This window comes from Amycolatopsis sp. WAC 04197, assembly GCF_003947475.1.
In the GTDB taxonomy this organism is placed as follows: domain Bacteria; phylum Actinomycetota; class Actinomycetes; order Mycobacteriales; family Pseudonocardiaceae; genus Amycolatopsis; species Amycolatopsis japonica.
The window spans coordinates 339,800-397,470 of the sequence record NZ_QHJK01000007.1 but is presented as its reverse complement, the minus strand read 5'-3'; the positions used below and the strand labels follow the sequence as shown (position 1 = coordinate 397,470).

Below are 57,671 nucleotides of genomic sequence, written 5' to 3'. Positions count from 1 at the left end.
GGCCGCGTCGACCGTGCCGGCCCTCTTCGCCCGGCAGGTGGACCGGGCACCGGACGCGGTGGCCGTGGCCGACGGGGACCGGATCCTCACCTACCGGGAGCTCGACGAGCTCGCGGGCAGGCTGGCCGGGCGGCTGATCGCCCGCGGCGCCCGCCGGGTCGCGGTCATGCTGGACCGCTCGGCGGAGCTACTGGTGGCGTTGCTCGCCGTCTGGAAGGCGGGCGCGGCCTACGTGCCGGTGGACGCCTCGTACCCCGCGCCGCGGGTGGCGTTCATGGTCGAGGATTCGGGCGCGTCCCTGATGCTGTGCTCCGCCGCGACCCGCGACGGCGTCCCGGCGGGGATCGAGTCCATGCTCGTCACGGACGACGCGGGCGAGGCCGCGGCCGTCCCGGCGAGCCCGGAAGACCTGGCGTACGTGATGTACACGTCCGGGTCGACGGGCAAGCCGAAGGGCGTGGCGGTCCCGCACTCCAGCGTCGCGGAACTGGTGGGGGATCCGGGCTGGGCGATGGAACCCGACGACGCGGTCCTCATGCACGCGCCGCACTCCTTCGACGCGTCCCTGTGCGAGATCTGGGTCCCGCTGGTGTCGGGTGCCAGGGTCGTGATCGCCGAGCCGGGGCCGGTGGACGCCCGGCGCCTGCGGGAGGCGGTCGCACGCGGGGTGACGCGGGCGCATCTCACCGCGGGCAGTTTCCGTGCGGTGGCGGAGGAAGCGCCGGAATCGTTCGCGGGGCTGCGCGAGATCCTGACCGGTGGGGACCTGGTGCCCGCGCACGCGGTGGACCGCGTCCGGCAGGCCGCGCCGGGCGCGCGGATCCGGCATCTGTACGGGCCGACCGAGACGACGCTGTGCGCCACCTGGTACGTGCTCGAACCGGAGGACGAGCCGGTTTCGGTCCTGCCGATCGGCCATCCGCTTTCCGGTCGCCAGGCCTGGGTGCTGGACGATGCGCTGCGGCCGGTGGCGCCGGACGTGGTCGGCGAGCTGTACCTGTCCGGCGCCGGTCTCGCCGACGGTTACCTCGCCCGGCCAGGGCTGACGGCCGAGCGGTTCGTGGCGGATCCGTTCGCGCCGGGCGAAAGGATGTACCGGACCGGCGACCTCGCGAAGTGGACACCGGACGGCGAGCTGCTCTTCGCGGGCCGCGTGGACGACCAGGTGAAGATCCGCGGGTTCCGCGTCGAACCCGGCGAGGTCGAGGCCGCGATGACCGCCCAGCCGGACGTCCACGAGGCCGTCGTGGTGCCGATCGACGGACGGCTGATCGGGTACGTCGTGGCGGACGTCGATCCCGCCCTCGTCCGCGAGCGGCTCGGCGCGGTACTGCCGGACCACCTGGTCCCCGCCGTGGTGATGACGGTGGACGCGTTGCCGCTCACCGGCAACGGCAAGGTCGACCGGGCGGCGTTGCCCGCCCCCGACTTCACGGCGAAGGCGGGCGGACGCGAACCCGTCACCGAGACCGAGCGTGTCCTTTGTGGACTGTTCGCCGAAGTGACCGGTTCGGCCGGTGCGGGCGTCGACGACGGCTTCTTCGCGCTGGGCGGGGATTCGATCCTCGCGGTGCGCGTGGCGGCCCGTGCCGCGAAGGCCGGCCTACTGGTGACGCCTTCGCAGATCTTCCGGGAGCAGACCCCAGCTCGGCTGGCCGCCGTGGCGGGTGCCGTGGCGGCCGATCAGCAGGTCACCGGTCCGCTGATCGAGCTGACCGCGGAAGACGAGGCGGAACTCGCGGCCGCGGTCCCGGACGCCGTGGAGGTCTGGCCGCTGGCGCCGCTCCAGGCGGGCCTGCTCTTCCAGACGACCCTCGACGACCAGGGTCCCGACATCTATCAGACCCAGTGGATCGTGGAGCTGACCGGCGAGCTGGACGTCGCCAGGCTGCGTTCGGTGTGGGAGGCGGTCTTCGCCCGGCACCCCGAGCTCCGGCTGACCTTCCACCGGCTCGCCTCGGGCAAGGCGGTGCAGGCCGTCGCCGGCCACGTCGACCTGCCGTGGCGCGAGGTCGATCTCTCCGGCACGGACGTCGAGGAGGCCGTCAAGGCGCTGTCCGCGGCGGAGCAGCGGGACCGGTTCGATCTCACCAAGGCGCCGCTGTTCCGGCTCGTCCTGATCAAGGTCGGTGAAGACCGGCATCGGCTGCTCGTGGTCAATCACCACATCCTGACCGACGGCTGGTCGGTGGCGGTGATCCTCAACGAGGTGTCGGCGGCTTACACCGCCGGGGGTTTCCCGGAGCGGACGGCCGCCTCGTACCGCGACTATCTGGCGTGGTTGGACAGGCAGGACAAGGAAGCGGCGCGCACGGCGTGGCGGGCGGAGCTGTCCGACATCGACGTGCCCGCGTTGGTCGCCAAATCGGACGCGGCGACGGACTACGACTACCGCGTCACCCATCTCGCGCCGGAGCTCTATACGCGGCTCACCGATTTCGCCCGCGACCACGGCCTGACGCTGGCGACGGTGGTGCAGGGCGCGTGGGCGCTGGTGCTGGCGCGGCTCGCGCGGCGGACCGACGTGGTGTTCGGCACCACGGTCGCCTGCCGTCCCGCCGAACTTCCCGGTGTGGAAGCGATGCCGGGACTGATGATGAACACGATCCCGGTGCGGGTCTCACTGGACGGCACACAGTCCATAGTGGACATGCTCACCGGCCTGCAGCGGCGTCAGGTCGCCCTGATGCCGCATCAGCACCTGGGATTGACGGAGATCCAGAAGACGGCCGGACCCGGCGCGATGTTCGACACGCTGCTGGTGTTCGAGAACTATCCGCGGGATTTCGCCGACCAGTTCTCGTATCTGGGCACGGTCGAAGGGACGCACTACCCGGTGACCGTCGGGGTGATCCCGGGCGACGGGTTCCGGATCCAGCTCGCCTACTGGCGCGGGCAGATCGACCGGGCCGTCGCCGATTCCCTGCTCGACTGGTTCGTCGGCGCGCTCGGCGCCGTCGTCGAGGATCCGGCCGCCCTCGTCGGGCGGACCGGAATGGGCGAGATCCCGTTGCCCGGCTGGGAACCCGCGTTGCTGGACGGCGTGCCGCTGCCGGAGCTGATCGGGCGGATGGCGGCCGAGCGGCCGGACGCGGTGGCGGTCACGGACGGCGAAGGCGACCTGACCTACGCGGAACTGTGGGACCGCGCGACGCGGTTCGCCGCCGTCCTGCGGGCGGGCGGGGTCGACCGCGAACGCCGGGTCGGGCTCGTGGCCGGACGGTCCGCGTGGTGGCTCATCGGGATGCTCGGGGTTTCGCTGGCGGGCGGTGTCTTCGTCCCGGTGGATCCCGCGTATCCGGCCGAGCGGGTGAAGCTGATCTTCGGCAGCGCCGATCCGATGCTGGTGGTGTGTCAAGGAAAGACCCGCGACGCGGTGCCGGAGGAGTTCGCCGACCGGATCGTCGTGCTCGACGAACTCGACCTGGCGGCGGCCCCGGAGGCGGCCCTGCCGAAGGTGGGGATGCGCGACGCGGCGTACGTGATCTACACGTCGGGTTCGACGGGGGTGCCGAAGGGCGTCATCGTCACGTACTCGGGCCTGGGCAACCTGGCGATGGCGCATATCGAACGGCTCGCCGTGACGCCGTCGTCCCGTGTGCTGCAGTTCGCGGCGCTCGGCTTCGACACCATCGTGTCCGAGGTGATGATGGCGTTGCTTTCCGGGGCGACGCTGGTGATGCCGCCGGACGAGGATCTGCCGCCGCAGGCGTCGTTGAGCGACACATTGGAGCGCTGGGACGTCACGCATGTGAAGGCGCCGCCGTCCGTGCTGGCCACGGTGGACGTCTTCCCGGCCGGGGTGAAGACGGTGACCGCGGCGGGCGAGCTCTGCCCGCCGGGACTGGTGGACCGGCTTTCCGCCGACCGCCGGATGCTGAACGCCTACGGGCCGACCGAGACCACGATCTGCGCGACGGTGAGCATGCCGCTGGCGCCGCACGGCGAGATCATCCCGTTCGGCGGGCCGATCGCCGGTGTCCGCGGCTATCTGCTGGACGCGTTCCTGCGCCCGTTGCCGCGGGGTGTCGTCGGTGAGCTGTACCTGGCCGGAATCGGGGTGGCGCGGGGATATCTGGGCCGCGCGGCGCTGACGTCCGAGCGGTTCGTCGCCGATCCGTTCGTCCCCGGCGAGCGCATGTACCGGACGGGCGACCTCGCCTATTGGACGGACGAGGACGAGCTGGTGTCCGCCGGCCGGGCCGACGACCAGGTGAAGATCCGCGGGTTCCGCGTCGAGCCGCGCGAGATCGAGTTCGCGCTGTCCAACAACCCGCGCGTCACCCAAGCGACGGTGACCGTAAGCGAGGGCCGGTTGGTGGCCTACGTGTCGCCGGGCGACGTCGACCCGGAGGCGCTGCGGACCGAGCTCGCCGAGCGGATGCCGGCGTACATGGTGCCCGCGGCCGTGATGGCGCTGGACGTCCTGCCGCTGACACCGCACGGGAAGATCGACCGGAAGGCGTTGCCCGAACCGGATTTCTCGTCGAAGACGGTCGGCAGGGAACCGGCGAACGAGGCCGAGCGGATCCTGTGCGAGGTCTTCGCCGAGGTGCTCGGGCTGGCGCGGGTCGGCGTCGAGGACAGTTTCTTCGAACTGGGCGGGGATTCGATCTCGTCCATGCAGGTCGCGTCCCGCGCGCGTCGTGACGGTATCTCGCTCACGCCGAAGCAGGTGTTCGAGCACCGGACTCCCGAACGGCTCGCGCAACTGGTGACGCTGGTTCCCCAGCAGGAGTCGGCCGTGGCGGCCGATGGTGTCGGCGAAGTCGCGATGACGCCGGTGATGCGGCTGTTCGGGGACGGTGTCGCGGCGCCGGGGTTCGCGCAGTGGATCGTCCTGGGCGCTCCCGCGGATCTGACGGACGAGACGTTGACCGCGGGCCTGACGGCGGTGCTGGACACGCACGACATGCTGCGGGCACGGATCGTCGACGGACGGCTGGTGGTCGGCGAACGCGGTGTGGCCGGGACTTTCACGCGGGTGAAGGTCGAAGGCGAGCCGGACGAGACCGCCGCGGCCCGGGAGGCCGTCGGACGCCTGGATCCCGCCGCGGGTGTCGTCGTCCAAACCGTGTGGTTGGACGCCGGACCGGAACGGGTCGGCCGGATCATCGTGGTGGCGCATCACCTCGTGGTCGACGGGGTTTCGTGGCGGGTCCTGGCGGCGGATCTGCAGGCCGCGTGCGAGGCCGTCGCCGCCGGGCGGAAACCGGAACTGGAGCCGGTGGGCGTGTCCTTCCGGCGATGGGCGGGGCTGCTGGAGGAATGGGCCGTCTCCGCCGAGCGGGTCGCGGAACTTCCCGCGTGGCAGGCGATTCTCGGAACCGGGAATCAGCAGGCCGCGGTGGGCGAGGTGCGCTCGCGGTCGTGGGTGGTGCCTTCGGCGGAGACGTCGGTGCTGGTCGGGCGGGCCCCGGTGGTGTTCCACTGCGGGGTTCACGAGGTCCTGCTGGCCGGGCTCGCGGGAGCGGTGGCGAGGTGGGGCGAGACGGATTCGGTGCTGGTGGACGTCGAGGGCCACGGTCGTCATCCCGTCGAGGGAATGGATCTGTCCAGGACGGTGGGCTGGTTCACCAGCACACATCCGGTGCGCCTCGACGTCTCCGGGATCGACCTGGCCGGGGTTCTCGCCGGGGACGCGGCGGCGGGAACGTTGCTGAAAGTCGTCAAGGAACAGTCGCGCGCCGTGCCCGGCGACGGGCTCGGATACGGCTTGCTGCGCTACCTCAACGCCGAGACCGCGCTCTCGCTGGCGGAGCTGCCGTCGGCGCGGATCGGGTTCAACTACCTCGGGCGGTTCGCCGCCGGTGACGGTGGCGACGTGCGGGCTTGGCAGCAGACGGGCGAGATCGGCGGCTCCATCGACGCGGACATGCGGCTGCCGCACGGGTTGGACGTCAACGCGATCGTCCAGGACCTGCCGGACGGGCCCGAACTGATCCTCCTGCTCGAATGGTCGGACGGCGTGTTCGACGAGGCCGGGATCGAACGACTCGTCCGGGAACTGCTGGCCGTGTTGTCCGGGCTGGCCGCCCAAGCGGAAGACCCCGCCGCGGGCGGGCACACCGCATCCGATTTCGGTCTCCTCGAATTGGACCAGGACGAGATCGAGAGCTTCGAAGCATTGGCAGCGGAACTCAGCGAAGGCCGGGCATCGTGAACACTTCGACGAACACTGGATCGGCACTGGCCGAAGTCTGGCCCCTCTCCCCGATGCAGGCGGGCATGCTCTACCACGCCTCGTTGGACGACGAGGCGCCCGACATCCATCTCATCCAGCAGTCGCAGATCATCGACGGACCCCTGGACACGGAACGGTTCCGGAAGTCCTGGGAGCTCGTCCTCGCCAGGCATGCAGCGCTGCGGGCGAGTTTCCAGCGGAGGAAGAACGGCGAGACGATCCAGCTCATCCCCCGGGAGGTTAAACTCCCTTGGGCCGAACGGGATCTGTCCGATCTGTCCGAAGAGGACGCGCTGGCCGAGGCGACCGTGATCGCGGAGAAGGAACGCTCCACGCGGTTCGACCTCACGCGGCCGCCGTTGCTGCGGTTGATGCTGATCCGGCTCGGCCCGGACAAGCACTGTCTGGTGACCACGAGCCATCATCTGCTCATCGACGGCTGGTCGCGGGCGATCATGGAGGCGGATCTCCTCGAGATCTACGCGACGGGTGGTGTCGCGCGTGCCCCTGGTTCCTACGGGAATTACCTGGCCTGGCTGGGAAAGCAGGACAAGGAGGCCGCCAAGGCGGCTTGGCGCGCGGAGCTGGACGGCGCCGACGGCTCGGCGCTCGGGCTGCCGGAAAACCCCGGGAAGGCGCACGGGCTGCCGTCGAGCGAAGTGGTCCGTCATTCGCCGGAGTTCACCACCGCGCTGGCCGACTTCGCTCGTGGCAACGGTCTGACGTTCAACACGCTCGTCCAGGGCGCGTGGTCCCTGGTGCTGGCGAGGCTTTCCCGCCGTCAGGACGTGGTGTTCGGCGCGGTGGTCTCCGGACGGCCCGCGGAACTGCCCGGTGCGGAGCAGACCGTGGGGCTGTTCATCAACACCGTGCCGGTGCGGGTGCGGTTGGACGCGGCTCAGCCGGTCTTGCGGATGCTCACGGAGCTGCAGGGGCGGCAGTCGGAGATGATGGCTCACCACCATCTCGGCCTGCCGGAGATCCAGAAGCTGGGCGAGGCGGGTTTCGACACGATCGTCGTGTTCGAGAACTACGCCGACCCGGCGAGCGACTCGCCGTCCGCGCTCAGCCTGACCTTGCGGGACTTCAACCAGGCGACGCCGTACGCGATCACGCTGGGTGTCATGCCGGGCGAAAGCCTCGAAATCGAACTGCAGTATCACGCGGACGTCGTCGGGGACTCCGTCGCCAAGGCGGCGCTGGACGGGCTCACCCTGGTGCTGGAGCAGATCATCGCGGAGCCGGGAACGCCGGTCGGCAGGCTGGACGTGCTGGACGCCGCCGGGCGTGCGCTGGTCGTCGAGCGCTGGAACGAGACGGACGACATCGTCGGCGCGGCGTCGGCGGTGGAGATGTTCGGCCGTCAGGTGGACCGGACCCCGCACGCGACGGCGATCGTGGCCGCGGAGCGGGAATGGTCGTTCGCGGAACTCGACGAATGGTCCGGGAAACTCGCCACGGTGCTGACCGCCCGGGGCGTGCGGCGCGGCGACCGTGTCGGCGTGGTGGTCGAAAGGTCGGCGGAGCTGCTGGCTGCCTGGCTCGCGGTCTGGAAGGCCGGGGCGGTGTACGTGCCGATCGATCCGGACTATCCGGCCGAGCGGGTCGCGTTCATGCTGGAGGATTCCTCGGCGGCCGCGGTGGTCTGCCGGGCCGGGACCGCGACGCCGTCCGGATATCAGCGGATCCTCGTGGACGATCGCGTTTCCGATGAGGCTTCGGTGGTGCCGGTCGGCGCGAACGATCTGGCGTACGTGATGTACACGTCCGGGTCGACCGGGACGCCGAAGGGCGTGGCCGTCTCGCACGGCGGCGTCGCGGCGCTGCTGGGGTACAAGGTGTGGGACCTGCACCCCGGCGACGCGGTGCTGATGCACGCGCCGCACACGTTCGACCCGGCGTTGTACGAGGTCCTGGTGCCGCTCGTGGCGGGGGCGCGGGTGATCCTCGCCGGCCCTGGCGTGATCGACGCGGACCGGCTCGCCGCCCACGCGGCGGAAGGCCTCACCTCGGTGAACTTCACTGCCGGCCAGTTCCGCGCGTTGGTGCAAGAGAAGCCGGACTGCTTCGCGGGACTGAGGTACTTCCAGACCGGCGGGGACGTGGTGCCGCTCGGTGCCGTGGAGCGGGTGCGGCAGGCGTGCCCGGACCTGCGGGTGCTCCATACCTACGGTCCGACGGAAACGACGTTCTGCGCGTCGTGGAAGGTGATCGAGCCCGGTGACGAGCTCGGCACGACGCTGCCGATCGGCAAACCGCATCCGGGACGGCGGCTGTACGTGCTGGACGTCTTCCTGCGGCCGCTGCCGCCGGGCGTCGCGGGCGACCTGTACATCGCGGGCGCCGGGGTGGCGCACGGCTATCTCGGCCGGACCGCGCTGACGGCCGAACGGTTCGTCGCCGACCCGTTCGCGGCCGGCGAGCGCATGTACCGGACCGGGGACCTGGCCTACTGGAACGACGAAGGCGAGCTGGTCTTCGCCGGACGGGCGGACACGCAGGTCAAGATCCGTGGCTATCGTGTGGAACCGGGCGAGGTCGAGGCGGTACTGGCGGACCAGCCGGGTGTCGACCAGGCGGTGGTGGCGGTCCGCGATGGACGGCTGATCGGGTACGTCGTGACCGGCGCCGGGGTGGATCCGGTGCGGCTGCGGGAGCGGATCGCCGGGCTGCTGCCGGAGTACATGGTGCCGTCGGTGGTGATGGCGCTGGCCGCGCTGCCGGTGAACGCGAACGGCAAGGTCGACCGGAAGGCGTTGCCGGAACCCGATTTCAGCGGGCACATCGCCGGCCGGGAACCGGTCACGGAGATCGAACGGCTGCTGTGCGAGCTGTTCGCCGAGATGCTCGGGCTGGCGCGGGTCGGCGCGGACGACAGTTTCTTCGAGCTGGGCGGCGATTCGATCGTCTCGATGCAGCTGGCGGCGCGGGCGCGGCGCGAGGGGATGACCTTCGGCGCGCGGGAGGTGTTCGAGTACCGGACCCCGGCGGGGCTCGCGTCGTTCGTCGAACTGGGGGAGGAACCGGACGAGGTCCCCGCGGCGCGGAAACCCGCCGCCGACTTCGAACTGGTCGACATGGGCAAGGACGAGATCGAGGAACTGGAGTCGGAGTTCGACACCGTGTGAGGCTTGCTTTTCGCCCGGTGAGGGCCAACGGTATCTGGCCGAAGGGGACTTTCGCCGCATGGGATGCGGCGAAAGTCCCCTTCGGCACATCCGGCACCGGTGGGCGACACGGTTTTGGCCACGTGAAGCGTTGTGAAAGCCACTTTCCCAACCTTCAAGGTTGCGAAAGTGGCTTTCGCAACACCGTCGGCTGGACGCCGACCGCGCCGCAGTCCCTTTCACCGCAGGAAAAGCGGCCATTGGACATGTTGTCCGTGCCGACCCTTCGGGCGACGATTCTGCGGGGGGACATGCCGCGTTCGACGTCGGCTCTTCGACTTCGCGCAGGACGGGATTCGCCGAAGGACTTCGCTGATCGAGGGAGAAATTGATGGCTCAGTCGCGGATCGAGGACATCTGGCCGCTGTCGCCGTTGCAGGCAGGGCTGGTCTTCCACGCGGTCTACGACGGTGAGGGGCTCGACGTCTACATCGGACATTGGGTCCTGGAGCTGGACGGGCCCGTGGACGCGGCGAGGTTGCGCGCGGCGTGGGAGGCGCTGCTGGCCCGGCACGCTTCACTGCGGGCCTGCTTCCGGCAGCGCAAAACCGGTGAGACCGTGCAGATCATCGCCAGGCAGGTCGAACTGCCGTGGCGCGAGATCGACCTGTCCCACCTCGAAAACCCGGAAGCCGCCGTGCACGAGCTGGCCGAGGAGGACCGGACGAAGCGGTTCGACCTCGCGACGGCGCCGTTGCTGCGGCTGACCTTGATCCGGCTCGGCGACGACCGCCATCGCCTCGTGGTGACCTGCCATCACGCGATCATGGACGCCTGGTCGCTGCCGATCGTGTTCGACGAGCTGTCGGCGCTGTACGCGGCGGCGGAGCTGCCGGAGGTGACGCCGTACCGCGAATATCTCGCGTGGCTGAGCCGTCAGGACAAGACGAAGGCGCTTTCGGCCTGGACGAAGGAACTGGGCGATCTCGAGTCGCAGACGCTGGTCGCGCCCGCCGATCCGGGACGGGCGCCCGGAATTCCCGAGAGCGTCACGGTCGAACTCCCCTCGGAGCTCACCCGCTCGCTGGAGGAACTGGCCCGCGGCAACGGGCTCACGCTGAACACGGTGGTGCAGGGCGCGTGGGCGCTGGTGCTCGCCCAGCTGTCCGGCCGCACCGACGTCGTGTTCGGCGCGGTGGTCTCGGCGCGCCCGCCGGATCTGCCCGGCGTGGAAGGAATGGTGGGGCTGTTCCTCAACACCGTCCCGGTGCGCGCGCGGCTGCGTGGTTCGGCGCCGGTCGTCGAGATGCTGGCGGAACTGCAGAAGCGGCAGTCGGCGCTCATCCCCGACCAGTTCGTCGGGCTGGCGGACATCCAGCAGGCGGCCGGTCCCGGCGCGAGCTTCGACACGATGATCGTCTTCGAGAACTTCCCGCGCGAGCTCGGCGGGCCGGAGTCCGCAGCCCCCTTCGGCATTCGCGTGAACCAGGGCCAGGAAGCGGCCCACTATCCGCTGACGCTGGTCGCCGTTCCCGGCGAGTCGATGCTCGTCAAACTCGACTACCTCACGGATCTCTTCGACGAGGCGGCCGCGCTCGCCATCGTCGAGCGGTTCACCGGCGTGCTGCGTCAGCTGACGCGTGATCTCACCGTCGCCGACATCGAGGTCAGCAGCGAGGCCGAGCGCGAAACGGTCGGTCGCTGGGGCGTTTCGTCCGAGCCGACCCCGAACGTCCTGGCGCCGGATCTGTTCTCGCGTCAGGACGAGAACGCGGTGGCCGTCGTCGCCGGTGACGAGACGCTGTCGTACGGAGAGCTGGCCGAGCGCGCCGAGCGGCTCGCCGGGTACCTGAGCGGCAAGGGAGTCCGGCGCGGAGACCGCGTCGCCGTCGTGATGGACGGGTCGCCCGACCTGATCGCGACCCTGCTCGCCGTGTGGAAGGCGGGTGCCGCGTACATCCCGCTGGACCCCGCGTATCCGGCGGAACGGGTGAAGTTCATGCTGGCGGACGCCGAACCGGCGGCGGTGGTGTGCACGGAAGCGCACCGGAACGCGGTGCTGGACGGCGGTCTCGCCCCGATCGTCCTCGACGATCCGGAGACCCGGCGAGCGGTCGCGGAGTCCGCGCGGCTGGCGATCGGCGTCACGGCCGACGACGTCGCGTACGTGATGTACACGTCGGGCTCGACGGGCACGCCCAAGGGGGTCGCGGTGTCGCACGGCAACGTCGCGGCACTGGTCGGCGAGCCCGGCTGGGACGTCGGCCCCGAAGACGCCGTGTTGATGCACGCTTCGCACGCCTTCGACATCTCCCTGTTCGAGATGTGGGTGCCGCTGCTGACGGGCGCGCGGCTGGTGCTCGCCGGCTCGGGGGTGGTGGACGGCGAGGCGCTGGCCGGTTACGTGGCCTCCGGGGTCACGGCCGCGCACCTGACCGCCGGCAGTTTCCGGGTGCTGGCCGAGGAGGCGCCGGAGTCGGTCGCAGGGCTGCGTGAGGTGCTGACCGGCGGCGACGCGGTACCGCCCGCCGCGGTCGAGCGTGTCCGGCGGACCTGCCCGGACGTACGGGTGCGGCATCTGTACGGGCCCACCGAGGCCACGCTGTGCGCGACGTGGTGGCTGCTCGAACCCGGCGACGGGATGGGCGCGGTGCTGCCGATCGGCCGTCCGCTCGCGGGGCGCCGGGTCTACGTCCTCGACGCGTTCCTGCGGCCCGTTCCGCAAGGCCTGCCTGGCGAGTTGTACGTCGCCGGAGCCGGTGTGGCGCAAGGCTATCTGGGCCGGTCGATGCTGACGGCCGAGCGGTTCGTCGCGGATCCGTTCGTCGCGGGCGGCCGCATGTACCGGACCGGCGACCTGGCGTACTGGACGGAGAACGGCACGCTGGCGTTCGCCGGCCGCGCCGACGACCAGGTGAAGATCCGCGGCTACCGCGTGGAGCCAGGGGAGATCGAGGTGGCGCTCGCCCGGCTGCCCGGGGTCGCGCAGGCCGTGGTCGTCGCCCGGGGCGAGCACCTGATCGGCTACGCCGTCCCCGAAGCGGGGCAGGCCCTGGACCCGGCGCACCTGAGCGGACAGCTCGCCGAGACACTGCCCGAGTTCATGATCCCGGCCGCGATGCTGGTGCTGGACGACTTGCCGCTGACCGTCAACGGGAAGGTGGACCGGCAGGCGCTGCCCGAACCGGACTTCTCCGCGAAGGCGGCGGGCCGCGAGCCCGCGACCGAGGACGAACGAGTCCTTTGTGGAGTGTTCGCCGACGTCCTCGGGCTGGAGCGGGTCGGCGTCGAGGACAGCTTCTTCGAGCTGGGCGGCGACTCGATCTCGTCGATGCAGGTGGCCGCCCGCGCCCGGCGCGAGGGCATCTCCCTGACTCCGCGGCTGGTGTTCGAGCACCGGACGCCCGAACGGCTGGCGGCGCTGGCCAAGGAGACCGCGGCACCGTCCACAGTGGAGTCCGGCGTGGGCGAGATCCCGATGACGCCGGTGATGCTCGCCCTCGGCGAGAACGCCGTGCGGCCGGGCTTCGCGCAGGCCAGAGTCCTCGTCACCCCGGAAGGATTCAGCCAGGAAGCGCTGGTCAAAGCCCTGCAGGCCGTCCTGGACACGCACGATCTGCTGCGGTCGCGCGTGGACGCGGGTCGGCTGATCGTGCCCGAGCCGGGTGCGGTGGACGCGGCCGGTCTGGTGACGCGCGTCGAGGCCCGCGACCTGGACGAGGCCGCCGGACGCGAGGTCCGGAAGGCGACGGCCACGCTGGACCCGGCGGCCGGGACCATGCTGCGCGCGGTGTGGATCGACGATCCGGAATCCGGGCAGGGACGGCTCGCGCTCGTGGCGCATCACCTGGCCGTCGACGCGGTCTCGTGGGGAATCCTGCTGCCCGATCTGCGCTCCGCCTACGAAGACGCGGCGCTCGAACCCGTGGCGACGTCGTACCGTCACTGGGCGCGCCGCCTCGCCGAACAGGCGCGCGACGAGCGCACCGTGGCCGAAACCGACCGCTGGATCGCCCTCCTCGACGGGGCGGAACCGGCCGTGGACCTGAGCGCGGGCAAGACGCACTCGTGGTCCGCGACGCTGTCCGGCGCCGTGGCGGACGACCTGCTGACCCGGCTGCCGAACGCCTTCCACTGCGGGATCCAGGACGTCCTGCTCGCGGGTCTCGCGGGTGCGGTGACGCGACTGCGCGGGACCGGCGCGCTGCTCGTGGACGTCGAAGGTCACGGTCGCGAGGCCGCTGACGGCGAAGACCTGTTGCGCACGGTGGGCTGGTTCACCAGCGTGCACCCGGTCCGCTTCGACGTCTCGACGGGGAACCTGCTGAAGACCGCCAAGGAACAGATCCGCGCCGTTCCCGGCGACGGACTCGGCTACGGGCTGCTGCGGTACCTCAACCCCGAAACCGGCGCCAGGCTGGCGGAGTCGCCGTCCGCGCAGATCGGGTTCAACTATCTCGGCCGCACCGGCCTTTCCGCCAAGGACCGTGCGTGGCAGCCGGCGGGCGAGGGGCCGCTCGGCGGTGGGCCGGACATGATCCTGGCCCATCCCGTCGAGGTCGGCGCCGAGGTGCAGGACACGCCGGACGGGCCGCGGCTCGGCCTCGCCATCGACGGCCGGGATGTCGATCCCGCCACGGTCGAGCGCCTCGGTGAGGCCTGGCTGGCGACGCTGAACGCGCTCGCCGACGATCGCTCCGCGGGCGGGCACACGCCGTCCGACTTCGCTCTCGTCGAGCTGGCGCAGCAGGACGTCGCGGAGCTGGAAGCCGCGACGCCGGGCCTGACCGACATCTGGCCGCTTTCGCCGCTCCAGGAAGGCATGCTCTTCGAGCGGGCCGTCGCCGACGACGGCGTCGACGTCTATCAGAGCCAGCGGATCCTGGACCTCGACGGACCGCTCGACGCGGACCGGCTGCGGGCCGCGTGGAACCAGGTGGTCGCCCGGCACGACTCGCTTCGGACGAGCTTCCACCAGCTGGGTTCCGGCGCGACGGTGCAGGTCGTCGCCGCCCAGGCCGAAATCCCTTGGCGCACGGTCGATCTGTCGCACGTCGGCGAGGAGGACGCGGCCGCGGAGATCGAGCGACTGCTCGCCGAGGACCAGGCCCAGCGGTTCGACGTGACCAAGGCGCCGCTGCTCCGGCTGATGCTGATCAAGCTGAGCCCGGTCCGGCACCGGTTCGTGCTGACATCGCACCACGTTCTCCTGGACGGCTGGTCGACGCCGCTCGTCCTGGGCGAGGTGTCGATCGCGTACGCGGGCGGACGAGGCCCGGCGAATACACCGTCCTATAAGGACTATCTGAGCTGGTTGAGCCGCCAGGACGAGCAGGCCACCCAGGAGGCGTGGCGCGCCGAACTCGCCGGTTCCGACGAGCCGACCGTGGTGGACGCCGACGCGGACAAGGCGATGGTCGTCCCGGGCGAGCACGCCGAATTGCTGCCCGAAGCGGCGACACGGGCGCTCACCGGATTCGCCCGCGGACACGGCCTGACGCTGAGCACGATCGTGCAGGGCGCGTGGGCGCTGGTGCTGTCACGGCTCGCGGGCCGCACCGACGTCGTGTTCGGGACGGTTGTCTCCGGGCGTCCGGCGGACGTGCCGGACGTGGAGCGGATGGTGGGGATGTTCATCAACACCGTCCCGGTCCGCGTGCGGCTCGACGGTGACCTGCCGGTGCTGGAACTGCTCCAGGACCTGCAGAGCCGTCAGTCCGCGTTGAGCGAGCACCAGTACTTGGGGCTGTCGCAGGTGCAGCGCGCGGCGGGGGCGGGCGCGGTCTTCGACACCATCGTGATGATCGAGAACTACCCGCACGACGCCGACGGTCTCGGCGACGACGGCGGCGTCTCGATCAGCTCGGTCGTGACCAGGACCGGCACCGGCTATCCGCTGACCATGAGCGTTTCGCCCGGCAAGACCTTGCAGATCCGGGTGGCCTACCGGCCCGACCGGATCGAGAAGGGAACGGCGGCCGAGGTCGCCAGGCAGGTCGTGCGGGTGCTGGAGCGGGTGTCGGCGGAGGCCTCGCTTCCCGTGGGCCGCCTCGGTGTGACGAGCGAACCGGCGCGCGCTTCCGTGGTGGAGCGCTGGAACGCGACGGGCGAGGCGACGTCCGGGACCACGGTGCCGGAGCTGTTCCGGCGGCGGGCCGCGGAATCGCCGGCCGCGGTCGCGGTCGTCGACGGGGATCGCACGCTGTCCTACGCCGAACTCGACCGGGAATCCGATGGGCTGGCCGGGTATCTGGCCTCGCGAGGGGTGCGGCGCGGTGACCGCGTCGGTGTCGTGATGGAACGCGGCGCGGATCTGCTCGTCGCCCTGCTCGCGGTCTGGAAGGCCGGCGCGGCCCAGGTTCCGGTGAACGTCGATTACCCCGCGGAGCGGATCGAGCGGATGCTGGCCGATTCCGGTGCGGCGCTGGCGATCTGCGTGACGGCGAGCCTCGACGCGGTGCCGCACGGGATCGAGCCGGTCGTCATGGGCGTGATGGAACACGCGGCGCCGCCCGTCCTCGTCGGCGCGCACGACACGGCCTACGTGATGTACACGTCGGGTTCGACCGGCGTGCCCAAGGGGGTCGCGGTGCCGCACGGCAGTGTCGCGGCGCTGGCGGGTGACCCGGGCTGGTCGCAGGGCCCCGGGGATCGCGTGCTGCTGCACGCTTCCCACGCCTTCGACGCGTCACTGGTCGAGATCTGGGTGCCGCTGGTGAGCGGGGCCACCGTCGTGGTCGCGGAACCGGGCGCGGTCGACGCGCAGCGGGTGCGGGAGGCGATCGAGCGCGGCGTCACCACCATCCACCTGACCGCCGGGACTTTCCGCGTGGTGGCCGAGGAAGCGCCGGAGTCGTTCATTGGGCTGCGGGAGATCCTGACCGGCGGCGACGCGGTGCCTCTCGCGTCCGTGGAGCGGATGCGCCGTGCCTGCCCGGACGTCCGGTTCCGTCAGCTGTACGGCCCCACCGAGATCACCTTGTGCGCCACCTGGCTCGTCCTCGAACCGGGTGTCGAAACGGGCGACGTCCTGCCGATCGGCGGACCGCTGGCCGGACGGCAGGCGTACGTGCTCGACGCGTTCCTGCAGCCGGTGGCGCCGGGGGTGACCGGCGAGCTGTATCTCGCCGGTGCCGGTCTGGCGCACGGTTATCTGGGGGCTCCGGACGCGACGGCGCAGCGGTTCGTCGCGAATCCGTTCGCGGCCGGTGAGCGCATGTACCGCACCGGTGACCTCGCGCGCTGGACCGAGGACGGCGAACTGCTGTTCGGCGGCCGCGCCGACTCCCAGGTGAAGATCCGGGGCTACCGCGTCGAACCGGGCGAGATCGAGGCCGCGCTGACCGCGCTGCCCGACGTTGCCCAGGCCGTCGTGGTGGCACGGGAGGAACGCCCCGGCGAGAAGCGGTTGATCGCCTACGTCACCGCGGAAGCGGAACTGGACGCCGAGACGGTCCGGACGTGGCTCGCGCAGCGGCTGCCGGAGTTCATGGTGCCCGCGGTGGTGCTCGTACTCGACACCTTCCCGTTGACCCTCAACGGGAAGATCGACCGCGCCGCCCTGCCCGCGCCCGAATTCGCCGGGAAAGCCGCCGGTCGTGAACCGCGGACCGAGGCCGAACGCGTGCTGACCGATCTGTTCGCCGAGATCCTCGGCGTGGACCGGGTCGGCGCGGACGACAGCTTCTTCGAACTGGGCGGCGACTCGATCCTCTCGATGCGGCTGGCCGCCCGCGCCCGGCGCGAGGACTACGTCTTCGGTGCCAAGCAGGTCTTCGAGCAGAAGACGCCCGCCGGGATCGCGGCCGTCGCCGGACGCGGTGTGCGGCAGGCCGAGGTCGCCGACGGCGTCGGCGAGGTGCCGTGGACGCCGGTCGTGCGGGCGCTGCTCGAACGCGATCCCGGCGCGATGTCCCGGGGCGCGCTGGCGCAATGGGTGACCGCGGGAGTGCCCGGCGACCTGACGGAGACGGCGCTGACGGCCGGTCTGCGTGCGGTGATCGACACGCACGACCTGCTGCGGAGCCGGGTGGTCGACTCCGGTCTGGTCGTGGCGGAGCGGGGAACCGTGGACGTCGCCGCAGTGCTTCAGCGGGTCGAGGCGGGCGACGGTGACCTCGACGAGATCGCGGAGCGCCACGCGCACGAGGCGGCCGGACGGCTCGACCCCGTCGCGGGGGTGATGTTCCAGGCCGTTTGGGTGGACGCGGGCGCCAAGGGGCGGCTCGTGCTGGCCGCCCACCACCTCGCGGTCGACGTCGTGTCGTGGCGAGTCCTGCTCGCCGATCTGCAAGCGGCGTGCGAGGAACCGGTGCTCGACCCGCCGCCCGTCTCCTTCCGGCGCTGGGCGCGAACGCTGGCCGGCCAGGCCGCGCGGCGGACCGGGGAACTGGAGACCTGGAAGGAAATCCTCGACGGTGCGCGGGCGCGGGTCGGCGTACTCGACCCGAAACGCGACACCATCGCGACCTCCGGCCGCCGCTCGTGGACGTTGCCGCGGGATCGCGCGAGCGTCCTCGCGGAGAAGGCGACGGCGGCGTTCCACTGCGGCATCCACGAGGTGCTGCTGGCCACCCTCGCCGGCGCGGTCACCCGATGGCGTGGCGGCACCGCCGTCGTGGTGGACGTCGAAGGTCACGGGCGTGAGCCCCTCGAAGACATGGACCTTTCGCGGACGCTCGGCTGGTTCACCGATGTCCATCCGCTGAGGTTGAACACCTCCGGGGCGGACACGCCTGGCCAGTTGGTGAAGCAGGTCAAGGAAAACGTCCATGCGGTGCCCGACGGGGGGCTCGGTTACGGGATGCTGCGGTATCTCGACGACGAAGCCGGGAAGGTGCTGGCGGCACTGCCGTCGCCGGAGATCGGGTTCAACTACCTCGGCCGGTTCTCGCCCCGGCCCGACGGCGACGCGGAACCCTGGCAGCTGGCCGGAACCATCGGCGGCACGGCGGAGGACGACCTGCCGCTGCGGCACGCCGTCGAAATCGACGCGGTGGTGCTCGACGGCGACGCCGGACCCGAGTTCACCCTGACCATCACCTGGGCCGAACGGCTGCTCACCGAAGCCGACGCGGAATCGCTCGGCAAGGCATGGCTGGACTCGCTGACCGAGCTCGCGACTCACGCTGAAGCCGGCGCGGGAGGTCACACGCCGTCCGACTTCCCGCTCATCGAGCTGACGCAGCGGGAAGTGTCGGACGTCGAGGCGCTCGTCCCGAATCTGCACGACATCTGGCCGCTTTCCCCGCTGCAGGAAGGGTTGCTGTTCCACGCGGTCGACGAGCGCGGCCCGGACGTCTACGCCGGTATCCGCGACATCATCCTCGACGGACCGCTCGACGTCGCCCGGTTCCGCGCGTCGTGGCAGACCCTGCTCGACCGGCATCCCGCGCTGCGGGCGGGTTTCCACCGGCTCGGCTCCGGCACGGCCGTCCAAGCGGTCGTCCGCGACGTTCCGGTGCCGTGGCAGGAAACCGATCTGTCCCACCTGCCCGAGGCCGAGGCGCTGGCGGAATTCGAGCGGCTCGCGGCGGAGTCCCATGCCGAGCGGTTCGACCTGGCGAAGGCGCCGCTGCTGCACCTGCACCTGGTGCGGTTCGGCGACCGCAGGCACCGGCTGGTGCTCCGGTCGCACCACATCTCGGCCGACGGCTGGTCGCTTCCGGTCTTCCTCGGCGAGGTGATGGCGGCGTACGAAGGCGAGCGGACGCTTCCTAACCCGACGTCGTACCGGGAGTACCTCGCCTGGCTTTCCCGTCAGGACAAGGCGGCCGCGAAACAGGCGTGGCGGACCGAACTCGCCGGGCTCGACGAGGCGACCCACGTGGTGCCGCCGGACACGATCGCCGTGCCCATCGAGCCGGACCGCGTCCGCTTCGAACTCGACGCCGAGCTCAGCGTCCGCCTGATGGAGTTCACGCGGCGCCACGGCGTCACGACGAACACGCTTTTCCAAGGTGTCTGGGCACTTCTGCTGGCCAGGCTGACCGGACGCGACGACGTCGTCTTCGGGACCACGGTGGCCGGACGGCCGATCGAGATCCCGGGTGTCGAATCCGCGGTCGGCCTGTTCATGAACATGCTGCCGGTCCGTGCCCGGCTCACCGGCGCCCAGCCGTTCCTGGAGATGCTGACGGATCTGCAGGAACGCCAGGTCGCCCTCATGCCACATCAGCATGTCGGGCTGACCGAGATCAACCAGCTCGCCGGTCCGGGCGCGGCCTTCGACACGATCGTGGTGTTCGAGAACTACCCGCCGCCGCCCCCGCCGTCCGACGATCCCGACGTCCTCGCGTTGCGCCCGGCGGGGATCCCGGACGACACCGGGCACTATCCGTTGTCCATCCGCGCTTCCGAAGGCGGTGGCGTCCACGGTGAGGTGATCTACCGGCCGGACGTGTTCGACCGGACGCGGATCGAGGAGATCGTCGCCTCGATCGTCCGGGCGCTCGACCAGGTCGTGACCGAACCGCGGGTGCCGGTCGGGCGGGTCGCCCTGATCGGGCCGGAGCAGCGCCGTCTGGTGATCGACGAGTGGAACCGCACCGAGGTGCCGTTCGAGGCCGAAGCCCTGCCGGTGCTGTTCCGCCGTCAGGTGGAGAAGTCGCGCGACGCCGTGGCGATCGAGGACGCGAAGCGGACCCTGACGTTCGGCGGGCTGCTCGGCGAGGTCGAGACGCTGGCGCGGTTGCTCGTCGGGCTGGGTGTCCGGCGGGAGACCCGGGTCGGTGTCCTGGTGGAGCGGTCGGCCGAACTCGTGGTGACGATGATGGGCGTGTCGTTCTCCGGCGGGGCTTTCGTGCCGGTCGACCCGGACTATCCGGCCGAGCGCATCGAGCTGATGCTGACGAGCTCGGCGCCGCAGGTGCTGGTGTGCACGGCAGCCACACGGGCGGTGGTGCCGTCGACGTTCGACGGCGAAATCCTGATGCTGGACGAACTTCCGGCCGCGGATCCGGCTGTCGTCCTGCCGCCGGTGAAGCCGACCGACGCGGCGTACGTGATCTACACGTCGGGGTCGACGGGGGTGCCGAAGGGTGTCATGGTCACCCATTCCGGGCTCGGGAACCTGGCGACGGCGCATATCGAGCGTCTCGGCGTGACGTCGTCTTCGCGGGTTCTGCAGTTGTCCGCGATCGGCTTCGACGCGATCGTCTCCGAGCTGTACATGTCGCTGCTGGCCGGCGCGACCCTGGTGCTGGCCGACGCGGAGACCATGCCGCCGCGGGTGACGCTCGGCGACGCGTTGCGACGCTGGGGGATCACCCATCTCACGGTGTCGCCGAGTGTGCTGGCCGTGGAGGAGGACCTGCCGGACACGCTGCGCGGCGTGCTGACCGGCGGCGAGGTGTGCACGCCCGCGCTGGTCGACCGCTGGTCGCCCGGCCGCCGGTTCATCAACGCCTACGGCCCGACCGAGACGACGATCTGCTCGACCATGAGCGCCCCGTTGTCGCCGGGACACGAGGTGGTCCCGCTCGGTGGCCCGATCCGGAATGTGAAGCACTACATCCTCGACGCGTATCTGCAGCCGGTGCCGCCCGGTGTCGACGGCGAGCTGTACATCGCCGGGGTCGGGCTCGCTCGCGGGTACCTGGGGCGGCCGGGCCTGACGTCGGAACGGTTCGTCGCGGACCCGTTCACCCCTGGCGAGCGCATGTACCGCTCCGGCGACCGGTTCCGCTGGGATCCCGACGGCGAGCTGATCTTCGTCGGCAGGGTCGACGCGCAGGTCAAGGTGCGCGGCTACCGGGTCGAGCCCGCGGAGATCGAGAACGTGCTCGCCGAACATCCGGGCGTCGCGCAGGCGGCGGTCGCGGTGCACCGGGACGGGCCGGGCGACAAACGGCTCGTGGCCTACGTCGTGCCGTCGGACGGCGCCGACGGCTCGCTGACGTCGGTGCTGCGCGAGATGGCGGCGGAACGCCTGCCGGAGTACATGATGCCCGCGGCGTTCGTGGCGCTGGAGAAGATGCCGCTCACCCCGAACGGCAAACTCGACCACCGGGCGCTGCGGGCACCCGACTTCTCCGGTATGTCCTCCGGACGCGACCCGCGCACGGCCATGGAGGCGAGGCTGTGCGACCTGTTCGCGGAGGTGCTCGGCCTGGAGCAGGTCGGGCCCGACGACAGTTTCTTCGAACTCGGCGGCGACTCGATCATCTCGATGCAGCTGTCGGCCCGCGCCCGCCGCGAAGGGCTGGAACTGAGCCCGTGGCAGGTGTTCGAAGAGAAGACACCGGAACGGCTGGCGACGCTCGTCAAGGAGATCCCGGCCGAAGGCGAAAGCACCCCGGAACCGGAACCCGCCGGGGGCTCGCTCCTCGCCCTTTCCCCTGACCAGCTGGACCAACTCGAGGCCGGATTCTCGTGATCGAGTACCGCACTCGCGTGCTTGGGGCCGTAACTCACGTGTTTGGGGCCGTAACTCACGTGCGCGGCCCCGATCACGCGAGTTCCGCCCCCGATCACGCGAGTTCCGCCTCTGATCACGCGAGTTGCGCCTCGAAGCACGCGAACGCGAGTTCACCCACCCACCAAGGAGCAGATCGTGACCGTTGACGACACTCGCGCGAAACCGCGTTCCAGCGTGGAGGACGTCTGGCCTCTTTCCCCGCTGCAGGAGGGAATGCTCTACCACACCGCGCTCGACGACGACGGGCCGGACACGTACACCGTGCAGACCGTCTACGGTATCGACGGCCCGCTGGACGCCGCGCGGCTGCGCGCGACGTGGCAGGCGCTGGTCGACCGGCACGCCGCGCTGCGGGCCTGTTTCCGGTACGTCAGCGGCGCGCAGATGGTGCAGGTCATCACCCGCGACGCGCAGATCCCTTGGCGTGAAACGGATCTGACCGGGCTGCCCGAGGAGATCCTCGAAAGCGAAGTGGACCGGCTGGCCGCGGACGAGCTGGCCGAGCGGCTCCGCATCGAGGTGGCGCCGCTGATGAAGCTGCACCTGATCCGGCTCGGCCCGGACCGCCACCGGCTCGTGCACACGCTGCACCACGTGCTGACCGACGGCTGGTCGATGCCGATCATCCACCGCGAACTCGCCGCGATCTACGCCGCGGGCGGGGACGCGTCCGGCCTGCCGCCCACAGTGTCCTATCGGGACTATCTCGCCTGGCTCGGCAAGCAGGACAAGGAAATCGCCCGCGCGGCCTGGCGCGAGGAGTTCGCCGGGATCGACACGCCCACCGCGGTCGCGCCCGCCGATCCCGGCCGGGTGCCGGAGATCGACACCGAGATCGTCGAACTGTCGACGGAACTCACCGAGGGCCTGGCGAATCTGGCGCGCGGCCACGACCTCACGCTGAACACCGTCGTGCAGGGCGCGTGGGCCGTCGTGCTGTCGCAGCTCGCCGGGCGCACCGAGGTCGTGTTCGGCGCGACCGCTTCGGGCCGTCCCGCCGAACTCGCCGGCGTCGAGTCGATGGTCGGCCAGCTGCTCAACACCCTGCCGGTGCGTGTGCGGCTCGACGGCGCCCGCCGCGCGGTCGACCTGTTCGCCGAACTGCAGCGCGACCAGTCGGCGCTCATGGCCCACCAGCATCTCGGCCTGCAGGACGTCCAGGCCGTGGTCGGTCCCGGCGCGGTCTTCGACACGCTGGTCATCTACGAGAACTTCCCCCGCAAGGGGCTCGGCCAGGCCCACGACGGACTGACCCTGCGTCCGGTCAAACGCGGGCGCAACTCGTCGCACTACCCGTTCACGCTGGTCACCGGCCCGGGCGAGCGGATGCCGCTCATCCTCGACTACGACCGCGGCCTGTTCGACGAGAAGGTCGCCGGATCGGTCGTCGGCGCGCTGGCCCGCGTGCTGGAACGGCTGGTCGCCGAACCCGACGTCCTCGTCGGCCGGCTGACCCTGCTGAGCGAGGCCGAACGCGCCCTGGTGGTGGACGAATTCAACGCGACCGAAGGCCCGGTCCCCGGGGAATCCGTCGTCGAACTGTTCGCCCGGCGGGTGACCGAGGCGCCCGAGGCGGTGGCGATCACCGACGCCGACGGCGCGGATCTGACCTACGCCGCCCTCGATCAGGCCTCGAACCGGCTGGCCGCGCACCTCGCCGCCCGTGGCGTCGGCCGCGGCGACCGCGTGGGTGTCGCCATGGAAAGGTCGCCGGAGCTGCTGATCGCGTTCCTGGCGATCTGGAAGGCGGGCGCCGCGTACGTCCCGGTGGACGTCGAGTACCCGGCCGAGCGGATCGCGTTCATCCTCGAAGACTCCGGGGTCTCGGTCGTCGTGTGCACCCAGGCCACCAGTGGGGTCGCGCCGGCGGACGCGATCGTCCTCGACGCGCCGGAAACACGCGCCGCCATCGACGCTTTCCCGGACACCGCAACGGAATTCCGGCCGAGCGCGGACGACCTGGCGTACGTCATGTACACCTCCGGATCCACCGGTCTGCCCAAGGGTGTCGGCATCCCGCACGGCGGCGTGGCGGGACTGGCGGGCGACCGGGGCTGGCAGATCGGCCCCGGTGACGGCGTGTTGATGCACGCGACGCACGTCTTCGACCCGTCGCTGTACGCGATGTGGGTGCCGCTCTCGACCGGTGCGCGTGTCCTGCTCACCGAGCCGGGCGTCCTCGACGCGGCCGGGGTTCGGCAGGCCGTCGCCCGCGGCGCGAACTACGTCCACCTCACCGCCGGGACCTTCCGCGCGCTGGCGGAGACGTCGCCGGAATGCTTCGACGGTCTGGTCGAGATCGGCACGGGCGGCGACATCGTTCCCGCGCAATCCGTGGAGAATCTGCGGCGGGCTCAGCCGAATCTGAGGGTGCGCAACACCTACGGGCCGACCGAGACCACGTTGTGCGCGACGTGGCTCCCGATCGAACCCGGCGACGTCGTCGACCGGGAACTGCCGATCGGGCACCCCATGACCAACCGCAGGATCTACATCCTCGACGCCTTCCTGCGGCCGGTCGCCCCGGGTGTGGCGGGCGAGCTGTACATCGCGGGAACGGGACTGGCGCGCGGATATCTCGACAGCCCGGGCCTGACGTCGGAGCGGTTCGTGGCGTGCCCGTTCCTGCCGGGCGAACGTATGTACCGCACCGGCGACCTGGCCCGCTGGACCCGCGGCGGCGAGGTGGTGTTCCTCGAACGCGCCGACGACCAGGTGAAGATCCGCGGCTACCGCGTCGAACTGGGCGAGGTCGAATCCGTGCTGGCCGCCCAGCCTGGCGTGGTCGAGGCCGTCGTCATGGCGCGTGAGGACCAGCCGGGGGAGAAGCGGCTGGTCGGCTACTTCGTCTCCGACGGCGGCGACGCCGGTCCGGAGGAGATCAAGCGGCAGATGGGTTTGGTGCTGCCCGCGTACATGGTCCCCATGGCGGTCGTCGCGCTGCCCGGTCTTCCCGTCACGCCCAACGGGAAGGTCGACCGCCGGGCGCTGCCCGCCCCGGATCTCGCCGGCCGCGCGTCGGAGAAGGCGCCCGAGAGCGAATCCGAGAAGGTGCTCTGCGACCTGTTCTCGGAGATCCTCGGCGTCGACAACGTGGGTGTCGACGACGCCTTCCACGACCTCGGCGGCAGTTCGGCGCTGGCGATGCGGCTCATCGCGCGGATCCGCGAGGTGATCGGCGTGGACCTGCCCATCCGGCAGCTGTTCTCCTCGCCGACGCCCGCCGGTGTCGCCAGGGCGCTCGCCGCGAAGTCGCGGCCCGCGCTGGAACCGGCCGAGCGGCCCGAGCGGGTTCCGTTGACCGCGCGGCAGCTGCGTGCCCGGCTGCTGGCCAGCCCCGGCGAGGAGACCGCCGGACTGCAGATCTCGGTCGCGCTGCGCCTGCGCGGCAGGCTGGACGTGGCCGCGCTGGGGGCGGCACTCGGCGACATCGCCGCCCGGCACGAGGTGCTGCGCACGACCTTCCCGGGAGACGCGCAGAACGTCCGGCAGCTGGTCCACGAGCCCGCGGCCATCGAGCTGACCCCGGTACCCGCCACCGAGGAGGAGCTTCCCGGTCTGCTCGCCGGGCTGCGTGCGTCGGTCTTCGACCTCACCAGTGAGGTTCCTTGGCGCTGCGACCTTTTCGCGCTCGCGGAGAAGGAACACGTGCTGCATCTGCGGCTGCACCGGATCCTCGCCGACGACGACTCGCTCGACGTGTTCTTCCGCGACCTGGCGGCCGCGTACGGCGCACGGCGTTCGGGCCGGGTCCCGGAACGCGCGCCGCTGGCGCTGCAGTTCGCCGACTACGCGATCTGGGAGCAGCGGCTGCTCGCGGACGAGGACGAACCGGGCAGCCTGATCAACGAGCAGGTCGTCTTCTGGCGGGACACCCTCACCGGGATCGAAGGCGAGACGGTGCTCCCGTTCGACCGGCCGCGTCCGGCCGTCCCGTCGCGCCAGGCGGGCGCGGTCGAGCTGCGGCTCGGCGCCGAACCGTACGAACGGCTGACCAAGGCGGTGGAACGGCTCGGCGCGGACACCATCCACGTCGTGCACGCCGGTCTCGCGATGCTGCTGAGCAAATTCGGTGCGGGCCAGGATCTGGTGATCGGGACGAAACTGGCGCGGGACGAGGACCTCATCGACCTCGAACCGATGATCGGGCCGTTCGCCCGGCCGCTCGCCCTGCGCACGGATCTCTCCGGTGACCCGACGTTCCTCGAGGTCGTCACGCGGGTGCAGGAGGCCGTCCGGGGTGCGCGTCAGCAGCTCGACGTGCCGTTCGAGCGGATCGTCGACCTGCTGGACCTGCCCGCCTCGCTGTCCCGCCACCCCGTCTTCCAGGTGGGGCTGGAGGTCGACGAGGAGGACATCGGCGCGTGGGACGCGGCGGAACTGCCCGCCCTGCGCACCAGCGTCGAACCGGGCGGAACCGAGGCCACGGAACTGGATCTCGCGTTCAAGCTCACCGAGCGGCTCGACGAGGACGACGACGAGGACGGTCTCGAAGGCACTCTTCGGTACGCCACCGACCTGTTCGACGAGGCGACGGCGGAATCGGTGGCGCGGCGGCTGGTCCGCGTTCTGGAGCAGGTCGCGGAGGATCCCCAGCGGCGGATCAGCGAGCTGGACCTCTTCCTCGACGAGACCGAACGCGGCCGCCCGGCGATCGCACCCGCCAGGTGGGCGGGCGAGGTGCCCGCGGTGGTCGCGGAACTGGGGCCGCTCGGCGCGCTCGTGCTCGACGAGCAGCGGCGGCCGGTCGCCCCGGGCGTCGTCGGTGATCTCTACGTCACCGGTCCGGCGGTCGACGAGGGCAAGTCCGGTGAGCCCTGCCCGTTCGGCGAGCCGGGGCACCGGATGCTGAACACCGGCCTGCTCGCCCGCAAGACCCCGGCCAAAACCCTGATCGTGGTGGGGGAGCGGCGCCGCACGAGTACCGCGGTGAAGACGGGTGACTACGAGATCCTGTTGCCGCTGCAGCCGAACGGCGACCGGCCGCCGCTGTTCTGCGTCCACGCGAGCGGCGGGCTGAGCTGGAACTACGGGCCGCTGCTGCGGCATCTGCCCGCGAACCAGCCGGTCTACGGCGTGCAGGCACGCGGTCTCGCGCGGACCGAACGTCTGCCCGAGAGCGTCGAGGAAATGGCGGCCGACTACCTCGCGCATATCCGTGCCGTGCAGCCGACCGGGCCGTACCACCTGCTCGGCTGGTCGCTCGGTGGCCGGATCGCGCAGGCGATGGCCGCGATGCTCGAAGCCGACGGGGAAGAACTCGGCCTGCTCGCCCTGCTCGACGCGTATCCCGTCTACATGGGACGGAACGCGACCGGCACGGTGACCGAGGAGGCCGCGCGCGACGAAGACGGCCTCCAGAAACGGAAACAGCAGGATCTGGAGCTGGCGGGCGGCATGGTCCAGGGCCCCGGTGCCCGGGAGCGGCTGGAAGCGGTCATGAAGAACCTCTGGAAGGTCGGGCCGCAGCACACGGCCTCGCCGTTCAACGGCGACATCCTGCTCTTCGTCGCCTCGGAGGACCGGCCGGCGCACCTGCCGGTGTCGGAGGCCGTCGCGGGCTGGAAGGACTTCACCGGCGGCACGATCGAACACCACGAGATCCCGACCAACCATTACGACATGGTGCAACCCGCGGCGTTGGTCCAGATTGGGTCCATCGTCGCCGAGAAGCTCCGGCCTCGGCCGGGCGCCTGAAAGGAAAACCGATGAGCAATCCCTTTGACAACGAAGACGGTTCCTTTTTCGTGCTGGTGAACGACGAGGGCCAGCACTCCCTCTGGCCGACGTTCGCCGAGGTGCCCGCGGGCTGGACCCGCGTCCACGGCGAGGCCCCGCGCCAGGAATGCCTCGCCTACGTCGAGGAGCACTGGACGGACCTGCGGCCGAAGAGCCTGATCGCCGAAGTCAACGGCTGAGCGGGGGTGTCCAGCCGCTCAATGCGGACGGTTGGACGAGCCTCGGCGAAGGGGACTTTCCCCGCGTCTCACGCGGTGAAGGGCGCTTTCCTCACATCTCATGCGGGGAAAGCGCCCTTCAGCCCCCGCCACCCCGATCAGGCCCCGACGGCGAGGTTGCGAAAGCCACTTTCGCAACCTTCAACGTTGCGAAAGTGGCTTTCGCAACCTCGCCTTCCGGAACGAGGCACCGCCCCCGATCCGGACGGTTGGACGAACTCGACGCTCGTCCGGCCGACCGGGAACATCCCTATCCGCGCGCGACGGCCGGTTGAGGCGAAAGGAACTGCCGTGTTCGAGGAGCTCAACGTCGTCAAGGGCTTGGAAATCCACCGGAGGAACCGATTCGACCCGGGGGCCGAACTCCTTTCCCTGATGGCCGAAGGCCCCATCTCCGCCTTGGGCACCGAGGAAGACGGTGAACGGCGGACGGCGTGGCTCGCCACGGGATACGACGAGGTTCGCCAGGTCCTCAGCTCCGACAAGTTCAGCGCGCGGCTGATCTACGGCGGGACCGCGGCCGGGATCGCCTGGCCCGGTTTCCTCACCCACTACGACCCGCCGGACCACACGCGCCTGCGCCGCCTGGTCACCCCGCCGTTCGCCATCCGGCGGATGCAGGGGTTCCGGCCGGAAGTCCGGCAGATCGTCGAAGACACCTTGGACACCATCGAGGACATGGGCGGGCCCGCCGACTTCGTCCCGCATTTCGGCTGGGCCATCGCCACCACGGCGACCTGCGATTTCCTCGGCATCCCGCGCGACGATCAGGCCGATCTGTCGCGCACGCTGCACGCCAGCCGGACCGAGCGGACGGACAAACGGCGCAACGCGGCGGGCAACAAGTACATGCAGTACATGAACAAGGCCGTCGCCCGGGTCCGCCGTGATCCCGGCGACGACCTCTTCGGGGTCGTGGTGCGCGAACACGGTGACGAGATCACCGACGCGGAACTGGCCGGCGTGGCCGCGTTCATCATGGGCGCGGGCGGCGACCAGGTGGCCCGGTTCCTCGCGGCGGGCGCGTTGCTGATGGTCGATTTCCCGGAGCAGTTCGACATCCTGCGGGAACGGCCGGACACCATCCCGGACTGGCTGGAGGAGCTGAACCGGTACCTCACGACCGACGAGAAGCTCCACCCGCGCATCGCCAAGGAGGACGTCACGATCGGCGGCCGTCTCGTCAAGGCGGGCGACACCGTCACGTGCTCCCTGCTGGGCGCCAACCGCGCGAACTTCCCGGCACCGGAAGACGAATTCGACATCACGCGGGAGAAGTCGCCGCACGTCTCGTTCGGGCACGGGATCCACCACTGCCTCGGCAGGCCGCTGGCGGAGATGGTGTTCCGGGAGGCGATCCCCGCGCTGGCGAGGCGTTTCCCCAAGCTCAGGCTCGCCGAGCCCGAGCGCAAGCTCAAATTCGGCCCACCCCCGTTCGACGTGGAAGCCCTGCTGCTCGACTGGTAGCGCCGGAAACCTGAGGAGAATCATGGTAGTTCCCTTGCCGCATCAGCGGATCCGGCTCGATCCGGCGCCGGAGCTCTCCGCGTTGCAAAAAGAAGGCCCCCTGCACCGGTACGACACGGAAACGGGGCTGAACGGCCGCAGGCAATGGTTGGTCACCGGATACGACGAGGTCCGCGAGATCCTCGCCGACGCCACCCGGTTCAGCTCGATGCGGCCGGTCGACGACGAGGCGGACCGGGCCCATCTGCCGGGCATCCTGCAGGCCTACGACCCACCCGACCACACCCGCCTGCGTGGCACGGTGGCCGGGGCGTTCAGCGTTCGCCGGATCGAACGGTTGCGGCCTCGGGTCGAGGAAATCATCGAAGAGGGCCTGGACGACTTGGAGAGCATGGGCTCGCCGATCGACTTCGTCCGGTACGCGGGCTGGCCCATGCCGGCGCTGATCGCGTGCGAGTTCCTCGGTGTCCCGCGCGACGACCAGGCCGATCTGTCGCGGATGATCCGTGACAGCCGGGAAAGCCGGATCCCCAAGCAGCGGGCCCAGTCGAGCCTCGGTGTCGTCAACTACTGCGAGAAGCTCGCGGCCCGCGAACGCCGTGATCCCGGTGACGAGCTGATCGGGTTCATCGCGCGTGAGCACGGCGACAAGGTCAGCGACGAGGAACTGTCGGGGCTCGCCGAAGCGATCCTGATCGTGGCCGTCGAGCAGATGGCCGCCCAGCTGGCCATGGCGGTGCTCCTGTTCGCGACGAACCCGGCCCAGCTGTCGCTGCTGCGCGAACGGCCGGAGCTCGTGGACAGCGCGACCGAGGAGGTCTTGCGCTTCCCGACGATCGTCGAGGCCCCTTCGCCGCGGACGGCGCTGGTCGACCTGAACATCGCCGGATACGAGATCCACGCCGGTGACGTGCTGACCTGTTCGATGCTGGCGGTCAACCGCACACTCGGCGACAAGTTCGACATCACGCGGGAGAACAGCCCGGGGCATCTCGCCTTCGGGCACGGCATCCACCACTGTGTCGGCGCTCCGCTGGCCAGGCTCGAACTGCGGGTCGCGCTGCCGATCCTGGCCCGGCGGTTCCCCGGCCTGCGGCTGGCGGTGCCGGAGGAGGAGCTGCGGTTCGTGGCGGGCAAACCCGCGCCGTTCAACATCGAGGAGCTCCCCGTTGAGTGGTGAGGACACGCGTCCGCTGCACATTCGCAGACAGGACCTCGATCCGGCCGACGAACTGCGTGCCGCCGGACCGCTGTCGAAGGTCACGGTGGGCACCGGCGCGGACGCCGAGACCATCTGGATGGCCGCGGGGCACTCCGTCGTGCGCCAGGTTTTGGGCGACCACAAGCGCTTCAGCACCCGGCGCCGGTGGCACGCGCAGGACGAGGTCGGCGGGGAAGGCATCTTCCGGCCGCAGGAGCTGGTCGGCAACCTGATGGACTACGACCCGCCCGAGCACACCAGGATGCGGCAGAAGCTGACGCCGGGGTTCACGCTGCGCAAGATGCGGCGCATGGAGCCGTACATCGAGCAGATCGTGTCCGAACGGCTCGATGCCATGGAGGACGAGGGTTCTCCCGCCGACGTGATCGAACTCGTCGCCGACGAGGTGCCGGGAGCCGTGCTGTGCGAACTGATCGGGGTGCCCCGTGACGACCGTGCCATGTTCCTCAAGCTGTGCCACGGACATCTCGACGCCTCACTGAGCCAGCGGAGACGAGCGGCCGCGGGCGAGGCGTTCTCCCGCTACCTGCTGGCGATGATCGCCCGGAACCGCGAGGAACCCGGCGAGGGGCTGATCGGCGCGGTCGTCGCCGAACACGGTGACGAGGCCACCGACGAGGAGCTGAGAGGCTTCTGCGTGCAGGTGATGCTGGCCGGTGACGACAACATCTCCGGCATGATCGGCCTCGGCGTGCTGGCGTTGCTGCGGCATCCCGAACAGCTCGCCGCGGTGCGGGGCGACGGGCAGGCGGCGGACCGGGCGGTCGACGAGCTGATCCGGTATCTCACCGTGCCGTACGCCCCGACCCCCCGGACGGCGATGGAGGACGTCGCCATCGGGGACGAGGTGATCAAGGAGGGCGAGACCGTGCTGTGCTCGCTCCCCATGGCGAACCGCGATCCCGCGCTGGTGCCGGATCCGGACCGGCTCGATCTGACCCGCGAGCCCGTGCCGCATGTGGCGTTCGGGCACGGGATCCACCACTGTCTCGGCGCTTCACTGGCGCGGCTCGAACTGCGCACGGTCTTCACGTCGCTGTGGCGGCGTTTTCCCGGCCTGAGGCTCGCGGATCCCGAGAAGGACACCATGTTCCGCCTCACCACACCGGCTTACGGGCTCACGAGCCTGATGGTCGAGTGGTGACCGAGGGTGCGGTGAGGCGTGGGTCAAGCGGGTCGTGAGTGATAAGTGTCGTTCTAACGCTATTTACCACTCACGACCCACCGGACCCATCGCGCACTGAGCGTCCATGGCGGCGCTGGACGTCCCGCCCGATCGCGGATGAAGATTGCGGCGCGGCCCCGGGCCGGACCGCGATTCCTGGTCTATGAAGGAGCTTCCACTCGGTATGGAGCACGCAATCGACGAGGTCGCGCCGGCCGTGGAGCCGACCGCGAACTACATGATGAGGACGCACTGCGACCCGCACGAGGACATGTTCACGTTGCGGGAGAAGGGCCCCTTGGTCCGGATTCTCGGTGACGCGTCCACGCAGCTCGGCAAGGGCTATGTCTGGCAGGCACTCGGGTACGACGTCGTGCGCAAGATCCTGGGCGACCACGAGAACTTCACGACGCGCCCCCGGCTGACCGAGGCCGAAGCCGAACGGACGACCAACGGCGAAGACGTCCCCATGGCGCCCCAGTTCGTCGGGCAGATCTCGACCTACGACCCGCCCGAGCACACGCGGCTGCGCCGGATGCTGACGCCGGAGTTCACCGTCCGGCGGATCCGGCGGCTGGAGCCGGCGATCCAGGAACTCATCGACGAACGTCTCGACGAGGTCGAGGCCGAAGGCAAACCCGCTGACGTACAAGGACTTTTCGCCGATCCGGTGGGTGGCGGTGTCCTTTGTGAACTCCTCGGCATCCCGCGCGACGACCGGAACGAGTTCATCCGCCGCATCCGGCGCAACGTCGACCTCAGCCGCGGATTCAAGGCGAGGGCGGCCGACAGCGCGGCGTTCAACCAGTATCTGCTCGGTCTCATCACCCGCCAGCGCAAGGATCCCGACGACGGTTTCCTCGGCATGCTGGTGCGCGAACACGGGGACAACGTCACCGACGACGAGCTGAAGGGCCTGTGCACGGCGCTGCTCCTCGGCGGTGTCGAGACCGTCGCGGGAATGCTGGGCTTCGGGGTGCTCGCGCTCCTGGACAACCCCGAACAAAAGCAGTTGCTCTTCGAAGGCCGCGAGCAGGCGGACCGGGTCGTCAACGAACTGCTGCGCTATCTCTCGCCGGTGCAGCAGCCGAATCCGCGGATGGCGCTCCGGGACGTCGTCGTCGGCGGACAGCTGATCAAGGCGGGGGATTACGTCCTCTGCTCGATCCTGATGGCCAACCGCGACGAAGCGCTGACGCCGAACCCGAACGTTCTCGACGCGCGGCGCCCGCCGGTTTCCGACGTCGGATTCGGGCACGGCATCCATTACTGCATCGGCGCCGCGATCGCGCGGTCGGTGCTGCGGATGGCGTATCAGTCGCTGTGGCAGCGATTCCCCGGGCTGCGCCTGGCGGTGTCCAACGACGAGGTCAAGCTCCGGAACGCGTTCATCGACTGCCCGGATCAGTTGCCGGTCACCTGGTAGAGGGGAAGCGCAATGCGCGTGTTGTTGTGGGCGTGTGGATCACGCGGCGACGTCGAACCGCTGGTCGCGTTGGCGGCGCGGTTGAAGGAATCCGGCGCGGAAGTGCGGGTGTGCGCGCCGCCGGACAGCGCGGAACGGCTGGCCGAGCTCGACGTGCCGCTGGTGCCGGTCGCCCGGCCGGATCGTGGGATGAACGACGGCGAGGGACGCGACCCCGAGCTCGCGGCCGCCGGGATCGCCGACCAGTTCGACCAGATGCCCGCCGTCGCCGAAGGCTGCGACGTCGTGGTGGCGACCGGTCTGCTGTCCGGCGCCGTCGCGGTGCGGTCGGTGGCCGAGAAGCTCGGAATCCCTTACCACTACGTCGCTTTGTGCCCGATCCACCTCCCGAGCCACCTCGAAGCGCCGCAGCGGGAGATGTACAACCAGGGTGCCGACGGCCTGTTCGGCGACGCGCTCAACGCCAAACGTGCCGAGATCGGCCTGGCGCCGGTGAAGAACCTCTTCGACTACTGCTCCACCGAAAAGCCTTTGCTGGCGGCGGATCCGATCCTCGCGCCGCTGGAACCGCGGCACGAAGCCGTGCAGACCGGCGCGTGGATCCTGCCCGACGAGCGGCCGCTTCCCGCGGACCTGGAAGCGTTCCTTGCCGGCGGAGCACCGCCGGTCTACGTCGGTTTCGGCAGTTCGTCCGGCACCGCCGACGCGGCGAAGGTGGCCATCGAGGCCATCCGCGCGAAGGGTCACCGTGTGATCCTTTCCCGTGGCTGGGCCGGTCTGGACCTGCCCGAGGACGAGGCCGACTGCTTCGCCGTCGACGAGGTGAACCTGCAGGAGCTGTTCCGCCGGGTCGCCGTCTCCATCCACCACGACGGCACCGGCACGACCCATATCGCCACCCGGGCGGGCTCCCCGCAGATCATCGTGCGGTCGATCGTCGGTCAGCAGTACTACTCCGACCGGGTCGCCGAGCTGGGGATCGGGGTCGCGCTGGAGGGGCCGGCGCCGAGCTTCGAGGCCATGTCCGCCGCGCTCACCACGGCATTGGATCCCGAGACCAGGGCCAAAGCGATCGAGGTCGCCGACACCATCCGCGCCGACGGGACCACGGTGGCCGTGGACCTGCTGCGCGACGCGGTCAGCCGCGACAAGCCGTCCGTTCCCGCCTGAGCTGAAAGAACGGGGAATTACGTGAAGCGCGTGTTGCTGGCGACGTCCGGAAGCCGCGGAGACGTCGAACCGCTGGTGGCGTTGGCGGTGCGGTTGCGGGAGGCGGGGGCCGAGGTGCGGATGGCCGCGCCGCCGGACTCCTCCGAGCGGCTGGCCGAGGTCGGTGTCCCGCTGGTGCCGGTCGGACGGTCGACCCGCACCGCGATCAAGGACGCGAAGCCGCCGTCGCCCGAGGACGGGCCGCGGCTTTCGGCCGAGGCGATGGCCGTCCAGTTCGCCGAGGTCCCGGCCGCCGCCGAGGGCTGTGACGTCGTGGTGACGACCGGGATGCTGGCCACCGCGGTCGCCGTCCGCTCGGTGGCGGAAAAGCTGGGCATCCCTTACCACTACGGGTTCTACTGCCCGCGTTTCATCCCGTCGCCGCACTACGCGCCGCCGCCTCCGCTGGGCGAGCCGCCCGCGCCGGAGGGGGCCGACAACCGCGCGCTGTGGGAGCGCAACAGCCGCAGCGCCCTCAGGCGGTTCGGCGAGCCGCTCAACGCCCAGCGGGCCGCGATCGGCCTGCCGCCGGTCGAGGACGTCTTCGGCTACGGCTTCACCGATCACCCGCTGCTCGCGGCCGACGCGTCGCTGGCCCCGCTGCAGCCGACGGACCTCGACGTCGTCCAGACCGGCGCTTGGACACTGCCCGACGTGCGGCCGCTTTCCGCGGAGCTGGAGGAGTTCCTCGCCGCGGGTCCGCCGCCGGTGTACGTCGGTTTCGGCAGCATGCGCGCCCCCGAGGAGGCCGCCAAGGTCGCCGTCGAGGCGGTGCGCGCCCACGGATACCGCGTGATCCTTTCCCGTGGCTGGGCCGATCTGGCGCTGATCGACGACCGGAGCGACTGCTTCGCCGCGGGAGAGGGCAACCAGCAGCTGCTGTTCGGCCGGGTCGCCGCGGCCGTCCATCACGGTGGCGCCGGGACGACGACCACGGCCACCCGGGCGGGTGTTCCCCAGGTCGTGGTCCCGCAGATCGCGGACCAGCCGTACTTCGCGGGCCGGGTGGCCGAACTGGGCATCGGCGTGGCGCACGACGGACCGACGCCGACCTTCGAGTCCCTGTCCGCCGCGCTCGAGACGGCGCTCGCCCCGGAGGTCCGGGAGCGGGCGGCGGCCGTGGCGGGCACGGTCCGCACCGACGGGGCCGCCGTGGCCGCGAAATTCCTCCTCGACGCGGTCGACCGCGTTTCCGTCTGAACTCAGGGGATACGAAATGCGTGTGTTGTTGTCGACGACCGGACTCCGCGGCGACGTCGAGCCGGTGGTCGCGCTGGCGGTGCGGTTGCGGGAGCTCGGCACCGAGGTGCGGGTGTGCGCGCCGCCGGACACCGAGGAGCGGCTGACCGAGTTCGGCATCGAGGTCGTCCCCGTCGGGCAGTCGTTGCGCGCCATGATGCGGGGGATGACGGAAGGCCCGGAACCGAGGCGTCCCGCCGACGAGCTCGCCGAGCAGTTCGACGCGGTCCCGGCGGCCGCCGAGGGCTGCGACGTGGTGCTGGCGACCGGCGTCCTCTCCGCCGCCATCGCCGTGCGGTCGGTAGCGGAAAGCCTGGGCATCCCGTACTTCTACGCCGCCTACTGTCCGATCTACCTGCCGTCGCCGTACTACCCGCCGCCGCTGTCGCGGGGCGACGGACGGCCGCCGGAGGAGGCGATGGACGACAACCGGGCGCTGTGGGACTTCTACACCGACGTCTTCTCCCGGCGCTACGCGGACGCGCTCAACGGCCACCGCGCGGCGCTCGGCCTGGCACCGGTGGGGAACCTCGTCGAATACGGTTTCACCGAGCGGCCCTGGATGGCGGCGGATCCGGTCCTGGCCCCGCCTCGGCCGGAACTCGGCGCCGTCCAGACCGGCGCGTGGATCCTGCCGGACGAGCGGCCGCTTCCCGCGGACCTGGAAGCGTTCCTCGCCGCCGGTGCTCCGCCGGTCTACGTCGGTTTCGGCAGCACGCCCGAGATCGCGGACACGGTGAAGCTGGCCGTCGAGGCGATCCGGGCGCAGGGACACCGGGTGGTGCTCTCCCGTGGTTGGGCGGACATGGCGCTTCCCGACGACGGAGCCGACTGTTTCGCCGTCGGTGAGGTGAACCTGCAGGCGTTGTTCGGCCACGTCGCCGCCGTCGTCCACCACGCCGGCGGGGGTACGACGACCGTGGCCGCGCGGGCGGGCGTCCCCCAGGTCGTGCTGCCGCAGATCACCGATCAGCCGTACTTCGCCGAGCAGGTGGCCGCGCTGGGCATCGGTGTGGCGTTCGAGGAGTTCGGCCCGGCTCCGACCTTCGACTCGCTGTCCGCCGCGCTCGTCACCGCGCTCTCCCCGGAGACCCGGGCCCGGGCGAAGGCCGTCGCGGGCACGCTCCGCGGCGACGGGACGACCGTGGCCGCGGAGCGCCTGCGCGCCGCCGTCGGCCGCGTTTCCGTTTGACCATCAACCGACCAGGGTGAGGAACATGTCCGATCTGGCTGCAGCACCGCACGAGAACCGGCAGATGGCGCAGTGGTTCGGCGCCGACGCCGAACGGTACGACCGCGCCCGGCCCACCTATCCCGGGGCACTGGTCGACCGGATCGTCTCGTTGAGCCCCGGCAAGAACTTCGTGGACGTCGGCTGCGGGACCGGTCTCTCGTCCCGCCCGTTCCAGGCGGCGGGCTGCACGGTGCTCGGTGTCGAACCGGACGCGCGGATGGCGGAGGTGGCCCGCAGGCGGGGGCTCGACGTCGAGGTCGCCAAGTTCGAGGACTGGGACCCGGCGGGCCGCACCTTCGACGCGGTCACTTCGGGGACCGCCTGGCACTGGGTCGACCCGTTCGCGGGCGCGGCCAAGGTGGCGGAGGTGCTCGTTCCCCAGGGGCTGATCGCGTTGTTCGACAACGGGTTCGAACTCCCGGAAGCCGTCATGACGGCACAGGGGGAGGCGTACCGGCACGCGATGCCGGACGTGAAGTTCGAGCCACCGTCCAAAAAGGACGAAGACGTCGAAGAGTACGTCGAGCAGATCTACGCCAAGCAGTACGTGAAGGCGGCCGAAGGCATCCTCCGCACCGGCGCGTTCACTCAGCCGGAGGAACTGCGCTTCGAGTGGTCGCGCGTCTGCACCCGGGACGAATGGCTCGACCAGATCCCGACCCAGGGCGGGCTCAACCACCTCGCGGAAGACGCGCGTGCCCGGTTCCTGGCGTACCTCGGCTCGGCGATCGACGAGATCGGCGGCTCGTTCACCATCAACTACGCCACGGTCGGCATCGCCGCGGTCCGGCGCTGAAGCATCCAGGGGATACGAAATGCGCGTGCTGTTTTGGTCGTACGGAACCCGCGGCGAGATCGAACCGCTGGTGGCACTGGCACTCCGGTTGCGCGAGCAGGGCGACGAGGTGCGGATGTGCGCCCCGCCGGACTACACCGCGCGGCTGGCCGAGGTCGGCGTGCCACACGTCGTCGTCGGCAAGCCGGTGCTCGAGGAGGCGGGCGCGCTGGGCGGACCGCCCGAATCGCCCGAGGCCGCGATCGCGGGGATCGCCGAGCAGTTCGAGAAGATCCCGGCGGCCGCCGAAGGCTGTGACGCGGTGGTGGCGACCGGGCTGCTGTCGGGCGCGATCGGTGTCCGTTCGGTGGCCGAGAAACTGGGCATCCCGTACTTCTACGTCGTGCCTTCGCCGGTGCTCGTGCCGTCGCCCGAACACCGGGGGATGTACAACAACGGCGCCGACGGCATGTTCGGCGGCGCGCTGAACGAACTGCGCGCCGCGATCGGCCTCCCGCCGGTGAAGAACCTGTACGACTTCAGCAGCACCGACAAACCCTTCCTGGCGGCGGATCCCGTCCTGGCCCCGGCTGAGGGCGGTATCCGGACCGGTGCGTGGATCCACCCCGACGATCGGCCGCTTTCGGCGGAACTGGAAGCGTTTCTCGCCGCGGGCGAGGCGCCGGTGTACGTCGGCTTCGGCTGCTCGCCCGCCCCCGCCGACATCGCCAAGGTGGCCGTCGAGGCGACCCGCGCGCAGGGCCGCCGGGTCGTGCTTTCCACCGGCTGGGCCGGTTTGACGCTGCCCGACGACGGCGCCGACTGCCTGGCCGTCGGTGAGGAGAATCTGCAGACGCTGTTCGGCAGGGTCGCCGCGGCCGTCCATCACGGCGGCACCGGGACGACACATGTGGCGGCGCTGGCCGGCGTTCCGCAGATCGTGGTGCCGCAGATCGCGGATCATCCGCATTTCGCCGCCAAGGTGGCCGAACTGGGCATCGGGGTGGCGCACGACGGCCCGAACCCGACGGTCGATTCGTTGTCCGCCGCGCTCGTCACCGCGCTGGCGCCGGAAACCCGCGCCCACGCGAAGGCCGTCGCCGGCACGATCCGCACCGACGGCACGACGGTGGCCGCACAGACGCTGTCCAGGCTCGTCGGTTGAAGCGCGACAAGGCGGTGACCAAAATCAGCACCATGCTTCCACGCCGGCTGCTGGCGATTTCCCCGCATTTGGACGACGCGGTCCTTTCCCTCGGCGCGAGTCTCGCCCGAGCGGCGGGGGACGGCGCGGAGGTGCTCGTCAACACGGTCTTCGCCGGAACGGCGCCCCCTCCGTATTCCGCGGCGGCGGAACGCATGCACGCGGTCTGGGGGCTTTCCCCGGAGGACGACGCGCCCCTCCATCGCCGGAACGAGGACATCGCCGCGCTCGCCCGTCTCGGGCTGGCGTACCGGCACGGCCGGTTCCTCGACTCCATCTACCGGAGGCTGCCGGACGGCCGATGGCTCACGGATCACGTGGAGGGCGGGCAAAAGCTCGCGGTGGCCCAGGATTCACCGGGCGATGACGGTCTCGTCGCCGAGATCGAGGACGACATCGAGGCGATCGTCGCCGAATTCGAGCCGACGCTGATCGTCACGTGCGCGGCCGTCGTCGACCATCCCGACAACCTGGCCACCCGTGACGCCGCGTTGTCCGCCGCGCGTGCGATGAACGTTCCGATACGACTGTGGGAAGACCTCCCGTATTCGATGTTCACTCCGGGAAAGATCGAATTGCCGCCCGGTTTCCGCCTCGGGGATTCCGAATTCGTTCCCGCGACAGCGGAGAATTGGAAACGGAAGAACGAAGCCGTCGAGTGTTATTCTTCCCAGCTGACGATGCTCAACGGCCGGAACAAGAATCTCTTCGCGAGGCTGGACGAGCACGCGCGGAAGAACTCACCGCGGGGCGGATTCGGCGAAACCATCTGGCCCGTTCTCGTCGACGAAGACAACGGTTAAGCGAGGTACCGGAGTGTCCGCAACGCTCACTCATCTGCCGTCACCATCATCGGACGCCGCCCTCGAGGGCGTGCGCGGCCGCTGGGCGTTCTGGCGTTCGCCCGCCGATCAGCCGCCGTGGGCGCGTCCGGCACTGCTGGGCATCGCGTTCGTGGCGCTGGTGCTTTACGCCTGGAACCTGCCGAGGGTCGACTTCGCGCCGCTGTACTCGGACACGGCCAAGAGCATGTCCGAGAGCTGGAAGGCGTTCTTCTACGGAACCGTCGACCCAGGGGCCACGTACACGCTCGACAAACTCGCCGGATCGTTCGCGCCACAGGCCATCTCGGCCAAGATCTTCGGCTATCACGAATGGTCGCTCGCGCTGCCGCAGGTGATCGAGGGCGTGATCTCGGTGCTGGTGATGTACCGGGTCGTGCGGCGCTGGGCGGGAGTGGTGCCCGGCCTGCTCGCCGCCGGCGTCTTCACCCTCACCCCGGTCCTCGCGTCGATGTTCGGGCACAGCATGCAGGACGGCCTGCTCACGATGTGCCTGGTCCTCGCCGTCGACGCCTACCAGCGTGCCGTGCTCGAGGCGCGGCTGAAGTGGCTGGTGCTGGCGGGTGTCTGGGTCGGGATCGGCTTCCAGGCGAAAATGGTGCAGGCGTGGATGATCCTGCCCGCGCTGGCCATCGGCTATCTGCTCACCGCTCCGGTCGAGCTGCGCCGCCGCGTGACGCATCTGGGGATCGCCGGTGTGGTGACGCTGGCGGTGTCGCTGTCGTGGATCGCGCTCTACACCTTCACCCCGGACAGCGCGCGGCCGCATGTCAGCGGCACCACGAACAACAGCGCGTTCGCCATGGTGTTCGGCTACAACGGTCTCGGCCGCATCGGTGTCCACCTGCCCGGCGCCGAAGACCCCAACGGCCGCGGCGGCCTGCCGTCGCTCGGCCCGGGCGGCCCCGGCGGCGGTCCCGGCGACTTCCCCGGTGGCCCTGGTGGTCCTGGTGGCCCCGAGGGCGGTCCTGGTGACAACCCCGGTGGCGGCCCTGGCGGGCCGGAAGGCGGCCCCGGGGATCCGCAAGGCCCCGGTGGCGGCCAGGGTCTCGACGAGAACGGGAACTTCGGGACCAAGCACCAAGACGAGCAGAACGGGAACCTCGGCCCGAAGGCCGACGGCGACCAGCCGCTCGGTCCGGGCGGTCCGCAGCCGGATCAGTCCAAAGTGGAGACACGAGCGGATCCGATGGGGGCGACCAAACTCCTCGATGGTCACCTCGGTGTCGCGATCGCCTGGCTGTTCCCGCTCGCCCTGCTGTCGCTGCTGTGCGGGCTCTGGTGGTGGCGCCGCGCCGAGCGCACCGACCCGGTGCGCGGCGGACTGGTGATGTGGGGCGTCTGGCTGGTGACCTTCCTCTTCGTCTTCAGCGCGAGCGACGTCGCGCACACCGCGTACGTCGCCTCACTCGCTCCCGCGATCGCGGCCCTTTCCGGGATCGGCATCGTGACCTTCTGGCGGGCGTACCGCAACGGCGGCAGGCAGGGCTGGATCCTGCCGATCGCGATCGCCGCGGAACTGGCCTGGGGCGCCTGGCTGTGGTCCCATTACCCGAACTTCCTGCCGTGGGCGAAATGGGGCACGCTCGTGCTCGGCGTCGCCGCCCTCGTCGTGCTGATCCTGGCGCGAGTGCGGGAAAACGCGTCGAAATCCCTGGTCACGGCGGCGCTCGTACTCGGGGTCGTGGCGATGATCGCCGCGCCCGCCACCTATGCCTCCTCCGTACTCCATCCCGATTACTCCGGCAGCTCTTTCGACGCCAATGCCGGACCGGCGTCCGGCTCCTTCTGAGGCGGGCCGGTGTCGTTCTCAACGTCTGCGGAAGTCTCCGCCGGCCGGAAAGGAAATCTGCAGATGCAGGAATCGCTCGACTCCACCGAGGTCCACCGTCGTTTCCAGCTGATCGCCAACGGCCCCGCGCTGTTCAACGCGGTGGTGTCCGGCATCGAGTTGGACATCTTCGACTTCCTGGAAGAGCGCGGCGGTGCCGACGCCGCGGCGCTCGGTGAGTTCACCGGCCTGGAACCGCACAAGGTCCGCGTGCTGATGCTCGCGCTGACCACCTCGGGCCTGATCGAGAAGCGGGGCGTCGACTATGTGAACCACCCGGTCGCGACCGAACTCCTCGCCACGACCGGGCCGGAGTGCTGGCAGCACATCCTGCTCAGCTGGAAGACCATCTACTACCCGGCGTTCGCGCGGATGACCTCCGCGCTGCGGGCCGGCACCAACGAGGCCCTCGACGCCCTCGAGGGCCCGGGCGACACGCTGTACGCGCGGCTCGGCAACGACCCGGAGAAGGCGCGGATCTTCTACACGGCGATGTCGGCGTTCTCGCTGCAGACGATGCCGGGACTGCTGGAGCACATCGACGTGAAGTCGTCGCGGCATCTGCTCGACGTCGGCGGCGGTGACGGCACCACGGCGGCGGCCCTGCTGAAGGCCAACCCCGGCCTCAAGGCCACCTTGCTCGACCTGGCCAGCAGCGTGGCGCTCGCCGAACAGCGGGTGCCCGCCGAGGTCACCGACCGGCTCACCCTGCACCCCGCCGACCTGCTGACGGACCCGTTCCCCGGCGGCACCGACCACGCTCTGTTCAGCCACGTCCTCGACACCTTCACGGCGGAGCAGTGCGTGATGTTGCTGGCCAAGGCGTACGAGGTGCTGCCGTCCGGCGGGAAGATCTCGATCTACGGGTTCGCGGCCGCGGACGACGAGACCGGCGGCCCGCTTTCGGCGCGGCTTTCGTTGTACCTCAACATTCTCGCCACCGGGCGGGGGATGGCCTGGCCGCAGGCCGAGGCTTCGGCGTGGCTCAAGTCGGTCGGATGCGTCGACGTGCGCTCGGTCGAGCTGCCGTTCGAGCACGCGCTGGTGACCGGTACGAAGCCCTGAGCGACGGCGGTCGGTGCCGTTAGAAGTACATGAAGGCCCCCTTCCTTGCGCTAGGCGCAGTGAAGGGGGCCTTCATGTACTTCCGAGAGGCCGGTCGCGGGTGCGGGAAGGGTTGCGAAAGCCACTTTCGCAACCTTCAACGTTGCGAAAGTGGCTTTCGCATCACCCACCCGCACCCGACGCACGAAAAAGCCCCCATCCTCACCCAAGGATGGGGGCTTTTCGCATGAAACGCTCAGGCAAGCCGCGGCTTGATCAACGCCGCCAGCCGCGCGACGCCCTCTTCGATCAGTTCCGGCGTGAGCAGGCTGATCGACAGCCGGAGCTGATGGAATCCGCCCTTGCCGCCATAGAAGTGGTGCATCGGGGTGAACAGTACGCCGTGCTCGCGGGCGGCGGTTTCGAGCAGTTCGTCGTCGACGACGAACGGAACCGTGACGGTGACGAAGAAACCACCCGTCGGCGTGTTCCAGCTGACCCCCTCGCACGAGCCGAGCCCGCGCTCCAGCGCATCGAGCGTCAGCCGCAGGTTCCGTTGGTAGATGGCGATTTCCCGCGCGTTGGCCTTGGTGAGGCTGAAGTCGTTGAGCAGGAGCTTCCCGGCGATCACGGCTTGGGCGATGGGCGAGGTGTTCACCGTGAGCATGCCCTTGAGCTTCGAAAGCTGGTCGGCGAACAGGCCGCCGTCGGCCATCCGCTGGTCGGCCACCGCGAAACCGACCCGGGCGCCGGGCATGCCGGTCTTCGCGAAGGAACCGAGGTAGACCACGGATCCCGACCGGTCGAGGGATTTCAGCGAGGGCAGCCGCTCGGAACCGAACAGGCCGTACGCGTTGTCCTCCAGGAGCAGGATTCCGTGGGACTCGGCGACATCGAGGAGCCGGTGGCGCGAGGCCACGTCCATGCTGGTGCCGGTGGGATTGGCGAAGTTGGGGGTCACGTAGCAGGCGCGCACCCGCTTGCCCTGCTCGTCGGCGCGCTTCAGCTGGAGGACGAGGTCGTCCGGATCGATGCCGTTCTCGTTCGACCGCACCGGCCACACGGGGGTGTCGGTGAGCAGCGCCGCTCCCGTCAGGCCGACGTAGGTGGGGGCGGGGGCGAGCAGCACGTCGCGCTCGCCCGCCCGCAGCGTGCGCAGGACCAGGAACATCGCCTCCTGCGCGCCCACCGTGACGACGACGGATTCCGGGGCGGCGTCGATGTTCTCGTCTTCGGCGAGGTTCCTGGCGATGAGATCGGCGATGACGCCCTTGGTGGTGCCGTATTGGAAGAGCGTGCGGGTCACCACGGCCTCGTCCATTTTCCGGTCGCGCCGGAGATGGTCGCAATAGGCGTCGAGGTAGGTGTGAATGAGTCGTATGTCGAAGAACTCTTCATACGGCCGGCCTGCCGCCATGGAAATGGCCACAGGGTATTCGTCGATCAGTTCGTTCAGCAGGTTCATCGACGAGATGGCCGGATCGGTGAGCGATCCGTGCAGCGTTTCCACGTTCAAGTGAGTGGACAGACCGTTTGAATCCATGAATACTAGGATTTCCACCGGCCGCCGGAGTGTCAAGAAGAGGCGGTGGACGCCCCATTTCCCGGGAATTGTCCATCACCGGTGCTCTCGGACACCGGATCTCCGAAGGTACGGTCGGATTCGCGCCACGTCTCGGCGCAGCAGCCCTTTTCCCTCAAGGAGCATCATGCTGATGACAACCGAGAACGGGATCCGGTTGTCCTACAACGATTGTGGCGACGGTCCGCCGGTCCTTCTGCTGACCGGCACCGGTGCGCCGAGTTCGGTGTGGGACCTGCATCAGGTGCCCGCGCTCCGCGCCGCCGGGTTCCGGGTGATCACGATGGACAATCGCGGGATCCCGCCGAGCGACGACGGCGCGGACGGATTCACCATCGAAGACCTCGTCGCGGATGTGGCCGCACTGATCGACTATCTGGACGCGGTGCCGTGCCGGATCGTCGGTACGTCGATGGGTTCCTATATCGCGCAAGAGGTCGCGCTCGCCCATCCGGAACTGCTGGAATCGGTCGTGCTGATGGCCGCCTGCGGCAAGAGCAGTCTCGTCCAGCGCGAGCTCGCCGAGGGTGAGGCGAAGCTGATCGAGCAGGGCATCGAGCTGCCGCCGGGTTTCCTCGCCGCGGTCCGCGCCATGCACAACCTGGGGCCCGCGACGCTCGCCGACGACGATCTCACCGGAGACTGGCTCGATCTGTTCGCGGCGGCGGGCTCCTGGGGGCCGGGTGTCCGGTCGCAGTTGCTGCTGAGCGCGTTGCCGGATCGCCTCGCCTTCTACCAGGAGATCAAGGTGCCCTGTCACGTCGTCTCGTTCGAGCACGACCTCGTGGCGCCACCGGCGGCCGGGCTGGAGCTGGCTTCCGCGATCCCCGGCGCGACCTACCGCACGATTCCCGAGTGCGGGCATTTCGGCTACCTGGAGAACCCGGAAGCGGTGAACCGCGAGCTGATCCGGTTCCTCCGCACCGAATCGCGCGAGACACTGGGAGAGACCGTATGACCGTCCTTTCGGCGGCCACGACCCCCGCCCTGTTCGAGGCGACCGCAGCCGTGCTGCCGGATCGGCCCGCGGTGGCGATGGACAGCACCACCCTCACCTACGCCGAGCTGAACGGGGAGGCCAACCGGCTCGCCCGGCGGCTCGTCGCGCACGGCGTCGGCCCGGAGCGGCTCGTCGCGCTGGCGATGCCGAGGTCGATCGAGTTCGTCATCGCGATCCTGGCCGTGCACAAGGCGGGCGCGGCGTATGTGCCGGTCGATCCGGACTATCCGGAGGAACGCAAGCGGCAGATGCTGGACGACGCGGCGGCACATTGCCTCTTGTGCCTGCCGGGGCAGGACGTGACCGGCGCCCCCGTCATCCTGAGCGTGGCACGGGAGCCTGGCCGGGAAGAGCCGAACCTGGGCGACGAGGACCGGATCGGCCCACTGCGTCCCGACCACCCCGCGTACGTCATCTACACCTCGGGCTCGACAGGCCGTCCGAAGGGCGTGCTGGTCACGCACCGCGGGATCCCGAACCTGGCCGACGACTACGTGCGCCGTCAGGAACTGGGGCCCGGCAGCAGGTTGCTGGCCTTCGCCTCGCCCAGTTTCGACGCCGCGGTCGCCGAATTCTGGCCGATCTGGCAGGCGGGCGGCTGTCTCGTCCTGGCTTCCGCGCCGGATCTGGTGCCCGGCGAGCCGCTCTCCCGGCTCGTGCGCGACCAGCGGATCACCCATGTCACGTTGCCGCCGTCGGCGCTGGCGCCGCTGGAGGAGGCGGGCGGCCTGCCCGCCGGGCTGACCCTCCTGGTCGCCGGCGAGGCGTGCCCGGCCCCGGTCGCGAAACGCTGGGCCGTGGACCGCGTGATGATCAACGCCTACGGTCCGACCGAGACCACGGTGGCGGTCACCGCGAGCGAGCCGTTGACCGGGGAGGAGACGCCGCCGATCGGCAGGCCGATCACCGGTGTCCGTACCTACGTCCTGGACGACCGGCTGCGTCCCGTCGAGGACGGCGACGTCGGCGAGCTGTACGCGGTCGGCCCCGGTCTCGCCCGCGGCTACCTCCGAAGAGCGGCCGCGACCGCGGAACGGTTCCTGCCGGATCCCTTCGGCGGCCCGGGCGGGCGCATGTACCGCACCGGAGACCGGGTGCGGACGCGTCCGGACGGTCAGTACGTCTTCGTCGGCCGGGTCGACGATCAGCTGAAGGTGCGCGGTCACCGGATCGAACCAGGCGAGGTCGAAGCCGCCCTGCTGGCGGTGGACGGCGTGGCCCAGGCGGTGGTGACCGAGCACGAGAACAGGCTCGTCGCCTATGTGGTCGGTGCCGGTGGCGAACGCGTGCCCACCGAAAAACTCCTGACACCGCTTCGTGAACAGCTGCCCGGATATCTGGTGCCCGACGTGGTCGTCGGTCTGCCGAGCCTGCCGGTCTCGCCCAACGGCAAGATCGACCGGGTCGCCCTGCCCACTCCCGAAGAGGAGCACGCCGGGCGCGCGGCCGGACGGGCGCCGCTCACCCCCACGGAGATCATCCTCGCCGAGCTGTTCGCCGAAGTGCTCGGCGTCAGCACCGTCGGGGTGGAGGACAGCTTCTTCGAGATCGGCGGCCATTCGCTGCTCGCGACCCGCCTCGTGAGCCGCGTCCGCGAACGCTTGAAGATCCGCCTGAGGGTGCAGGCGTTCTTCGACGCCCCGACAGTGGCTCGGCTCGCCAAGGTGCTCGACGGCGCACACACCTGACCTGGAGACCATTCATGCAGACGACGACAGCCGTCGACCTCGGCGATCCCGACCTGTACACGACCTTGGCCCGGCACGAGCGGTGGCGCGAGTACGCGGCGGAAGACGCGATGGTGTGGAGCGGTCCGGGCAGCTCGCCCAGCGGTTTCTGGTCCGTGTTCTCGCACCAGGCGTGCGCGGCGGTGCTCGCGCCGTCGGCGCCGTTCACCTCCGAGTTCGGGATGATGATCGGCTTCGATCGCGATCATCCCGACAACTCGGGCGGGCAGATGATGGTGGTCTCCGAACAGGACCAGCACCGGAAACTGCGCAAACTGGTGGGGCCGCTGCTTTCGCGGGCGGCGGCGCGGAAACTGTCGGAACGGGTGCGGACCGAGGTGACCGGTGTCCTCGACCGGGTGCTCGACGCCGAGGTGTGCGACGTGGCCGCGGCGATCGGCCCGCGGATCCCCGCCGCCGTGGTCTGCGAAATCCTCGGTGTGCCCGCCGAAGACCAGGACATGCTCATCGACCTGACGAACCACGCGTTCGGCGGCGAGGACGAACTGTTCGACGGGATGACCCCGCGTCAGGCGCACACCGAGATCCTCGTCTACTTCGACGAGCTGATCACCGCCCGCCGGGCGAGCCCCGGCGAGGATCTCGTCAGCACCCTGCTTTCCGACGACGAGCTCTCGATCGACGACGTCCTGCTCAACTGCGACAACGTGCTGATCGGCGGCAACGAGACCACGCGGCACGCGATCACCGGCGCGGTGCACGCTTTCGCCACCGTGCCGGGACTTCTGGCCCAGGTGCGGGACGGGGACGCCGACGTCGACACCGTCGTGGACGAGGTCTTGCGCTGGACCTCGCCCGCGATGCACGTGTTGCGGGTGACGACCGGCGACGTCACGATCAACGGCCGCGACCTCGAAGCCGGCACACCGGTGGTCGCGTGGCTTCCCGCCGCGAACCGGGATCCCGCCGTGTTCGACGATCCGGACACCTTCCGGCCGGGGCGGAAACCCAACCGGCACATCGCTTTCGGGCACGGCATGCATCACTGCCTCGGATCCGCGCTCGCACGGATCGAGCTGGCGGTGGTGCTGCGGGAGGTGGCCGAACGAGTGTCGCGGGTGGAGCTGGTGAAGGACCCGTCCTGGTTGCGGGCGGTCGTCGTGCAGGGATACCGGGAACTCCCGGTGCGGTTCACGGGTCGCTGACCCGAAGTCCGTCCTATGTGGACGGAAGTGTCAAGCGGACACCATTGATGCGGAAATGGCTTCGCGCCATCCTGTGATCGAGGATTACATCTATTCCACGGAGGAATGTCTTGTCTTCTCACGAAAACACGCAGAATTTCGAGATCGACTATGTGGAAATGTATGTGGCCAACCTCGAGGTGGCCGCGTCCGGCTGGCTGGACAAGTACGACTTCTCCGTCACGGCCACCGACCGGTCGGCCGACCACCGGAGCGTGACGCTGCGGCACAGCGCGATCGCGCTGGTGCTGACCGAGCCGCTGTCGGACCGCCACCCCGGGGCCACCTACCTGCAGACCCACGGTGACGGGGTGGCCGACATCGCGCTGCGCACCCCCGACGTGGCCGCCGCCTTCGAAGCCGCGGTGAAGGCGGGCGCGCAACCCCTCCGCGAGCCGGAGAAGGGCGCGGACTCGGTCCTCACGGCCACCGTCAGCGGTTTCGGCGATGTCGTGCACACCCTGATCCAGAGCGACGGCGCCGAGGGGGCCCCGCGCGGCAAGGGCGGTGTGGAGCTGGGCGTGATCGACCACTTCGCGGTCTGCCTGAACGCCGGCGACCTCGGCCCCACGGTGGCGTTCTACGAGCGCGCGCTCGGTTTCAAGCAGATCTTCGAAGAGCACATCGTGGTCGGTGCGCAGGCGATGAACTCGACCGTCGTGCAGAGCACGTCGGGCGCGGTCACGCTCACCCTGATCGAGCCGGACAAGACCGCCGACCCCGGCCAGATCGACGACTTCATCAAGGAGCACCACGGATCCGGTGTCCAGCACATCGCCTTCACCAGCCCGGACGCGGTCCGCGCGGTCAAGGAGCTTTCCGCGCGTGGCGTGGAATTCCTGAAGACCCCGGACGCCTACTACGACCTGCTCGGCGAGCGGATCGAGCTGGAGACGCACTCACTGGACGATCTGCGCGAGACGAAGCTGCTCGCCGACGAGGACCACGGCGGCCAGCTGTTCCAGATCTTCACCGCCTCCACGCATCCGCGTAAGACGATCTTCTTCGAGATCATCGAGCGGCAGGGCGCCGGAACGTTCGGCAGTTCCAACATCAAGGCCCTGTACGAAGCCGTGGAGCTGGAGCGCACCGGACAGAGCAAGCTCGGCCCCGCCCGGCGATGACCCACCTCTGCCTGGACGACCTCGAACGTGCCGCACGGGCCGCGCTGCCCGGCGAGATCTGGGACTTCCTCGCCGGGGGCAGCGGCGCCGAGGCGTCGCTGGCGGCCAATCGCACCGCGCTGGAGCGGATCTTCGTGATCCCCCGGATGCTGCGCGACCTGACCGGCGGCACCACCGAGGCCGAGGTTCTCGGCCGGCGCGCTTCGCTCCCTGTGGCGGTCGCGCCGGTCGCGTACCAGCGGTTGTTCCATCCCGAAGGCGAGCTCGCGGCGGCTCGGGCGGCGCGTGACGCCGGGGTGCCGTACACCATCTGCACCCTGAGCAGTGTCGGCCTGGAGGAGATCGCGGCGGTCGGCGGACGGACGTGGTTCCAGCTGTACTGGCTGCGCGACGAAAAGCGGTCACTGGAGCTCGTGCGCCGGGCGGAGGACGCCGGCTGCGAGGCGATCGTGTTCACCGTCGACGTGCCGTGGATGGGACGGCGGTTGCGGGACATGCGGAACGGTTTCGCGTTGCCGGAATCGGTGACGGCGGCCAACTTCGACGCCGGTGCGGCCGCGCATCGCCGTACCGAAGGGCTTTCCGCCGTCGCCGATCACACCGCGCGCGAATTCGCCCCGGCCACTTGGGAATCCGTCGAGGCGGTCCGTGCGCACACGAACCTTCCGGTGGTGCTCAAGGGGATCCTCGCGGTCGAGGACGCGGTCCGAGCCGTCGATGCGGGTGCGGCCGGGATCGTGGTGTCCAACCACGGAGGCCGTCAGTTGGACGGTGCCGTTCCGGGGATCGCGATGCTGGAGGAGATCGCGGACGCCGTCTCCGGCGGCTGCGAGGTGTTGCTGGACGGCGGGATCCGGACCGGCGGTGACGTGCTCAAGGCGCTGGCCCTCGGCGCGTCGGGAGTACTGATCGGGCGGCCCTTCATGTGGGGGCTGGCCGCGGACGGCCAGGCGGGCGCCCGTCAGGTGCTCGACCTGCTCGCCGTCGAACTCCGGAACGCACTGGGCCTGGCGGGCTGCGACTCGGTGAGCGCGGCCCGGCGGTTGAGCACTCGGTACGAAAGGTGAGGTCCATGCTGCCCCTTCTCGCGCCCGCGACGGTGCGTCCTCGTGCCGATCGCGACCACGCCGACCGCATCGCCCGGTCGGCGGCGACGACCGACGGTGTGCACATGCGGACCGAGGACGTCCGCGCCTGGATCACCGAACGCCGTGAGGCCAACGTCTTCCACGTCGAACGCATCCCCTTCGCCGATCTCGACCAGTGGTGGTTCGAGGACGTGACCGGGAATCTCGTGCACAGCAGCGGACGGTTCTTCGCCATCGAGGGCCTGCACGTGGTCGAGGCCGACGGCCCGCACGGCGACGGGCCGTACCGCGAATGGCGGCAACCGGTCATCAAACAGCCCGAGGTGGGCATCCTCGGCATCCTGGCCAAGGAGTTCGACGGTGTCCTGCATTTCCTCATGCAGGCCAAGATGGAGCCGGGGAACCCGAACCTCGTGCAGCTCTCGCCGACCGTGCAGGCCACCCGCAGCAACTACACCAAGGCGCACGGCGGCACGAACGTCAAACTGATCGAGTACTTCGCCCCGCCCGATCCGGAGGGGATCATCGTCGACGTCCTCCAGGCCGAGCAGGGCTCGTGGTTCTTCCGCAAGTCCAATCGCAACATGATCGTCGAGACCGTCGACGAAGTTCCGATGTGGGACGACTTCTGCTGGCTCACCCTCGGCCAGATCGCGGAGCTGATGCACGAGGACGAGACGATCAACATGAACGCCAGGAGCGTGTTGTCGTGTCTTCCCTACCACGACAGGACTTCCGGCGCGCTGCTTTCCGACGTCCAGCTCCTGTCCTGGTTCACGAACGAGCGTTCGCGCCACGACGTCCGCGCGCGGCGCATCCCGCTCACGGACGTCGACGGCTGGAAACAGGGCGTCGAAGCGATCGAGCACGAGGACGGCCGGTACTTCAAGGTCCTCGCGGTCGCGGTCAAGGGCAGCAACCGCGAGAAGATCAGCTGGACCCAGCCGCTGCTGGAATCCGTCGGCACCGGGGTCGTCGCGTTCCTCGTGCGCGAGATCGACGGTGTGCCGCACGTCCTGGTGCACGCCCGCGCCGACGGCGGTTTCCTGGACACCGTCGAGCTCGCCCCGACCGTCCAGTGCACGCCCCACAACTACGCGCACCTGCCGCCGGAGAGCCGCCCGCCCTTCCTCGACTTCGTCCTCGACGCGCCGCGCTCGCGGATCCGGTACGAGGCGGTACATTCCGAGGAGGGCGGTCGTTTCCTCAACGTCAGGGCCCGCTATCTCGCGATCGAGGCGGACGACACGATCGTGGCCCCGCCAGGGTACGCCTGGGTCACGCCCGGCCAGCTCACCGCGCTCACCCGGCACGGGCATTACGTCAACGTCGAAGCCCGCACCCTGCTCGCCTGTATCAACGCCGCGGCGGCGCAGCCGCGAGGAAAGGCATGACATGAAGCTGATCACCGTCCTCGGGGCGTCGGGCTTCGTCGGCTCGGCCGTCACCCGCGCGCTGGCGCGGCAACCGATCCGGTTGCGAGCGGTGGCGCGCAGACCGGTCACGCCGCCGCCCGGCCCGGCCGAGACGACCGTCGTCACCGCCGATCTCACCGACCGCGCCGCCCTGGCCGAAGCGGTCGCGGGCTCGGACGCGATCGTGTACCTGCTGCTGGCGGACGGAGGCTGGCGGGCGGCCGAGACCGAGGAAGCCGAACGCGTGAACCTGGGCGTGATGCGCGATCTCGTCGACGTAATCGGCGCTGTCGGCGGAAAACCTCCGCTGGTGATCTACGGCGGGGCCGCGTCGCAGGTCGGTGTGCCGCCCCGGGAACCGATCGACGGCAGCGAGCCGGACGAGCCGGGAACCCCGTACGACAAGCAGAAACTGGCGGCGGAACAGGTTCTCAAGAAGGCCACGGCCGACGGCCTCGTGCGCGGGATCAGCCTGCGGCTGCCCACGGTGTTCGGCGAGAACCCGGCCGAGGGCGCGAATCTCGACCGCGGTGTCGTGTCCGCGATGGCGCGGCGGGCACTCGACGGCCAGGACCTCACCATCTGGGGGGACGGCAGCGTGCGCCGCGACCTCGTCCACGTCGAAGACATCGCGGCGGCGTTCACCGCGGCGCTGGCCGCCCCGGACGCGTTGGTCGGCGGCCACTGGCTGCTCGGCGCCGGCCGGGGAGACCAGCTGGCCGACGTCTTCCGGCTCGTGGCCAAGGAAATGGCCGAGCACACCGGCCGCGACCCGGTGGACGTGATCTGTGTGGAACCCCCGTCGCACGCGCCGGCGACGGATCTGCGCAGCGTCACCATCGATTCCACGCCGTTCCGGGCGATCACCGGCTGGCGTCCGGAGATCTCACTGCCCGAAGGAGTGCGCCGCACCGTCGCCGCGCTGACCACCCCTGTTCACGGAAAGGCTCGCACATGACCACGCGCGTATGGGACTACCTCGCCGAATACGAGACCGAACGCGAAGATCTGCTCGACGCGGTCGAGACGGTCTTCAACTCGGGGCAGCTCGTGCTCGGCGCGAGCCTGCGCGGCTTCGAGACGGAATTCGCCGCGTACCACGGCATCGGGCACTGCGTCGGGCTCGACAACGGCACGAACGCGATCAAGCTCGCCCTCCAGGCGCTGGGTGTCGGGCCGGGCGACGAGGTGATCACGGTGTCGAACACCGCCGCCCCGACCGTGGTCGCGATCGACGGCACCGGCGCCACTCCGGTCTTCGTCGACGTCCGCGAGGACGACTTCCTGATGGACACCCGCCAGGTCGAAGCCGCGATCACCGAGCGCACCAAATGCCTGCTTCCCGTCCACCTGTACGGCCAGTGCGTGGACATGGCCCCGCTGAAGGAACTCGCCGCGAAACACGGACTGTCCCTTTTGGAGGATTGCGCCCAGGCGCACGGCGCCCGGCAGAACGGCACGATCGCGGGCACGACCGGCGACGCGGCCGCGTTCTCGTTCTATCCCACCAAGGTGCTCGGCGCGTACGGCGACGGCGGCGCGGCGATCACGTCGGACGAGAACGTGGCCGCGAAGCTGCGCCGGTTGCGGTACTACGGCATGGAAGAGCGTTACTACACGGTCGAGACGCCTGCCCACAACAGCCGGTTGGACGAGGTCCAGGCCGAGATCCTGCGGCGCAAGCTCAAACGGCTCGACGCCTACACCGCCGGCCGCCGCGCCGTCGCCCAGCGCTATGTCGAGGCCCTCGGTGACACCGAACTGAAGCTGCCGAAGACCGTCCAGGGCAACGAGCACGTGTACTACGTGTACGTGGTGCGGCACCCGCGTCGCGACGAGATCCTCGAACGCCTCAAGGCCTACGACATCCACCTGAACATCAGCTACCCGTGGCCGGTGCACACGATGACCGGATTCGCCCACCTCGGTTACGAGAAGGGTTCGCTGCCGGTCACCGAGAAGCTGGCGGGTGAGATCTTCTCGCTGCCGATGTACCCCGCGCTCTCACCCGACCTGCAGGACAAGGTCGTCCACGCCGTCCGCGAAGTCCTTTCCACCCTCTGACCGAGCACAGGAGCAAGCCGTGCAAGCACGCAAACTCGCCGTCGAAGGCGCGATCGAGTTCACCCCGCGCGTCTTCCCCGACGACCGGGGCCTGTTCGTCTCGCCGTTCCAGGAAGAGGCCTTCGCCGAAGCCCACGGCGGCCCGCTCTTCCCGGTGGCGCAGACGAACCACAGCATGTCCAAACGCGGTGTGGTGCGGGGAATCCACTACACCGTGACGCCGCCGGGCATCGCGAAGTACGTCTACTGCGCCCGTGGCAGGGCGCTGGACATCGTCGTGGACATCCGGGTCGGCTCGCCCACGTTCGGGAAATGGGACGCGGTCCTGATGGACCAGCAGGACTTCCGGACGATGTACTTCCCGGTCGGCGTCGGCCACGCCTTCGTGGCGCTCGAGGACGACACCGTCATGTCGTACATGCTCTCCGCGGGTTACGTGGCACAGAACGAACTCGCCCTTTCGGCGCTGGACCCCGCGCTGGGCCTGCCGGTCGGCACCGAGGTGGAGCCGACCCTGTCCGAACGCGACCAGGCCGCCATCACGCTCGCCGAGGCGGAGCGGCAGGGGCTGCTTCCCGACTACGCCACCAGCGTGGAACTGGAGCGGCAGCTGACCGGGGTTTCGCTCTCCGCCTGAGTTTCCGCGCCGGGGTCGTGAGTGATAAAGAGCGTTCTAACGCTCTTTATCACTCACGACCTAACGCTCTTTATCACTCACGACCTCCATCGAAAACCCATCCGGCCTTGAAACACCGCGATCCACCACCTCTTGACAGCTCTTCCACCAACCCGGCCGACGAGGGCCATCACGGACCCGACACGGCGCCGCCACACCGGCGGCACCGACCGTGATGGCCCTCTTCGGCGCGGCCGCATAGCCGAGTAATCGATATCCAGGGCGGACCGGGCGCACCGGCCCGCCGGGGGAAGGACGCCGAACTTGACGACCGATGGCCTTCAGCCGTCAGTGGACCCTTCGAACGACAACGCATTCCTCCGCTGGGTGCGCAAACACCAGCGGTGGTTGTACGCGGGCGTGGTGATCGCCCTGCTCGCCCAGATGGCGATCGCGATGATCACGACCGCCGTGGAACAGTCCCCGACCATCGACGAGCCGGTCTACGTCGGCACCGCGGTGGTCTACCTCGAAGAGCACAGCCTGCGGTACAACCCCGAGCATCCGCCGCTGGGCAAGCTGATCATCGCGACCGGGGTGGCCTTCACCGATCCGAAGATCGCCCCCGGCTTCTCCGGCCACGAGTGGGAACTCGGCAAGCACGTGGTCTACGAAGCGGGCAACGACCCGGACCGGCTGATGCTGGCCGCCCGGCTCCCGGTGATCCTGCTGACGTTGTTGTTCGGGCTCGTCGTCTTCGCGTTCGCCTCCGATCTGGCCGGTCGCGCGGGCGGGGTGCTGGCGCTCACCCTGTTCACCTTCTCGCCCGACGTCATCGCGCACGGATCGCTGGCCACGCTCGACGTGCCGGTGGCCGGGTTCCTGCTGACGTCGGTCTGGCTGGTGTGGCGTGCCCGGCGCCGCCCCGGGCTCTACCTCCCGCTCGCCGGCCTGGCCCTCGGCGCGGCCACGGCCACGAAGGTGCTTTCCCTGGTGGTGGTTCCGGTCCTGGTCCCGCTGGCCGTGTTGTCCGTGTGGCACGCCCGCCGCGCCCGCGGACTCGACCTGAAGAGTCCGGCCCTGCTGATCGGACGCGGTGTGCTGGCGGGAGCCGGGATGGCGCTGATCGCGATCGCCGTGGTGTGGGCGTCGTATCTCGTCGTGGATCCGGGCCTGCACTGGGAGACGCCGTCGGGTATGCAGCCCCTGCACGGGATGCGCACGCTCGTCGAGTGGCTGCCGTTCCCGCAGCCGTTGCGGGACGGGATGCGCTTCCAGTTCGAACTCGAAGACCATGTGTGGCACAACTTCCTGTTCGGCAGGCACTACACGGGTTCGCTCTGGTACTACGGGCCCGCCGCGCTGCTGGTGAAGACACCGTTGGGGGCGCTGGCGATCTGGCTGGCGGGCGCCGCCGTGCTGCTGTCGGTCCGGCGCCTGCGCCCGGCGGCGCCGTACGTGCTCGTCCCGACCGCCCTGCTGATGGCCACGGCTATGGTCATCGTCCGCGACAACGGCGTGCGATACCTGGCCTTCGCGCCGATGTTCCTGGCCGTCGCCGCGGCCGCGGTGCTCGTCGTGCGACGGCGGTGGGTGAAGGTCGCGGCGGTGGCCGTGGTGGCCTTCGCCGCGGTCAGCTCACTGATGACGTTCCCGTACTACCTCCCGTACTCCAACGAGGCGTTCGGCGGACCGGAGAACACGCACAAGTACCTGCTGGACTCGAACGTCGACTGGGGGCAGGATCTGGGCCGCCTGGCGGATCGGTTGAAACAGGACTACGCGGGCGAGCGGACGTGGCTCGTCTATCAGGGGAGCGGTCTGCCGTCCTACTACGGCATCGACGCCGCCGATCCGCTGACGGTGCCCGAGGATCAGGTGCACGGTGTGCTCGCCGTGTCGGATTCCGCGGTCCTCGGCGCGTTCGCCGATCCGATGGGCGGGGGAGGGGCGCCCGGAAACGGACACGGCGGCGACCTCGGCTCGCTGATCGCCGGCAGTACGCCGGTCGAGCGAGTGGGCCATTCCATGACGATCTACCGCCGCCCGTAACGCGCGTTAGTCCACTTGAGACGGTCGATCGCCTCATTTCCCTTGCCGTACGGGGCTTGGACGCGTTGACCATCGAGTTCACCGAAGCCTAATTTCGGAAATGTCCACTGCGATCCGCGAAAGGTGAGACCAATGCCCGCTGCGCAGGTCAAGCAGCTGCTCCGTAGCAAGCTCAGAACATGGGGGTGGATGTACCGATGACGGCCATCGTCGAACCGGCCGAGGACCTTTCCGTCCTCACCGGACTCACCGAGATCACCCGATTCGCCGGCGTGGGCACCGCGGTGTCCGAGTCGTCGTACTCGCAGACCGAACTTCTGGAGATCCTCGACATCGAGGATCCGAAGATCCGCTCGGTCTTCCTGAACAGCGCCATCGACCGGCGTTTCCTCACCCTGCCGCCGGAGGGTCCCGGCGGCGCCCGCGCGGCCGAGCCGCAGGGCGACCTCCTCGACAAGCACAAGCGGATCGCCGTCGACATGGGTTGCCGCGCCTTGGAAGCCTGCCTGAAGTCGGCGGGCGCGACGCTTTCGGATCTGCGTCACCTGTGCTGTGTCACCTCGACCGGTTTCCTGACGCCCGGTTTGAGCGCGCTGATCATCCGGGAAATGGGCATCGACCCGCATTGCAGCCGCTCGGACATCGTGGGCATGGGCTGCAACGCCGGTCTCAACGCGCTCAACGTGGTCGCGGGCTGGTCCGCGGCGCATCCCGGCGAACTCGGCGTCGTCCTGTGCAGCGAGGCGTGTTCCGCCGCCTACGCGCTGGACGGCACGATGCGGACCGCGGTGGTCAACAGTCTTTTCGGCGACGGATCCGCGGCGCTCGCGCTCGTTTCCGGTGACGGGCGCGTGCCGGGTCCGCGCGTCCTCAAATTCGCCAGCTACATCATCACCGACGCGGTCGACGCGATGCGCTACGACTGGGACCGTGACCAGGACCGGTTCAGTTTCTTCCTCGACCCGCAGATCCCTTACGTGGTCGGCGCGCACGCCGAAATCGTCATCGACCGGCTCCTGTCCGGGACGGGCCTGCGCCGCAGCGACATCGGCCACTGGCTGGTGCATTCGGGCGGGAAGAAGGTGATCGACGCCGTCGTCGTCAACCTCGGCCTGAGCCGGTACGACGTGCGCCACACCACCGGTGTGCTCCGCGACTACGGGAACCTCTCCAGCGGCTCCTTCCTCTTCTCCTACGAGCGGCTCGCCGACGAAGACGTCGCCCGCCCGGGGGACTACGGCGTGCTCATGACCATGGGGCCTGGCTCCACAATCGAAATGGCGCTAATTCAATGGTGACGCGTAACGAAATCGAGGGCGAACTGGTGCTGCGCTTCGACGGATCCCGTCCGCTGTCGGCCGCGGTCGTCGAGGAGATCGGCGCGTTCTGCGATCGGGCCGAGGACCAGCGTGAACCGGGACCGGTGACCATCCACGTCACGGGGGCCCCGCCCGCCGACTGGGCGAAGGGGCTG

The 57,671-nt window shown here is 69.9% G+C and carries 30 protein-coding genes (2 of these 30 running past the window's edge); 29 read left to right on the top strand and 1 reads right to left on the bottom strand.

Annotation, left to right across the window (positions count from 1 at the left end):
- The 17 genes from DMC64_RS25810 to DMC64_RS25730 form a co-directional block, all read left to right on the top strand.
- Positions 1 to 6,163, top strand: partial view of a non-ribosomal peptide synthetase gene (locus DMC64_RS25810; protein WP_158634255.1) — the 3' portion only. 17 nt of this gene lie to the left of the window's left edge; the window shows 6,163 of its 6,180 coding nt (coding positions 18-6,180); its start codon lies off the left edge, out of view; it ends in the stop codon at positions 6,161 to 6,163.
- Complete coding sequence (locus tag DMC64_RS43315) at positions 6,160 to 9,312, top strand: non-ribosomal peptide synthetase (RefSeq protein WP_125735621.1); 3,153 nt, start codon at positions 6,160 to 6,162, stop codon at positions 9,310 to 9,312. Before DMC64_RS25810 ends, DMC64_RS43315 begins: the two co-directional genes overlap by 4 nt.
- A 370-nt stretch (positions 9,313 to 9,682) precedes the next feature.
- Entirely contained in the window at positions 9,683 to 21,667 is an 11,985-nt protein-coding gene (locus DMC64_RS25800; protein ID WP_125735620.1) for a non-ribosomal peptide synthetase, read from the top strand.
- A gap of 177 nt (positions 21,668 to 21,844) precedes the next feature.
- Positions 21,845 to 27,406: a non-ribosomal peptide synthetase gene (locus DMC64_RS25795; RefSeq protein ID WP_125735619.1), complete on the top strand. Its 5,562-nt coding sequence runs from the start codon at positions 21,845 to 21,847 to the stop codon at positions 27,404 to 27,406.
- 11 nt (positions 27,407 to 27,417) lie between these two features.
- Complete coding sequence (locus tag DMC64_RS25790) at positions 27,418 to 27,627, top strand: MbtH family protein (protein ID WP_037346390.1); 210 nt, start codon at positions 27,418 to 27,420, stop codon at positions 27,625 to 27,627.
- A 330-nt stretch (positions 27,628 to 27,957) separates the two neighbouring features.
- The gene (locus tag DMC64_RS25785) at positions 27,958 to 29,133 is read left to right on the top strand and encodes a cytochrome P450 (protein ID WP_037346391.1); all 1,176 of its coding nucleotides are present in this window, start codon (positions 27,958 to 27,960) and stop codon (positions 29,131 to 29,133) included.
- A gap of 22 nt (positions 29,134 to 29,155) precedes the next feature.
- A complete protein-coding gene (locus DMC64_RS25780) occupies positions 29,156 to 30,313 on the top strand; it encodes a cytochrome P450 (RefSeq protein ID WP_037346393.1) in 1,158 nt (385 codons plus the stop codon).
- Positions 30,303 to 31,499, top strand: coding sequence for a cytochrome P450 (locus DMC64_RS25775; RefSeq protein WP_037346395.1), 1,197 nt, complete (start codon positions 30,303 to 30,305; stop codon positions 31,497 to 31,499). Before DMC64_RS25780 ends, DMC64_RS25775 begins: the two co-directional genes overlap by 11 nt.
- A gap of 205 nt (positions 31,500 to 31,704) precedes the next feature.
- A complete protein-coding gene (locus tag DMC64_RS25770) occupies positions 31,705 to 32,946 on the top strand; it encodes a cytochrome P450 (protein ID WP_037346397.1) in 1,242 nt (413 codons plus the stop codon).
- 12 nt (positions 32,947 to 32,958) lie between these two features.
- Positions 32,959 to 34,116 (top strand): glycosyltransferase, encoded by a 1,158-nt coding sequence (locus tag DMC64_RS25765; protein WP_125735618.1) that lies wholly within the window; start codon positions 32,959 to 32,961, stop codon positions 34,114 to 34,116.
- 21 nt (positions 34,117 to 34,137) lie between these two features.
- Positions 34,138 to 35,355, top strand: a complete 1,218-nt coding sequence (locus DMC64_RS25760; RefSeq protein WP_233629806.1) for a glycosyltransferase — start codon at positions 34,138 to 34,140, stop codon at positions 35,353 to 35,355.
- Between the two features lie 16 nt (positions 35,356 to 35,371).
- Positions 35,372 to 36,586 (top strand): glycosyltransferase, encoded by a 1,215-nt coding sequence (locus DMC64_RS25755; protein ID WP_125735617.1) that lies wholly within the window; start codon positions 35,372 to 35,374, stop codon positions 36,584 to 36,586.
- A gap of 25 nt (positions 36,587 to 36,611) precedes the next feature.
- Positions 36,612 to 37,424: a class I SAM-dependent methyltransferase gene (locus tag DMC64_RS25750; RefSeq protein WP_370324756.1), complete on the top strand. Its 813-nt coding sequence runs from the start codon at positions 36,612 to 36,614 to the stop codon at positions 37,422 to 37,424.
- A gap of 19 nt (positions 37,425 to 37,443) precedes the next feature.
- Entirely contained in the window at positions 37,444 to 38,568 is a 1,125-nt protein-coding gene (locus DMC64_RS25745; protein WP_125735616.1) for a glycosyltransferase, read from the top strand.
- A gap of 32 nt (positions 38,569 to 38,600) precedes the next feature.
- Complete coding sequence (locus DMC64_RS25740; protein WP_125735615.1) at positions 38,601 to 39,410, top strand: PIG-L deacetylase family protein; 810 nt, start codon at positions 38,601 to 38,603, stop codon at positions 39,408 to 39,410.
- Between the two features lie 13 nt (positions 39,411 to 39,423).
- Positions 39,424 to 41,241 carry a glycosyltransferase family 39 protein gene (locus tag DMC64_RS25735; protein WP_125735614.1) on the top strand — a complete coding sequence of 606 codons (1,818 nt, stop codon included), beginning with the start codon at positions 39,424 to 39,426 and terminating at the stop codon, positions 41,239 to 41,241.
- A gap of 63 nt (positions 41,242 to 41,304) precedes the next feature.
- On the top strand, positions 41,305 to 42,345 hold the full coding sequence (locus DMC64_RS25730; RefSeq protein ID WP_125735613.1) for a methyltransferase: 1,041 nt from the start codon (positions 41,305 to 41,307) through the stop codon (positions 42,343 to 42,345).
- A 235-nt stretch (positions 42,346 to 42,580) separates the two neighbouring features.
- On the opposite strand, the gene DMC64_RS25725 is transcribed toward DMC64_RS25730, so the two are convergent.
- Positions 42,581 to 43,867, bottom strand: coding sequence for a PLP-dependent aminotransferase family protein (locus DMC64_RS25725; protein WP_037346416.1), 1,287 nt, complete (start codon positions 43,865 to 43,867; stop codon positions 42,581 to 42,583).
- 166 nt (positions 43,868 to 44,033) lie between these two features.
- Between DMC64_RS25725 and DMC64_RS25720 the strand changes: the two genes are divergently transcribed.
- From DMC64_RS25720 to dpgB, 12 genes are all read left to right on the top strand, one after another.
- Positions 44,034 to 44,864 (top strand): alpha/beta fold hydrolase, encoded by an 831-nt coding sequence (locus tag DMC64_RS25720; RefSeq protein WP_037346418.1) that lies wholly within the window; start codon positions 44,034 to 44,036, stop codon positions 44,862 to 44,864.
- Complete coding sequence (locus tag DMC64_RS25715; protein ID WP_125735612.1) at positions 44,861 to 46,594, top strand: amino acid adenylation domain-containing protein; 1,734 nt, start codon at positions 44,861 to 44,863, stop codon at positions 46,592 to 46,594. The genes DMC64_RS25720 and DMC64_RS25715 overlap by 4 nt, the downstream gene beginning before the upstream one ends.
- Before the next feature lie 14 nt (positions 46,595 to 46,608).
- Complete coding sequence (locus DMC64_RS25710; RefSeq protein WP_125735611.1) at positions 46,609 to 47,799, top strand: cytochrome P450; 1,191 nt, start codon at positions 46,609 to 46,611, stop codon at positions 47,797 to 47,799.
- A gap of 110 nt (positions 47,800 to 47,909) precedes the next feature.
- The gene (gene hppD, locus DMC64_RS25705; protein WP_125735610.1) at positions 47,910 to 48,962 is read left to right on the top strand and encodes a 4-hydroxyphenylpyruvate dioxygenase; all 1,053 of its coding nucleotides are present in this window, start codon (positions 47,910 to 47,912) and stop codon (positions 48,960 to 48,962) included.
- Positions 48,959 to 50,029 (top strand): alpha-hydroxy acid oxidase, encoded by a 1,071-nt coding sequence (locus DMC64_RS25700; RefSeq protein ID WP_125735609.1) that lies wholly within the window; start codon positions 48,959 to 48,961, stop codon positions 50,027 to 50,029. The genes hppD and DMC64_RS25700 overlap by 4 nt, the downstream gene beginning before the upstream one ends.
- 5 nt (positions 50,030 to 50,034) lie before the next feature.
- Entirely contained in the window at positions 50,035 to 51,444 is a 1,410-nt protein-coding gene (locus DMC64_RS25695) for an NDP-hexose 2,3-dehydratase family protein (protein ID WP_125735608.1), read from the top strand.
- Between the two features lies 1 nt (position 51,445).
- Positions 51,446 to 52,423 (top strand): NAD(P)-dependent oxidoreductase, encoded by a 978-nt coding sequence (locus tag DMC64_RS25690; protein WP_125735607.1) that lies wholly within the window; start codon positions 51,446 to 51,448, stop codon positions 52,421 to 52,423.
- On the top strand, positions 52,420 to 53,529 hold the full coding sequence (locus DMC64_RS25685; RefSeq protein ID WP_037346435.1) for a DegT/DnrJ/EryC1/StrS aminotransferase family protein: 1,110 nt from the start codon (positions 52,420 to 52,422) through the stop codon (positions 53,527 to 53,529). Before DMC64_RS25690 ends, DMC64_RS25685 begins: the two co-directional genes overlap by 4 nt.
- Positions 53,530 to 53,548: 19 nt before the next feature.
- Positions 53,549 to 54,166, top strand: a complete 618-nt coding sequence (locus tag DMC64_RS25680) for a dTDP-4-dehydrorhamnose 3,5-epimerase family protein (protein ID WP_037346437.1) — start codon at positions 53,549 to 53,551, stop codon at positions 54,164 to 54,166.
- Between the two features lie 303 nt (positions 54,167 to 54,469).
- A complete protein-coding gene (locus DMC64_RS25675; RefSeq protein WP_233629805.1) occupies positions 54,470 to 56,197 on the top strand; it encodes a glycosyltransferase family 39 protein in 1,728 nt (575 codons plus the stop codon).
- 197 nt (positions 56,198 to 56,394) lie between these two features.
- On the top strand, positions 56,395 to 57,495 hold the full coding sequence (gene dpgA / locus DMC64_RS25670; protein WP_125735802.1) for a 3,5-dihydroxyphenylacetyl-CoA synthase DpgA: 1,101 nt from the start codon (positions 56,395 to 56,397) through the stop codon (positions 57,493 to 57,495).
- Positions 57,489 to 57,671: the start of an enoyl-CoA-hydratase DpgB gene (gene dpgB / locus DMC64_RS25665; protein WP_125735606.1), read on the top strand. 480 nt of this gene lie beyond the right edge of the window; the window shows 183 of its 663 coding nt (coding positions 1-183); the start codon lies at positions 57,489 to 57,491; its stop codon lies off the right edge, out of view. Before dpgA ends, dpgB begins: the two co-directional genes overlap by 7 nt.

Coding starts and splice junctions, on each gene's coding strand:
- DMC64_RS25740 (WP_125735615.1), top strand. CDS start 38,601: ATGCTTCCACGCCGGCTGCTGGCGATTTCCCCGCATTTGGACGACGCG.
- DMC64_RS25770 (WP_037346397.1), top strand. CDS start 31,705: ATGGAGCACGCAATCGACGAGGTCGCGCCGGCCGTGGAGCCGACCGCG.
- DMC64_RS25725 (WP_037346416.1), bottom strand. CDS start 43,867: ATGGATTCAAACGGTCTGTCCACTCACTTGAACGTGGAAACGCTGCAC.
- DMC64_RS25695 (WP_125735608.1), top strand. CDS start 50,035: ATGCTGCCCCTTCTCGCGCCCGCGACGGTGCGTCCTCGTGCCGATCGC.
- DMC64_RS25745 (WP_125735616.1), top strand. CDS start 37,444: ATGCGCGTGCTGTTTTGGTCGTACGGAACCCGCGGCGAGATCGAACCG.
- DMC64_RS25750 (WP_370324756.1), top strand. CDS start 36,612: ATGTCCGATCTGGCTGCAGCACCGCACGAGAACCGGCAGATGGCGCAG.
- DMC64_RS25700 (WP_125735609.1), top strand. CDS start 48,959: ATGACCCACCTCTGCCTGGACGACCTCGAACGTGCCGCACGGGCCGCG.
- DMC64_RS25710 (WP_125735611.1), top strand. CDS start 46,609: ATGCAGACGACGACAGCCGTCGACCTCGGCGATCCCGACCTGTACACG.
- DMC64_RS25755 (WP_125735617.1), top strand. CDS start 35,372: ATGCGTGTGTTGTTGTCGACGACCGGACTCCGCGGCGACGTCGAGCCG.
- DMC64_RS25730 (WP_125735613.1), top strand. CDS start 41,305: ATGCAGGAATCGCTCGACTCCACCGAGGTCCACCGTCGTTTCCAGCTG.
- DMC64_RS25715 (WP_125735612.1), top strand. CDS start 44,861: ATGACCGTCCTTTCGGCGGCCACGACCCCCGCCCTGTTCGAGGCGACC.
- DMC64_RS25800 (WP_125735620.1), top strand. CDS start 9,683: ATGGCTCAGTCGCGGATCGAGGACATCTGGCCGCTGTCGCCGTTGCAG.
- dpgA (WP_125735802.1), top strand. CDS start 56,395: ATGACGGCCATCGTCGAACCGGCCGAGGACCTTTCCGTCCTCACCGGA.
- DMC64_RS25780 (WP_037346393.1), top strand. CDS start 29,156: ATGGTAGTTCCCTTGCCGCATCAGCGGATCCGGCTCGATCCGGCGCCG.
- DMC64_RS25720 (WP_037346418.1), top strand. CDS start 44,034: ATGCTGATGACAACCGAGAACGGGATCCGGTTGTCCTACAACGATTGT.
- DMC64_RS25685 (WP_037346435.1), top strand. CDS start 52,420: ATGACCACGCGCGTATGGGACTACCTCGCCGAATACGAGACCGAACGC.
- DMC64_RS25765 (WP_125735618.1), top strand. CDS start 32,959: ATGCGCGTGTTGTTGTGGGCGTGTGGATCACGCGGCGACGTCGAACCG.
- DMC64_RS25690 (WP_125735607.1), top strand. CDS start 51,446: ATGAAGCTGATCACCGTCCTCGGGGCGTCGGGCTTCGTCGGCTCGGCC.
- DMC64_RS25790 (WP_037346390.1), top strand. CDS start 27,418: ATGAGCAATCCCTTTGACAACGAAGACGGTTCCTTTTTCGTGCTGGTG.